Below are 56,269 nucleotides of genomic sequence, written 5' to 3' on the forward strand. Positions count from 1 at the left end.
ACCGCCGCCGGACGGCCGAGATACTCGCCATTGCCGGTCAGCCAGCCCTCGGCGAAGGGCTCGGCCTTGGCCGCCGTGCCATCCTCGTTGAGCGTGGTGAACATCACCCGCGCGCCCACCGGCACGGTGCGGTTCCAGGAACCATGCTGCACCGAGAAGATGCCGCCGCGATACTTCTCCGGGAATTGCTGGCCGGTATAGAAGGTCATGCCGAGATCGGCGGCATGCGCGACCATCTCGACCTCCGGCTTCACCGCATCCGCCGGGGGCGTCGCGTCCTTGTACTCGACGGTGCGCACCGAGCCGCCGCCGAAATAGGGGAAGCCGAAATTCTGCCCGGCCTTGGTGGCGCGATTCAGCTCGCCCGGCGGGATGTCGTCGCCCATGCCGTCCACCTGATTGTCGGTGAACCAGAGCGTCTTGTCCTTGGCATTGAAGTCCATGCCGACGGAATTGCGCACGCCCCAGGCATAGACCTCGCGGTTCTTGCCGTCGCGGTCCATGCGCACGATGCCGCCGATGCCGACCTTCTTGTAGAGGTCGTACTTCTCCTGCGGGAACACGTTGAAGGGCTGGCCGAGCGTTATGTAGAGCTTGTCGTCCGGCCCGATGCGGCAGACGCGGGTGGTGTGGTTGTAGGATTCCTCGGCGCGCGGGATCAGGTCGCCCTGCTTGACCACCTGGAAGGCGGCGACGTCCGGGCCCTCATAGAAATACTCCGCCGCCGGGAACAGCAGCACGCGGTTCTGCTCGGCGACGAACAGGAAGCCGTCCTTGGAGAAGCAGACGCCATGCGGCAGCTTGAACTGCACCGAAGGCGCGAAGACCTTCACCTCGTCGGCCACGCGGTCCTTGTCGCGGTCCGTCACCGCCCAGACCTTGGATTTGCGGGTGCCGACGAAGACAACGCCGGTGGTCGGCCCGATCGCCATTTCGCGGGCATCCGGCACGATGGCGTAGAGCGAAATCTTGAAGCCGTCCGGCAGCTTGATGCCGGCGAGCGTCTTGTTGAACGCGTCGACGCGCGGGCCGGTCTGCGGCACCGTTTCCATTTCCATGGAGGCGCCGGTCGACTGGAAGTTGGACAGCTTCTCCAGATTGTCGGTCGATTGGGCACGGGCGGCGCCGGTCAGCGCCAGCACGCCGGCAAGCATGGTCGAGGCCAGCAGCGCGCCAGCGCGCCCGCCGGAACGGTTCTTGGACATGGGGTTCCTCCTAAGTGCCGGGCCTCGAACGGGCCCGTTGCGCCGGCACGCTAGCACGCGCGTCGCTGACGTTAAGTCAGCCATGATGACGTTATTGGTTATTTCTTTTTACCGCGGCCACGAATGCGACCACAAATATTGCCACGACAAAGCCATGTAGCATTTCACTACTACAATTGAACCACGATGACTTGATTTCTACATTATAACGCATACCACCGCCGGATAGCCCCGGCTTGGGCGGTCATGTTCCCGGCGACGAATCCTGCTAAGTCGTTGGCGCAGAGCCGGTCGCCTCGGGAAGGAGGCGGCGCCGGCTCGGGAGGCCACGGCGCGCATGACGATCTATCTGCCGATCGCGGAACTGCCGGTGAACATCTTCACCCTGCTGGCGATGGGCCTCGGGGTCGGGTTCATTTCCGGCATGTTCGGCGTCGGCGGCGGCTTCCTGATGACGCCGCTGCTCATCTTTCTCGGTGTTTCGCCGGCCGTGGCGGTGGCGAGCGTCTCGACCCACATGGCCGCCTCCTCCTTCTCCGGCACGCTGAATTATCTGCGGCGCAAGCAGGTGGACACCCAGCTCGGCTTCGTCCTGCTCATCGGCGGTCTCACCGGCACGCTGGGAGGCGTGCTGACCTTCATGCTGCTGCGCCGCTTTGGCCAGCTCGATCTGGTGATCGCGGTCTCCTACATCGTGCTGCTCAGCGCTATCGGCACGCTGATGGTGGTGGAGAGCCTGCGCGCGCTCACCCGGCGCTGGCGCGGCGAGCCACCCATGGTGAAGCGGCCGGGGGCGCATCCCTGGTTCCTGCGCATGCCGTTCAAGATGCGCTTTCGCCAGTCGCGCATCTATGTCTCGGTCATCCCGGTGCTCGTCATCGGCTTCCTCATCGGCTTTCTCGGCGCGCTGATGGGCATTGGCGGCGGCTTCCTGCTGGTGCCGGCGCTGATCTATCTTCTGCGCGTGCCCACCCTCACCTCGGTCGGCACCTCGCTGATGCTGACGCTCGCCACCATGCTGGCGGCCATCGTGATGCAGGCGGTGCTGAACCAGACGGTGGACGCGGTGCTCGGCCTCATCCTCATGGTCGGCGGCACCATCGGCGCGCAGTTCGGCACCCGCGCCGGGCAGGCGCTGAAGGCGGAAAATCTGCGCCTGCTGCTCGGCCTTCTCGTGCTCGCCGTCGGGTTGCGCGTCGCCTATGACCAGACGCGGCAACCGGCGGACCTGTACAGCGTCACCATCAATGAGCGGGCGCGGTGATGAGCGCCACCCGCCGCCTTCTTCTCGCCCTCGCGGTGCTGCTGGCCCCCGCCAGCCTCGCACTGGCGCAGACGCCGCCCCCGCTGGTGCTGTCGCTGTCGAAATCGCGCATCACCATCACCTCGAGCTTTTCCGGCGACAGCATCGTGCTGTTCGGCGTGGTCGAGCGCGCGCCCGGCGAACCGGACCGCCCGCGCGATGTCGTCGTCACCGTGCGCGGACCGGATGAGAGCTTCGTCGCGCGGCGCAAGGAACGGCGCTTCGGCCTGTTCGTGAATGTCGACAGCCGCGCCTTCCTTGCCGCTCCGTCCTATCTCGCCGTGCTGAGCAGCCGCGATCCGGCGCTGATGTCCGATCCTGACACGCTGCGGCAGGAGCAGCTCGGCCTCGCCAATAACCGCTTCCTCCAGCGCGTCGGCGCCGACTACGCGGATGTCGTCCCGGATGACCCGTTCCGGCAGGCATTCCTGAGGGTCAAGCAGGCCGAGCACCTCTATGTGGAAAACAAGCAGGGCGTGGAATTCATCGCCCCGCATGTGTTCCGTACGGTTATCCCGATCCCCGGCACCGCCCCGATCGGCACCTATCAGGTCTCGGTGAAGACCTTCATCGACGGCGATCTCGAGAGCCGGGGCATGGTGTCCCTCGAAGTCGCCAAGGTGGATTTCGAGCAGACCGTCGCCACCGCCGCGCAGGATCATCCCTGGCTCTACGGCCTCGCAAGCGCGCTGGGCGCGCTCGCCGTCGGCTTCATCGCCAGCGTCGCCTTCCGCCGCGACTGATTTTCGCCCTGGCGCCACGAGAGGGGTGACTCGGCGCGCGATCAGGATAATATAGGGGGGTACCCTATATTCGAGCGGATCATGTCCCACACCATCAAGGAAAAGTCCCGGCTGCTGGCACGGGTGCGGCGCATTCGCGGGCAGGTCGAGGCGGTCGAGCGGGCGCTGGAGGCGGAGCTCGGCTGCGCCGACGTGCTCCAGCTCGTCGCCTCCGTGCGCGGGGCGATGAACGGCCTGACGGTCGAGCTGATCGAGGACCACATGCGCCACCATGTCGTCGATCCCGCAACCGACACCGACCGCGACCGCGCGCGCGGCGCCGCCGAGCTGATGGACGTCATCCGCACCTATCTCAAATAAGCCTGTCTCACCTGAGCCCGGAGCCCGCCATGCACGCCCCCATCCCCGCCGCGCTGCAACCCGCCGGCCCGCTATCCGACCGCCACGCGCACAACTTCCTCGGCGACCGCCACCGCCGCCATGAGCGCCGCACCTGGATCGTCATCGCCATCACCGCGAGCGTCATGGTGCTGGAGATCGTCGCGGGCTCGCTATTCGGCTCCATGGCGCTGCTGGCCGATGGCTGGCACATGTCGACCCACGCGGCCGCCATGCTGATCACCGCGCTGGCCTATCGCTACGCCGCGCGGCACGCCAATGATCCGCGCTTCAGCTTCGGCACCGGCAAGGTGGGCGACCTCGCCGCCTTCGCCAGCGCCGTGGTTCTCGCCATCGTGGCGATCCTGATCGGCTGGGAGAGCGCGCTGCGTCTCACCGCGCCGGTCTCGATCGAGTTCCGCGAGGCGATCATTGTGGCCAGCTTCGGGCTGGTGGTGAACCTCGTCTGTGCCTGGCTGCTGCGCGACGACCACGACCATCTGCACGGCCACAGCCACGGGCATCATGGGCACGGGCATCACGGGCACGCGCATGAGGATCATCACGACCACGGCCACGCGCACGGCCATCATGACCATGCGCATCATGACCATGACCACGCTCATCCCCACGCCCATCCCCACGCTGAACCCGCCGCGGCGGCACCGACGCAGGACAACAACCTGCGTGCCGCCTATCTCCATGTGCTGACCGACGCGCTCACCTCGGTCTTCGCCATCCTCGCTCTGCTCGGCGGCAGCCTTTACGGCTTCCTCTGGCTCGATCCGGTCATCGGCATCGTCGGCGCGCTGGTCGTCGCCCGCTGGTCCTTCGGCCTGCTGCGCGACACGGCTGGCGTGCTGCTCGACTTCACACCGCGCGCCGGCCTGCCGCAGACCATCCGCGCCACGCTGGAGGAGCAGGGCGCGGAGGTGACGGACCTGCATGTCTGGCAGGTCGGCCCCGGCCACCACGCGGCGGTGGTCGCGCTGCGCAGCGCGACGCCGCGCGCGCCGGCCGCCTACAAGCACGATCTGGAGCACATTGAAGGGCTCTCGCACGTCACCGTGGAGGTGAACCCGGTCGAGGCCCGTGCGGCCTGAGGGCCGGGCTACACCGCCGGCTCGGGCGCGACGGCAACCCCGGCGCGCTCCAGCACCCGCGCCGCCTTCAGCGCCGCGTCCTCGCGCCAGGGCGCGGCGATGAGTTGCACCGCCACCGGCAGCCGCTCATTGAGCGGGATCGGCGCGGCGACCACCGGAAGGCCGATGAAGGAGATCGGCTGGGTGTAGATGCCGATATTCGGCCGCACCAGCATCTCGCGCCCGTCGAGCACGAAGGTCACCTGCCCGCTCTTTGGCGCCGGCACCGGCGAGGCGGGGGCGATCAGCACGTCATACTCGGCGAACAGCTCCAGCGCCCGCTCGCGGAACCAGCGGCGCAGGATCTGCGCCCGCGCGATCCAGGCGGCGGGCAGCACCGCGCCGGCCAGCAGCCGCTCGCGCACCGCCGGGTCGAAATCGCCGGGTCGCGTGCGCATGCGGTCGAGATGCAGCGCCGCGCCCTCGGCCATGGTGATGAGATAGGCGGCGGCGCGCGCCCGCTCCACCTCCGGCAGCTCCACCGAGCGCTTGGCGCCCAGCGCCCGCGCGGCGGCGGCCACCGCCGCATAGGTCTGCAGCGAGCCCTGCCGCGCGAACCAGCCGCCGAGCACGGCGACCTTGAGATCGCCCGGCGCGTCCAGCCGCTCCAGCACCGGTTCGGCCGGCATGTCGGCCAGCGCCGGGTCGTCCGCATCGGGGCCAAGCAGCGCGTCATAGCTGGCCGCGAGGTCGCCGACAGTGCGGGCGAAGGGGCCGAGATGGTCGAGGCTGGCCACGAAGGGGAAGCTGCGGGCGCGCGACAGCCGGCCATAGGTCGGCTTCAGCCCGAAAATGCCGCAGAAGGAGGACGGCACGCGGATCGAGCCATTGGTGTCCGAGCCGAGCGCCAGCGGCACCAGCTTGCCGCCGACCGCCGCGCCCGAGCCGCCCGACGAGCCGCCGGCCATGTGGCCTATGGCGTGCGGGTTGCGCGAAATGCCGTCATGCACATTCTCGCCGGTGAAATCATAGGCATATTCGCCCATGTTCAGCCCGCCGAGGCACACCGCATCGGCAGCGTTCAGCCGCTCCACCAGCGTCGCGTCGCGCGGCGCGGGCGGCCGGTCGCGGTTGATCTTCGAGCCGGCCCGCGTCGGCAGGCCCTTCAGGTCGAACAGATTCTTCACCGCGAAGGGCACGCCGGCCAGGGGGCCGAGCGGCTTGCCGGCGGCGCGGCGGGCGTCGATCGCGTCGGCCTCGGCACGGGCGCGGGCGGCGGTGACGTCGGTAAAGGCGTTGAGCACCGGGTCGACCACGGCGATGCGGGCCAGCGCCGCCTCGACCACGGCGCGCGCGCTGACCTCGCCAGCCCGCACCGCGGCGGCGAGATCCAGGGCGCTGCCGCCCAACAATTCGATCACCCGGTCGGTATCCACCTCGGTCAGGCTCATGGCCGGTAGACCGGTGCCGGCTCGGCCTCGTCGGGCAGCGGCAAGTCCGTCACCAGCGCGGCCATGGCGACGGCGGTCTTGAGGTGCATGAGCACGCGCGGGCGCAGCGTCTCCTCAAGCGGCAGGGCCTGAACCGCCAGCCCGCCATCCAGCAGTGCCGCCAGAGCCTCGTCGGTGATGTCCCAGTCCGCCATGCTCGCCCTCCCCACCGGATGGTATTAGATTGCATACAATCACGGTGAACAAGTCCATTTTTCAGTCAGGGCGCCCGAACGCCGCATCTTCGACCATGTGCGGCTCCCACAGGGCCACAACTTACACACAGGCGCTCTTGCCAAGCGCAGGCCGCGCAATTAGGTTCCGCGCCGTTCTGGCACGCAGCTGTAGCTCAGTTGGTTAGAGCGCCGGTCTGTGGAACCGGAGGTCGGTGGTTCGAGCCCACCCAGCTGTACCAGAATGATTGTCGGGCACGCTCAGCCGCCCGTCTGCGTCAGGCAGATATAGAGCGACGTGTCCGCCCCCGCCTCCTTCAGCTTGAGCCAGACATCGGCACGCACCCGAAGGCGCGATCCGTATTTGCGGGCATAGGCGACGGCGAACTGATCCGCCGCGTGAGCTTCCTCGGCCGACATGACGTCACTCCCGGCTGCCGGACGTCGCGATTCACGTCCGCGGAGGGCCATGCAAGCGGACGGCCAGACCGCACCAAGGCACGGTCTGGGATAAGCCGGCGGCGCGAGAGCTGCCGCGCCGCCGGTTGTCTCGGTCAGGGCGCGAGCACGCCGGGCGCCGCGACCGGCTTGGGATAGGGCAGATCGTCCACCAGCTTGGCGCCCGGCTTAGCGTCGGCGAAGAGCGGGTTGAGGTCGATGGTCAGGTAGTTCAGCCGGTTGGCGTAATTGGCGATGCTCAGCCGGTTGTTGGTGAGATCCTTCACCACGACCCATTGCGTGTAGTCGGAGCTCAGCGAGCCGTCCGGATTCTTGAACTGGGCGATGCCGACGGGGATGTCCACATTGTTGAGGATGTGGCCGACCATCTGCGCGGCGCCAGCCGCGTCCTTCGGCTGCTCCGCGTAATGGCGCAGGAAGGCGGCCTTCACGAAGCGCGAGGGCGGCGTGTAATCGCCCGGCAGGCCGATGCCGCCGCCGCCCGCGCCAAGCTCGGTCACGTTGAGGTTGCCGACAGGGCGCTGCGCCACCGCGACGGTCGACAGGCTCAGATAGTTGCGCAGATTGTTCAGGTGCCAGTCATAGGTCGGCGCGTTGGTGAGCACATGGGCGGCGTTGTCGTGGATGCGCACCTCGCCGCCGACATATTCGACGACGATGCCCGCCCCGCTGCGATCGACGAAGACGAAATGGATGGTCGGCGGCGTCGGCCCGCTCGGCAGGCTGTCATCGGCCCAGACCTTCATCGTCGCGAGCCCGGCGCGCAGATCGGCGACATTGGCGAAGCTGCCCAGCACCCAGCTGCCGAAGGTGAGCACGGACTGGTACTGCGTGTCCTGCGGCGTCACGGTCTGGTACTGGGTGAAGCCGGGCAGGAAATTGGCGCTCATCGAGAGGCCCTCGGCGTTCTGCCCATCGAGCAGCGCGCCGCCGGGAATGATGCCGGCACTCACCCCGACCACAGAGAATTTCGTCGTCACCTTCAGGTCCGGCAAGCCGGTTGCCTTGGGCGCGGACAGGGTGAGCGTGGTGCCCTTGGGCTGGCTCACCAGCGTCCATTTCATGTCATAGGCCCATTCCATGGTGCGACCGGCGACCACCGATTTGTCGGCGGCGACGATGTCGACGGCGGTGCAGGCGAGGCCCGCATTCACCATGGCGAGCAGCGAAAGCGCAGTAGCCGCAAGGCGCAACATTGGGGTACCTCCTGTTTTGTCATTTTCTTCGCTAGATGATGCCAGTGATCGGCACCACCGTGCATTGATGATTATCGCTCGCGCCGGGACGCCGCCATCCCATCGGGTCAGCTTCCCGGATCGGCCTTTGCGGGCTCATCGCCGCCTTTTTGAATGATACGTCGCCGGAGCCTTCATGCCCATCTCGCGCGGTTCCTTCATTGTCTCGACGCTGCTGCTCCTGCTGCTCGGGCTTGTCGCGCTGGCGGGCGTGGTGGCGAGCAATGTGTGGCTGGTCCAGCGCACACAGTCGCTGGTGGTGGAAGTCCAGCAAATGCGTCGCCTGCGCGCGGCCACGGTGGATTTCCGCTCGCTGCTGCAGGATCTGGAAACCGGCCAGCGTGGCTATCTGCTCACCAGCGACCCGACCTATCTGACGCCGTTCCGCGCCGCGATGCAGAAGCTTCCTGCGCAGATCGAGACCTTCGAGCGTGCGGCGCAGGTCGATCCCGTTGCCCGCCAGCTCGCGCCCGATCTCATCGCCACGGCGAAGGCCAAGATGGCCGAGCTGCAGCAGACGGTGGACCTTACCGAGGCGGGCCAGCTCGCGCAGGCGGTCGACATCGTGCGTGGCGATACCGGCAAGGAGCTGATGGACCGCGCCCGCGACGCCTTCGCCGCGATCATCGAGCAGGCGGAGAAGCGCCTTCTGGCAATCAACGCCGAGCAGGCCTCGAGCGCCAACGCGCTGTGGTGGGTCTCGGTCGGCGGCGGGCTCTTGGTGCTCGCGGTGACCGTTGCCGGCATGGCCACCATTTTCGTCTATCTGCGCCAGCTCGCTGCGACCCGCCGCGAAATCGAGGAACTCAACGCCAGCCTTGAGGAGCGCGTGCGCGAGCGCACCTTCGAACTCGGCCGGGCGAATGATGAAATCCAGCGCTTCGCCTATATTGTGACGCACGATCTGCGCGCCCCGCTGGTCAACATCATGGGCTTCACCTCGGAGCTGGAACAGAGCGTCGCCACGCTGCAGGGCTTCGTCGATCGTCATGACGGCGACGAGAACACGCCGGATCTCGAAGCCGTGCGCCTCGCCGCGCGCGAGGATCTGCCGGAGGCGCTCGGCTTCATCCGCTCCTCGACCCGCAAGATGGACGGGCTGATCAACGCCATCCTCAAGCTCTCGCGCGAAGGCCGGCGCGTCACCAAGCCCGAGCGCATCGACCTGCCGGCGCTGCTCAACAACTCGGCGGCGGCCATCCAGCATCAGGTCACGGAAGCGCAGGGCGAGGTCACCATCGACGCGCGGGTGCCGAGTCTCGTCGCCGACCGGCTCTCGGTCGAGCAGATCATCGGCAATCTGCTGGACAATGCGGTGAAGTACCGCCGCCGCGATGAGCCGCTGCGCATCTCCATCCGCGCCACCACCCGGCCCGGCGGGCTGGTCGATATCGCGGTGGAGGACAATGGCCGCGGCATCGACCCCGGCGACCATGAGCGCGTCTTTGAGCTTTTCCGCCGTTCCGGCCCACAGGACCAGCCGGGCGAGGGCATCGGCCTCGCCCATGTGCGCACCATGGCCCGGAACCTCGGCGGCGATATTTCGCTTAAGTCAACCTTTGGCCAGGGAAGCGTCTTCACCCTGAGCCTGCCCGCCTATCCGCGGGCCGTAGCAGGGAGTGTGGCCGCATGACCGAGCATGCCAAATCCGTAACGATCATCATGATCGAGGACGATGAGGGCCATGCGCGCCTCATCGAGAAGAACATCCGCCGCGCCGGCGTCAACAACGAGATCCTTCCCTTCACCAATGGCACGGATGGCCTCGCCTACCTGTTCGGGCCGGATGGCTCGGGCGAGGTGAGCACCGGGCGCTCGCTGCTCATCCTGCTCGATCTCAACCTGCCGGACATGACCGGCATCGAGATCCTGGAAAAGGTGAAGCGCAACCCGCACACCAAGCGCACACCCGTGGTCGTGCTCACCACCACCGACGACGCGCGTGAGATCCAGCGCTGCTACGATCTCGGGGCCAATGTGTACATCACCAAGCCGGTGAACTATGAGAGCTTCGCCCACGCCATCCGCCAGCTCGGGCTGTTCTTCTCGGTGATGCAGGTTCCCGAGACGACCTGATCCGGCAAGCGGCCCGCGCGACACCTAGCCTCTGCAACGACCGATTCCGGGACAGCCCGCTCCATGGCCGCCAGCGCCCACCGTGTGCTCTATATCGATGACGATCCGGGCATGGGGCGTCTGGTGCAGAAGGCGCTGACGCGCCGCGGCTATGAGGTGGAACTGGCCGGCGACGCCGAGAGCGGCCTGCGGCGGATCGACGAGGACGGCATCCATGTCGTCGCGCTCGACCATTTCCTGCCCACCGGCACTGGCATCGACGTGCTGGCCGCGCTGCGGGGGCGGCCCGGCGCACCGCCCGTGGTCTATGTCACCGCCTCCTCCGAAACCACGGTGGCGGTGCAGGCGCTGAAGGCCGGCGCGGTGGACTATGTGCCGAAGACCATCGAGGTCGAGTTCATCGAGCTGCTGGTCTCCGCCATCGACCAGGCGATCGAGACCGCAAGGCTGCGCCGCGCCAAGGAGCAGGCCGAGCAGGAAGTGCGCGAGGCCCGCGACCGCGCCGAGGCGCTGCTCGCCGAGGTCAATCACCGTGTCGCCAACAGCCTCGCCATGGTCTCGGCCATGGTGCGCCTGCAATCCAACGCCATCGAGGACAAGGAGTGCCGCGCGGCACTGGCCGAGACGCAGGCGCGCATCCTCGCCATCGCCGGCGTGCATCGCCGCCTCTACACCTCCGCCGATGTGCGCGTCGTCGCCATCGACGAATATCTGCACGGGCTGATCGAGGATATCGGCGCCTCCATGCGCCAGGCCGGGCACACCTCCCAGCTCACCCTCGCCACCGATCACCTGATCCTGCCGACCGACCGCGCCGTGCCGATCGGCGTCATGGTTGCCGAGCTGGTCACCAACGCCTTCAAATACGCCTATGGCAGCGACGGCGCCGGGGAAGTGCGGGTGCGCCTGCGGGTCGACACCGAGGCCGGCACCGCCGAGCTGTCGGTCGAGGATGACGGCATCGGCTGGACCGGCGAGGGCAAGGCGCTGGGCAGCGGCCTCGGCAGCCGCATCGTCCGCTCCATGGCCGGCAGCATCAACGGCGCCCTCGAATGGCGCCCCCGCTCGCGCGGCACCTGCGTCGCCGTCACCTTCCCGCTGCCGGAAACCATCCCGGCGGCGTGAGCCTCAATAGAGGCGGCCGGGGGGTGCCCGGCCGCATGTCTGTCGTCCGAATTCCCCCGCCTCAATGCGCCAGCAGCAGCGGCACGGGCATGCGCTCCAGCATGTCGCGGGTGACGCCGCCGAGGACGAATTCGCGCAGGCGCGAATGGCCGTAGCCGCCCATCACCACCAGGTCGATGTCGCGCGCCGCCACTTCCTTCAGGATCACGTCGGCCACGCTCTCGCCGGCGCCAGGCACGAGGCGGCGCAGTTCCACCGTCTTTTCGTGGCGGGCGAGATGGCGGGCGAGGTCCGCGCCGGGCAGCGAATCCGGCTTGCGGGTGCGCCCGCTCTCCACCACCACCGCCTCGACGAGATCGGCATGGGCGAGCAGCGGGCGGGCTTCCGCCACCGCGCGCGCCGCCGAGCGCCCGCCATCCCAGGCGACGAGAATGCGCTTGGCGGAGAACGGCTTCTGCTGCTTGCAGGGCACCAAGAGCACCGGGCGGCCGGAATCGAACATCACCGCCTCGGCGATGACCTCCTCCGCGCCCATCTTCTCCGGGTCCGACTGGCCGACAATGGTGAGGTCGTAGAGCCGCGACATGATGCCGATCTGCTCGGCCGCGCCGCCCGGCGTGCCGTCGATCACCCGCACCTCGCCGGTCAGGCCGACCGAGCGCGAGGCCTCGCCGAAATAGGCGACGGCATGATCGGCGAGCTTCTTGCTCTCGGCCCGCTGCGCCTCAAGAAAATCGGTCGAGAAGGCTTCGGTATAGACCGGGGGAATGTCGATCTCATAGCTCACCGCCACACCGGTGAGATGAGCGTTCAGGGCCGTCGCGGCCGAGACCGCGTAATCGACCGTCGCATCCGGCCCCGAACCCAGACGAAGACTGACAAGAATGTCCTTGATCATTGGCGCCTCCACTTTTTCCTTTTGGTCAGCTTGACCCCATGCAAGTGACGCGCTGGCGATGGACGTCAAGCCTCGAATTTCAGCCTCGCGGCCCCCGCGATGAACCGCGCATCCCTACCCTCGCGCAGCCCGGCGTCGGCCACTATAAGCAATCACCCTCATCTAGGAATTCACCGCATGGCCGGTATCGGGCGCGGGCTCGCCATCTCCTTCATTTTGCTCGGTCTCTGGGAGGCCGTGGTGCGGGCGCTGGCGATCCCCGCCTATATCCTGCCCGGCCCCCTGCGCATCGTGACGACCGGCTGGGCGAACGCCGCCATCCTCGGGCACAACGCGCTGATCACGCTGGGCGAGATGCTGCTCGGCCTCGTCTGCGGCTCGGCGCTCGGCATCGCCTGCGCGCTCGCCATGGCAAGCTCCCCGCTCGCCCGGCGCGCCATGCGCCCCGTCCTGCTGGTGGCGCAGGCGCTGCCGGTCTTCGCCATCGCCCCGCTTTTGGTGATCTGGTTCGGCTTCGGCCTCGCCTCGAAGATTGTGATGGCGAGCCTCATCATCTTCTTCCCTGTCGCCTCGGCCTTTCATGACGGCCTCGCGCGCACCGAGCAGGGGCTGGTCGATCTCGCCCGGCTCGGCGGGGCCGGCACCTACAAGACGCTGCGCTTCATCCGCATTCCCGCCGCCCTGCCCCAGCTCGCCTCGGGCCTGCGGGTCGCCACCGCCGTGGCGCCGATCGGCGCGGTGGTCGGCGAATGGGTCGGCGCCTCGGCCGGGCTCGGCTATCTCATGCTGTACTCAAACGCGCGGATGCAGACCGACATGGTGTTCGCCGCGCTCGCCATCCTGCTCGCGGTGGCGCTGATCCTGTTCGCGCTGGTCGACCGGGCGCTCACCCGCCTGCTGCCCTGGGCGCCGGAGACGGCCGGCGAGAGCACGCCGGCCTGAGTTTTCCGGCAAGACGGGGCGTCAGCCCATCTTCTCATGCGCGTCGGCCTGGCCCATCACCCAGTAGCCGGCGGCCTTGATCCAGCCGAGCGGCACGCCGCGCGTCTCGGTGAGATAGGCCCGCACCGCCCGCGCGACCGACGCCTCGGCGGCCACCCAGACATAGGTCGCCGGCTCCAGCGCCATCGTCTCCAGCGCTTTGAGGAACGGCGCGGCATCGGTCAGCGCGCTGGCCGGGCGGTGGATCCAGCGCGCCTCCAGCGTCGCGGCGGTGCTGAAAGCCTGCTCCTCGCCCGCGCTCGTCACCGCGACGAGGCTGGTGATGCGGGCCTGCGGCGCGGCTTCCTCGATGCGCCGGCCAATGGCGGGCAGCGCCGTCTCGTCGCCGATCAGCAGCCAGTGGGCGATCGCGCCCTCGACGACGGCGGAGCCGCGCGGGCCGAGCACGTCGAGCGTGTCGCCGGGACGGGCGTTCAGCGCCCAGAGCGTGGCCGGGCCGGCCTCGTGCAGGGCGAAATCGAGCGTGAGTTCGCGCCGGGCCGCGTCGAAGCGCCGGGGCGTGTAGTCGCGGCGCTCCTCCGTGCCATCGGGGCCGGGCACGGCGAGTTTCACATGGTCGTCCGGCGCGGCGCTGGCGAAGTCGGCGAGGTCGTCGCCGCCGAGCACGAGGCGCAGCATGGAGGGCGTCACGCGCTCGATGGTGAGCACGGTGAGGCTGCGCCGCTTCGGCTCGAAGCGCTGGCGGTTCAGCACGGGGGCGGCGGGGGAAACAGGGGTAGCAACGTTCATCTCGGTCCCTTCAGGCCTCAGGCCGACCGGACGGACATGCCGCGCCGATCGGGCCGCGAGGCCGCTCGATCATGCGCGTTGAGTGACGTTAACGCTTACGTGCACGCGCGCGGCTCATCCGGTCGGCCTCGCGGCGTCCCGGCCTGCACCGCGCTCCCACATGCAGGTGCCGCCCTTCTAATCCCCTTCCCGCCCGCCGGCAATCGACGGCACGCTCACGAGCGAGTGCGTCATCACGGCGGCCGGTGCCGGAACGCCCGGCATCGGCCGCGACCTGTGAGGGATGGTTTATTCAGGAACCTGCCCGCGGCAGGCCTTAAGGGGGGCGTCATGCCCCCGGCGTGCTAGAGTATGTTCGTTCCGGGCACGGAAACGGTCGCGATATAGTAGGCCACGCTGCCACTGCCCGAATTGCAGTTGATGGACAGCGTGATGCCATCGCCATTCGTCGCCTTGTAGCTCAGCTTGTCCTGCGACGCGGTGTTCTCGGCGGCCTGTTGCGCGCTGATGTCGAAGCCGCAGTAACAATTATTGCTGCCGAAGGCCAACGGGCACGCGACGCCGAAGGCGAAGGAGACCTTCTTGGTGTCGGTCGTCTTCCCCGCCCCATTGTAGTTGCACGTCAGGCTGAAGCCGTATTGCGTGCCGACGAGCGCGTTGTCCCGCTTTGTCGTCAGGAAGAAACCGCCATAGCTGTAGGTGCCGGCGGGCGAGAAATACGCACCGGGAATGGCATCCGTGATAACGGCGGGCTTGCCGTGAACGTTATACTCCTCGACGAAGCTGATCTGATTGCCCTTGAGATCGGCGCCGCCATTGAACTCGTTGATGAGAAACACGACGCAGACGGACGGCTTCTGCATAAAGTAGATGATCGGTATCAGCACCGACAGCACGATGAAGGCGGCGATGGCCACCACCACGGCCACCGTCGCCGCGACGACGCCGGCCACCGTGCAGGTGACGGTGAAGGCGCCGCTCAGGGTCATGAGCTGATAGAAGGTCACGGCGCCGGCCACGACGCCGATCGCCACCGAGCTGAAACCGACAATCTGCAGGGCCGTCTGGATCGCGTCGTTACCGGTCATCTTCGACAGGCGCTCCACGCCGTCGAGCAGTTTCTGCACCTGAACTTCGATGGCGGAGCCCTCGGCGCTGACCAGCGTGGCCAGCAGGTCCGGGTTCAGCGCCACGACGGCCGTCTGCGACGTGTCGTCGAGCTCGGCGAAATACTTCATCGCCTCGAACGACTTGGCGATCGCCTGCCGATCATGATGCGGGCCAACCGAGGACAGCAGCGCCTCGACATTGGTCATGCGCATCTCATGGTTGAGGGTCGCGACCTTGGCCCGCAGATCCTGACGCGCCTCCGCAACAATCCGGCTGTAGATTGCCAGTTGCTCCTCATCCGTTTTGGCCGCGCGAAGCGCGCGGGTCTGCTCGGGAAACGTCTCTTCCAGGCGGGCGCGGTAGTAGCTGATTTGTTGTTGATGCATGCTAACCTCCCCAGGTTGTATATTGCACCCTAAATTACCACCTATGCGTGTATTTGAAAAGCGTGCAGACCGGTGATTTTCGTCTTATGGCGCCCTCCGCTCGGCGTGGTGACGCGCGATCCCCCGCAGGAGTCCGCGAGGCTCTAAGATCGAGCCATGACGATTCGCCTCACCAATGCCGATGCTCGCCGCGTCTTTCTCGCCATGCAGGGACTGAGCGAACGCGCGCCGGCGGGCAAGGCGGCGCTGCTCGCGCTCATCACCCGGCTCGGCTTCGTGCAGGTGGACAGCATCGCCACGGTCGAGCGGGCGCATCACCACATCCTGTTCAGCCGCGCCCCCGCCTACCGGCGCGAGCATCTCACCGCGCTCCTGGAAAAGGACGGCGCGCTGTTCGAGCACTGGACGCATGACGCGGCGATCATCCCGACCGCCTTCTTCCCCTATTGGAAGCACCGCTTCGCCCAGGAGCGCGCCAGCCTCGCGGAGCGCTGGCGGAGCTGGCACGAGAACGGCTTCGAGGGCTATTTTGAGCATGTGCTGGCGCGCGTGCGCCAGGAGGGCCGGCTGATGGCCCGGCATTTCGAGACCGAGAAGCGCCCGCCCGGCGGCTGGTGGAACTGGCACCCGGAAAAGACCGCGCTGGAGTATCACTGGCGCACCGGCGCGCTTGCCATCGCCGCGCGCGAGGGCTTCCAGAAGGTCTATGACCTCACCGAGCGCGTCATCCCCGCCCATCATCGCGCCGCGGAGGTGGACGCGAGCGCCTTCATCGACTGGGCCTGTACCTCGGCGCTGGAGCGGCTGGGCTTTGCCACCCATGGCGAGATCGCCGCCTTCTGGGATCTGGTGTCACCCGAGCAGGCCAAAGCATGGGTGGAGGCCAATCGCGACCGACTGGAACCCGTGCTCATCACCTGCGCGGATGGGCGCGAGCGGGTGAGCCACGCCTTTGCCGGCGCCGGCGAGGCCTTCGCGGCCCTGCCCGCGCCACCGTCGCGGCTGCGCGTGCTCAGCCCGTTCGACCCAGCGCTGCGCGACCGCAACCGGGCGGAACGGCTGTTCGGGTTTTCCTACCGCATCGAGGTCTTCGTCCCCGCGCCCAAGCGCGTCTATGGCTACTATGTCTTCCCGCTGCTGGAAGGCGACCGGCTCATCGGCCGCATCGACATGAAGGCCGACCGCAAGGCCGGCACGCTCGATGTGCGCCGCCTCTGGCTGGAGCCCGGCATCCGCGCCAGCAAGGGCCGGCTGGACGCGCTCGACACGGAGCTCACCCGCCTCGGCACCTTCGCCGGCGTCGAGCGCACCGTCTATGCCGAGGACTGGCGGGGGTAAGGGCACCGCCCTTCCCGGCACAAGAGAGGGACGCGGCGTCACAGAAGGCCGTCATGCCCGGCCTTGAGCCGAGCATCCACGACTTCACCCTGCCGCGCCTGACAAAGTCGTGGATGGCCGGGCCAAGCCCGGCCATGACGTGGTCAGGGCGGGGGCCTTTGCCATTGCTGACTTGGAACGTGTCAGGAAGTGGTGGACCTTCCGACACCTCAGGGCCGTCATGCCCGGCCTTGGGCCGGGCATCCACGACTTTCTCCTCGACCGACGTACCCAAGTCGTGGATGGCCGGGCCAAGCCCGGCCATGACGTGGTCAGGGCGGAGACGTGGCACGCCACGGCGCGGACGGCGCTCGCCCTTCGTTCCCCGGACAAGTTGCGCGCAGCGCAACGATGATCCGGGGCCCAGCGCGAGGCTCCGCCGCAGGCGGCCATGCCTCTCGCCTGCGAAGAAGACCAAGGCCAAAGACTCTCCCGCTGGCTCCCGGCTCGCCTTCCGCTGCCGCTTCAGGCGTCCGGGACACGGGGGCACACCCGCTCCTTAGCCGGCGATTGCTCTGGCATGCCAGCTCTGCTAGCGTGGCCGCGTCCGAGGGGTGTCCCGCGGCCCGAACGGGCCAAGGGGCTGAGATGGCAACCGCCAGACCCTTTGAACCTGATCCGGGTCATGCCGGCGAAGGGACGGAACGACGGCGGGGCCGTGGTCAGTGCGACCGCCCGCGCCGGTTTCCCCCGACAGCTCATGCGCCGGATCTCCAACACGCGAGGAGATCCATGTTCACCAAAATCGCCGCCGCCGCGCTCGCGCTGGCACTCACCACCGCTCCCTTCGTCAGCGCCCCCGCGCGCGCCGCGGACAAGCTCACCGTCCTGCTCGACTGGTATGTGAACCCCGACCACGCGCCGCTGATCATCGCGCAGGAGAAGGGCTACTTCAAAGCGCACGACCTCGATGTCGACCTGATCCCGCCCTCCGACCCCTCCGCCCCGCCGCGCCTCGTCGCCGCCGGGCAGGCGGATGTCGCGGTCAGCTACCAGCCGAACATCTATCTGTCGGTGAAGGAGGGCCTGCCGCTCATCCGCTTTGGCACGCTCATTTCCACCCCGCTCACCGCGCTGGTGGCGCTGAAGGACGGGCCGATCAAGTCCATCGCCGATCTCAAGGGCAAGACCGTCGGCTATTCGGTGGCGGGGCTCGAGGACGCGCTGCTCGGCACCATGCTGGCGAGCGCCGGGCTGAAGCCCACCGACGTCACCATGATCAACGTGAACTTCGCCCTGTCCCCGGCGCTGGTCGCCGGCAAGGTGGACGCGGTGATCGGCGCCTACCGCAATTTCGAGCTCACCCAGATCAAGCTCGAGGGCAAGGAGGGCATCGCCTTCTTCCCCGAGGAGCACGGCGTGCCGGTGTTCGACGAGCTGATCTATCTCGCCCACAAGGACAAGGTCGGCGATCCCCGCCTCAAGCGCTTCCTCGCGGCGGTCGAGGAGGCGACGATCTACATCCTCAACCACCCGCAGGAGGCGTGGGGCGTGTTCGTCAAGGCCAACCCCAAGCTCGATGACGAGCTGAACCGCACCGCCTGGACCGACACGCTGCGCCGCTTCGCCCACGCGCCGGCCGCGCTGGACGAGGGCCGCTATGCCCGCTTCGGGGAGTTCATGAAGAGCCACAAGCTGATCGACAATGTGGAGCCGGTCTCCACCTACGCCACCGCGATCAAGTAGGCGGCCTCGCCATCTGATCCCGGACGCCCCCCTTCGTCATCCCGGACGGCCAAAGGCCGATCCGGGATCGTCCCCCGGCACGGGGATGACGATACCGCCCGGCAATGCTAACCCGAACGGGGTGCGCAGGACGGGACAGGATGATGGGCAACGGTTTCTATTACGGCGTGGCGATTCTGGTCGGGGCGGTGGTCGGCGTCATCGGTGCCGCCTTCCATCTCAGCGTGGAATGGCTGAGCGCCGCCTGGCCGGCCTGGCTGTCCGGCGGCATCGGGCTCACCGGCGCGCCGCTCTATCTCGCCGCCGCGCTCATCGGCGCCAGCATGACGGTCACCTCGCTGTTCCTCGTGCGCCGCTTCGCCCCGGAAGCCGGCGGCTCCGGCGTGCCGGAGATCGAGGGCGCGATGGAGGGGCTGCGCGAGGTGCGCTGGCACCGCGTGCTGCCGGTGAAGTTCTTTGGCGGCCTGCTGGCGCTGTCCTCCGGCATGGTGCTCGGGCGCGAGGGGCCGACCATCCATATGGGCGCCTCGGTCGCCAAGGCCGCGGCCGACCTCACCAAAATGGCGGCGCAGGACATGCGCGGCCTGCTCGCCGCCGGTGGCGCCGCCGGCCTTGCCGCCGCCTTCAACGCCCCGCTCGCCGCCGTGCTCTTCGTCATCGAGGAGACGCGCCGGCAATTTCCCTACAGCGCCCGCACCTATATCGGCGTCGTGCTGGCCTCGCTCACCGGCGCCATCGTCACCCAGATGTTCACTGGCGACATCCCCTATATGCGCCTCGCGGTGGATACGCTGCCGCTCGCCGTGCTGCCGGCCTTCGCCGGGCTGGGGCTGATCCTCGGCGGCGTCGGCACGGTGTTCAACCGCACGCTGATCGGCTCGCTCGACCGGGTGCGCGCGCTCGGCCAGCGCAGTTCCTTCTATCTGTTCCCCCTCGTGGTCGGCCTGGTCGTCGGCGTGCTGATGTTCGCCCTGCCCGAGGCGACGCAGGGCGGCGAACTGCTCGCCGTGCAGCTCGCGCAGGAGCACCGCACCGTGCTGGCGCTGGCCCTCATCGTGCTGCTGCGCTTCGTCATGACCATGGCGAGCTATTCCACCGGCGTCGCCGGCGGCATCTTCGCGCCGATCCTGGCGCTCGCCACCACCATCGGCCTCTGCTACGGCGCCGCGCTGGAACTGGTCCTGCCGCTGCCGGACCGCATGGAGGTGGTGTTGGCGATCGCCGCCATGGGCGGGCTGTTCGCCGCCACCATCGGCGCGCCGCTGGTCGGCATGGTGCTGGTGATGGAGCTGACCGGCGCCTACACCGCGCTGGTGCCGGTGATGCTCACCACCATCATCGCCAATATGGTGGCGCTCGCGCTCGGCAACCGGCCGATCTACGAGGTGCTGCTGGAGCGCACCCTCGCTTTGGAGGCGAAGGCGCGGCAGGCCAGCCATTCCCCCGCCGCGTCGCCCTCTAGCCTCGATGACGGCGCGGTCGCCGGGGGCGGCGTCACCAACACGCTGCGCGGCTGATCGCCTATTCCGCCGCGGCGAGCGCGTGCGGGACAAGGCGCGCCGGGCCGTCCTCGCGCCGCTCCAGCGCGATATGGGTCTCGTGCAGCTCCAGCAGCGTCGAGCGGTGGCCGATGGAGAGGATCGCCGCCTGCGGCAGCCGCTCGCGCAGCGTGCGGTAGAGCGCGGCCTCGCTCGCCTCGTCCAGCGCCGAGGTCGCTTCATCCAGCAACAGCACGTCGGGCTTCACCAGCAGCGCGCGGGCAATGGCGAAGCGCTGCTGCTCGCCGCCGGAGAGTTCCGCGCCCCACAGGCCGCGCTCGTCGAGCCGGCCGGCGAAGGCGGCAAGCCCCACCGCCTCCAGCGCCCCGCGCAGATCCTCATCAGTGAAGCGCTCCATCGGGTCGGGATAGGCCAGCGCCCCGCGCAGCGAGCCGACCGGCAGATAGGGCCGCTGCGGCAAGGTGAGCACGCGCCCGCCGGTTTCCACCACGCCATGTCCATAGGGCCAGATGCCGGCAATGGCGCGCAGCAGCGTGCTCTTGCCGGTGCCGGAGGCGCCGGTGAGCAGCACCCGCTCGCCGGGCTTGACGCCCAGCGCGTCGAGGGCGACCAGCGCGCGCCCGTCCGGCAGGCGCACCTCCATGTCCGTGACCTCCAGCGGCGCCGTGCCGGGCACCTGGCGGTAATTGGCCTTGAGGGTCTCGGCGTGCGTGGTCTCGACCTGGCGCTGGAAGCCGATGAGACGATCGACCACCGACTTCCACTCGGCCAGCGTCGCATAGGCGTTGATGAAGAAGGAGAACGAGCCCTGCACCTGCCCGAAGGCCGAGGAGGTCTGCATGAGCTGGCCGAGCTGGATGGTGCCGGCGAAATAGGCCGGCGCCACCACCACGAAGGGGAAGATGATGGAGAGCTGGCCATAGCCGGCGGTGAACCAGGTCAACCGCTTCTGGGCGATCATGATGCCCCAGTAATTGTGCACGACATGGCCGAAGCGGTCGAGCAGCCGGCTGCGCTCCACGCCCTCACCCTTCATCAGCGCGATCTGCTCGCCATTCTCGCGCACGCGCACCAGATCGACGCGGTAATCGGCCTCGAAGCGCTGCTGGTCGAAGTTCAGCTTCACCAGCACCCGGCCGATGAGATGGGCGAGGAAGGTGCCGAGCGCCGCATAGGCGAAGGCGGCCCAGACCAGATAGCCGGGAATGCGCCATTCCCCGCCGAACAGGTTGAAGGCGAAGTCGCCCGACAGCCCCCACAGGATCACCGCGAAGGAGGCCAGCGTCATCACCGCATTGAGCAGGCCGATGAAGATGCTCAGCGTCTGCGAGATATAGGCGCTGATGTCGTCGGCGATGCGCTGGTCGGGGTTATCCGCCTGATCGCCCTTCAGCCGCAGCCGGTAATGGGTCTCGTTGGCCAGCCAGGCGGAGAGGTATTTGTCGGTCATCCAGGTCCGCCAGCGGATCTGCAGCCATTGCCGCAGATAGATCTGGTAGACCGCGATGGCGATGGAGGCGGCGGCGTAGAAGGAGAACAGCCAGAGCTGATGGGTGAAGGCGGGGTAATCGCGCTCCTGGATCGCGTTGTAGAACACGTTGTTCCAGGAATTGATCAGCACGGTGGCATAGACCCAGCCGACCTCCAGCGCGATCACCGCGCCGAGCAGCGCCAGCCCGCGCCATTTGTCCTCGCCACGGAAATAGGGAATGGAGAGCCGCCAGACATCGGCGAGCAAGGAGAGAATGGCGCGCAAGGGAAAGTCTCCGGCGGGAGGAATGCTTGGGCTGATGCATGGGTGGGGCGCGAACGCCGCCGCGTGACCATTAGCCGAAGCAATACCGCCGGGATCGTGGCGAATGGATTAAACTTTGGAAAGCAAAGTGCCGCCGATTACACGGCCGGCCGCCGCCTCATGTGCCGCAAGGGCACATGAGGCGGGTGTCCCCGCGCTTCTCGGCTAGCACAGGGCGGTCAGGACAGCACGCCAGGGCCATAGCCGAGGAAGGTGATGGAGACCATTCCACCGCTCTTCGAGGCGTCGCGCTGCACGTTGCAGATCGGGTCGGTCTGCGGAACGATGGGGTTCGGCGCATTTTTCGGCGGATTGGCGCAGGCCGGCGGGGCGACGCTCGCCGTGCAGTCGTCGCAGCCATAGGGATAGACGCCGACCCGCCCGACATTGTCGCCAATGGCGCTGTTGGAGAATGACGTAACCTTCGGATAGGCGGAACTTGCCGACCATGAGCCGCCGCCATGGAGATGGAAGGCAATCATCGCGTTCACCCCGGCCACTGCGCTGATGTCTACGGTCTCCATCGCATTCGAGCCCTGGAAGGCATTGTTGAGGATGAACTCCGCGATGTTCACCCCCTCGGGCCAACTCGGCGTCGCACAGTTGAGCGGCGGCGTGCCGAAGGTGATGTTGCCGTTGAACCCGACACCTTGAGGCGAGATGTAGGAGACGCTGTTCGCCGTGCCCGGCTGAAGGGTGAAGTAACCCTGAAGCGGCGCCTCGGCGGTGATGCCCCAGCCGACGTCGCTGACATTGGAAATGCAGCCGGCCGTGGCGCCGAGCGTCAGCCACACGGTCACGGACTCGGTGGTCGCATTGGTCACGATGAGTTCGGTCTGGCTGGACATGTCACCCCCCGGTGATGCGCGAGGCCCGAACGGCGGAAGACCGCCCGGTGGCATTCGGCAACCATCATTCTGGCGGCACTTCCAGCGTTTGCAATCACAAATCGCACCATGAGCCACCGCAACCGCAGGGCGGGCTTTGTGGCCCGCCACGCGGGGCGCGGGGTCGGGTTCAGCCGGCCGGCTTGGCCGCCATCGGGCTCGGGGCGAGAGCGTGGGTGGTCGCCGGGCTTTTGACCGGGGCGGCGGCCATGGCCGGGGCGGTCGCTGTGCCCGGCGCGGGATTGGCGGCCACCATCTGGCCGCTCCAGGGCTCCACCTCCTGATGCAGGGTCTGCCAGAAGGCGGCGCGGTCATCCTTGCTGCGCCCGCCAGCGGACGCCGCCGACACACCGAGAACCGGAAGGGCGAGCGCCGCGATCAGGGTCGCGGCCGTTGCAATGCGGATCATAGGACATCCTCCGTTGATGGGGGCGTCATCGCGCCCTCTGGGGAGCATGTCGGAAACGCACGGCGCGGCGCCAGAGGCGCTCACGAAACCCTGAAGATTATGACAGAAAATCCATAAATATCATAACGTTAGGTGAGGCGCCGAGCCTTGAGCCCGCTGCGTCAGCCGGCCCGCGCTCAGATAAAGCGCTTGCGGATGTTCTGGCTGATCATGTCGAGCACCGAGACGGTGATGATGACGAGGATAAGGATCGCCGAGGCCTGCGAATAAAGGAAGCCGCGCATCGTCTCGTTGAAGGTCATGCCGATGCCGCCGCCGCCGACGATGCCCAGCACGGTGGCCGAGCGCACATTCGATTCAAAGCGGTAGAGCGCGTAGGAGATCCACAGCGGCAGCACCTGCGGCAGCACGCCATAGATGATCTCCTGCAGCCAGGTGCCGCCCGTGCCGCGAATGCCCTCGACGGGGGCGGGGTCGATCGCCTCCACCGCTTCGGAGAACAGCTTGGCGACGACGCCGGTGGTGTGGATGAACAGCGCCAGCACGCCGGCGAAGGGACCGAGGCCGACGGCGGCGATGAAGATCAGCGCGAAGACCAGCTCGTTGATGGCGCGGCAGGCATCCATCACCCTGCGGATCGGGAAGGCGACCCAGCGCGGCACGACATTGTCGGCCGAGAGGATGCCGAAGGGGATGCCGGCGATCACCGCCAGCAGCGTACCCCAGATGGCGATGGCCAGCGTCTCCAGCATCGCGTTGAAATAGACGTCGATGTCGGTGAAGTCGGGCCGCAGGAAGTCGGCGCCCAGCGTCGCCATGTTGCCGGCGTCGCGCATGAGCTGCGCCGGGTCCATCTCCGCCTCGTGCCAGGAGAACACCAGCACCGTCACGCCGGCCGCCGCGATGGCGAGGCGGGCGAGGCGCGTGGTCAGCGGCGTGTGCGGCGGGGCCGGCAGCGCGGCGACGGCAGAGCGGTGGGCGGCGGCAGAGCTGGTCATGGGGCGAGAAAATCCGTCCGGGAGATCCGAGGGCGGGAGCAGCCGGTAACGACCGGCTGCCACGAAGACGGGGCGGCACGCGGGCCGCCCCGGATCGGCGAAGAACGGGGCGGCGCGAGCGCCACCCCTATGCCACCTCACATGGAGGGGAGCTTCTTCTGCTGCTCGTCGAGGGCGGCGAGCTTGGCGTCGATTTCCTTGATCTTCGCGGCCTTCTCGTCAGCCGAGAGCTTCTCGTCGTTCTGCGTCTTCATCTTCGCCTTGAACAGCTCGAGCTGACGGATCGGGATCAGCTGGGCGTCGGAGGAGGCGAGGAAGGGGCCCCAGCCGTCCGAGGTCTTGGCGAGCACGGCGCGGGCCGCCTCGATCTCTTCCGGCGTGCCGTTGCGGCCATAGGTCATGAAGAAGGTGTAGATCTTCGCCTTCAGGTCGGCCGGCAGATCCTTGCGCCACACGATCGGGTCGCCGGCGATCATCGGCGAACGCCACACTTCCTTGATCTTGGCCGCTTCCGCCGGGCGGGTCTGCTGCAGGCGGGTCATGTTTTCGGTGTTGTTGGTGGCGAAGTCGACCTGCTTGTTGGCGACCGCGAGCAGGTTGCCTTCATGATTGCCGCTGACGACGCGCTTGTAGCACTTCACCGGGTCGACATTGTTCAGGGCGAACACATAGTAGCTCGGGACGAGGAAGCCCGAGGTCGAGTTCGGATCGCCATTGCCGAAGTTATAGCCCTTCGAGCAATCGAGGATGTCCTTGAGGTTGTTGATGTCGCTGCGGTCGACATTGGTGACGATCAGCGAGTAATAGCCCGAAGAACCGTCCGGCTTGGCGGTCTTGACGAACACTTCGCCATTGGAGCGGTCCACCGCTTCCATGGCCGACTTGTTGCCGAACCACGCAACGTCGACCTTCTTGAAGCGCATGCCCTCGATGACGCCGGCATAGTCGCCGACGAAGAACGGCTTCACCGGGATGCCGATGGCCTTTTCCATGTCCTTGAGCAGGGGCTCGAAGCTCTTGGCGAGGTTGGCCGAGGACTCGGTGGAGATGAAGCCGAAGTTCAGCTCCTTGACTTCCTGCGCCGCCAGCGGGGCGGTCAGGCCGGCGAGCACGAGGCCGGCCGCGAGAATGCGCTTCATGGATGTCGCTCCTGTCAGGATACGGTCTGGATGTCGGGGGTCTCGGCCGGCACGGAGGCGCCGACGACGAACTGGCTGGGCAGGATCAGCTCCTCGGCGCTGGCGCCGTAGAGCTCGGTGAGGAAGGCGGCGTTGATCTGCGCCGCCGGACCGTCGAACACGACGCGGCCGGCATTCATCGCCACCACGCGGTCGAAATAGGCGGTGGCGTAGTCCACCTGGTGCAGCGAGACGACCAGCGCGATGCCATGGTCGCGGCTCATCGTCACCAGCGTGTCCATCACCCGCTTGGCCGATTTCGGGTCGAGCGAGGCGATGGGCTCATCCGCCAGCACGAGCTTGGCGCCCTGCACCAGCGCGCGGGCAATGGCGACGCGCTGCTGCTGGCCGCCGGAGAGTTCGCGCGCCCGCTTCATGGCGTGCTGGGCGATGCCAACCTCGGCCAGCGCGGCATAGGCGGTGCGGCGCTCATCCTCGTTGAACAGGCCGAGCGTGCCGCGCAGCACGCTGATGCGCCCGAGCGCGCCGACCAGCACATTGGTCAGCACCGACATGCGCCCGGCGAGCGCGAATTGCTGGAACACGAGACCGATATGCCGGCGCGCCGCGCGCACATCAGCGGCGAGCTTGCCGCCCTCCTGCACCTTCACGCCGAAGGAATGCACCGCGCCGGAGCCCTGCCCCTGCGCATCGGCGAGAATGAGACCCGCGGCGAGGCGGATGAGGGTCGATTTGCCGGAGCCGGAGGCCCCGATGAGCGCCACGCGCTCGCCCGGCTGGATGGTCAGCGAGACATTCTCCACGGCGCGCATGGCGCCATAGGTCTTGCTCACACGGTCGAGTTGAAGCGCTGCCGCCATCGGATCTCCGCCGGCCTGTGAAAGACCGGCTTGGGGTAGTCCCGTGCGATGACACGTCGATGAAGCGTCTGCGACAGTTCCGTGAACGCCCCCGACTGAGAGCCGGCAAGGCTTCGCCGCAGCGGGGAACGGGGGCCTCTCGTGACACAGTCATGGCCGGGCTTGGCCCGGCCATCCACGACTTTGACCGGGTGCGTGGATAGGAAGGCGTGGATGCCCGGCCCAAGGCCGGGCATGACGGCGCTCTGGGGGCGAGCCTCTCCAACCGCCCCGTGTCCCGGACGCCCGAAGTGTCAGCGGAAGGCGCGCCGGGATCCAGCGGACGAGTCTTTCGCCGTGCCCTTGATGGGGCTCCAGAGGCAAAGCTGCCTCCGGCGGAGTCTCCCTTGGGCCCCGGATCAGCGTTGCGCTACGCGCAACTTGTCCGGGGAACGGGTGGGCCGACCCGAGCCTCGCCGCATTGACCCCGGCTCTCCCCGCCCCCACCATGACACGGGGCGCGCCGCAGGGCGCGGACGGCGCGGCCGCGCAGGGACGCTTCTATCGGGGGACGCATGTATTACGCGATCATTCTGCTCACCATGGTGATCCTGCCGGTGGTGAGCATCGCCGGCGAACTCGCGACCACCAGCGGGGTCGGCGCCTTCGTCGTGGTCGCCATCAAATGGTTCGCCTTCTGGGCCGTGGGCGTGCGGCTGCTGCTCGCCGGCGTCACGCAGATCTGGAAGCCGGCCTTCACCGTGAAGGGCATTCTCGGCATCGACGAGCCGCGCGCCCATGTGCTGGCGCAGGAGCTCGGCTTCGCCAATGTCGCCATCGGCCTCACCGGCCTGCTCTCGCTGGTGTTTTCCGCCTGGGTGCTGCCGGTGGCGCTGGTCGGCGGCCTGTTCCTCGGCCTCGCCGGCCTCAACCACGCCCGCCGCCCGCACCGGAACCTGCGCGAGAACGTGGCGATGATCTCCGACCTCTGGGCCGCGATCATCCTGCTGGCGGCGCTGCTGCTCAGCCTGGTGTGAGGCGCCTATACTACTCGCTAGGCATGGCTATTCATCGGCGTTTTCTTGCCGTCTCCGTCGACGCCCCCGGACGAGCCGATTGGCTTCATGAAATTCATCATCTCTCCTAAATATAGGCTTTAGCCCAAGCTCAATACGCGCGTTATCAAAGTCTTCTTGAGCGCCGTGACGAATCCAACATATAGACACTACATCAATTACATCTTCCGCGCCATTATCATGTAATATTTCCACTATTTTTGATCTTAATTCATCAACAGAATTCGAACTTTTTACTATTTCGACAGCACCTTTATAACTATGCGTAACTTTGTCAGAAACGAATTTTATCCACTTATTATCCTTAAGCGAAGACTGTATCTTTTCTTCTTCTATTCTTCTGTTTTGATCTTGAATTAATTTAGCAGAACCCTTCGAATCAACATTCGAAAGAACCTTTTCTAAATATACTTTAAGAGTATTATTTATTTCTTCAAGATCATTTATTTTCTTTGAAAGCTCAGAAATCTGACTTAACTGGGATCGAGATCTCAGAAACTCCCTAAACATACCAGCCCACTGCTCTCGGAGCCAATTTTCGATCTCGGAGTAATTAGAGAATGAAAAAACTGGATTATTTCTAGGCTGCGCCAGTATGTAATCTATCAATTTAAATACATTTACCGAGTCTACGCTCACATATTTTATATGCTGGTTATCTTTATTTGACAAATAAGTTCTATGTTCAATATAAACAGAATTTTCAATTAGTACATATATTGGCACTCCAGACAATCTAGCATGCTCGTATTCCTGCTTTGTCACACTATCGTAACTATCAAAGAATTTTTTATCCGAACTCTCACCATCTCCCGAAGACGCCGATCCATACCGCCCCCCGATAATAAGAACAAATATATCAGCCGAAGCAGCTTCGCGATAACAAGACTCATCAAGGGCAGAATCAGGATTATAAGAAATAAGCCCTCTTTCTGATAAAACGGCATCATATCCCACATTAGATATAAATGCCTCAATAGAAGATCTTATGTGCTTGAGGTCATAATAGGTCGAACTCACAAAAACTCTCGGCCGTGCCAATGCCCCCTCCCCCAACGTAGAGACGTCAACATAGAAACATTATTCTGAAAGTTTACAATCCGCGAAACCCGACATAGCCGCCCTCCCCGTCGAACAGCACGTCATAGCCGTTCAGCAGGTGGAAGGACGTGTTGACGAACACCCGGTCCGGGGCGACGCGCAGATGGATCGCCTCGGGGGCGAGCGGGGTGCCGTCGCCGACGGTGAAGGCGTAGAGCGGAAAAGCCTGCGCTCCCGCGCCGACGCTGATGGCGACCTGCGTGCCCTCCGGCAGCGTGCGGGCGGGCGCCCCGTCTGCGCCCGCACCGGCGACCCCGGCCTGCGCGGCGGGCACGGTCATGAACATGGCGCCGACGCCGGTATCCACCAGCGCGCTGCCGCAGGCCGGAGGGGTCGCGCCGTTCAGGCTGATGCAGGCGGGTGTCGGCTGCCAGTCCGTGCCGTCCGGCCGGCGCTCCAGCTTGATATAGCGGAAGGGCCCGCGCGTATTGGCGGCGGTGAGGCCGACATGCACGCCCTCCGCGGTCAGCACATAGCCCTGCCGGCGCGGGCGCTCGCCCGGCGCGATGTTCAGCAGCGGATTCTTGTCCGGCGTGCTCTGGCTCTGCCGGTCGGCCTCGCGGGCGAAGCCGACGCCGACCATGGCGATATGGCGCGGGTCGCGGGAGGGGGCGCAGTCGCGCGCGCTCGACAGGCAGCGCACCTCGCTCACCGCCAGCACCGGCAGCGGCGCGGTGGTGAGGCTCGCGCTTTCCTTGCCGGAGAGCGTGACGGGGGTCACTACCCACTGGCCGACCATCACCCGGCCGGAGCTCGTATAGGTCAGCTCGCCCGGCCCCTGCACGGGGAGCTGGTTGAGGCCGGGGATATAGGCGGCGGCGACCACGATGCCGGTGGAGCCGGAATCGAGATCCGCGCTCAGCACCTCGCCGCCAAAGGACAGGCCAATGCGCGGCACGCGGGCGATGCCGCCGGGCTGCGCATCGAGGTAGCGCAGGAACAGCCCCTCGCGGAAGGCGCTGTAATCCGGCGCGCGTTCGGACGCTTCTTGTGCGGCCAGCGGCCCGGAGGCGATTAGGGATGCGGCAATGAGCGTTCCAAGAATGGTGAGCCAGCAGCGCCGCATCGGTCCCTCACATATTCGGGTAGTTCGGCCCCCCGCCGCCTTCCGGGGCGACCCAGGTGATGTTCTGGTTGGGATCCTTGATGTCGCAGGTCTTGCAGTGCACGCAGTTCTGCGCGTTGATCACATAGACCTCCTCGCCATCCTTCTCCACCCACTCATAGACGCCCGCCGGGCAGTAGCGGTGGGACGGGCCGGCATAGACATCGTGCTCGGAACGCTTCTGCAGCGCCATATCGGCGACCTTCAGATGCACCGGCTGGTCTTCCTCGTGATTGGTGTTGGACAGGAACACCGAGGAGAGCCGGTCGAAGGAGACGATGTTGTCCGGGCGCGGGTACTCGATGCGCCGGGACTGCGCCGCCGGCTGCAGCGTCTCATGATCGGCCTTGCCATGCTTGAGCGTGCCGAAGGGCGAGATGCCGAAGGCGGTGTTCAGCCACATGTCGAGCCCGCCCAGCGCGATGCCGGCATAGGTGCCGAGCTTCGACCAGAGCGGCTTGACGTTGCGCACCTTCCACAGGTCGCGGCCGATGTCGGAGCCGCGCCAAGCCGCCTCATAGCCGGCGAGCACGTCATGCTCGCGCCCGGCGGCGAGCGCGGCAGCGGTTGCCTCGGCGGCGAGGATGCCGGAGAGCACGGCGTTATGGCTGCCCTTGATGCGCGGCACATTGATGAAGCCGGCCGAGCAGCCGATCAGCGCCCCGCCGGGGAAGACGAGCTTCGGCACCGACTGCCAGCCGCCTTCCGTGATGGCACGCGCGCCATAGGAAATGCGCTTGCCGCCCGCCAGCGTCTCGCGCACCAGCGGGTGGGTCTTGAAGCGCTGGAATTCCTCGAAGGGCGACAGATACGGGTTGGCGTAGTTGAGGTGGACGACGAAGCCCACCATCACCTGGTTGTCTTCCATATGGTAGAGGAAGGAGCCGCCGCCGGTGGCATTGTCGAGCGGCCAGCCGAAGGAGTGCTGGACGAGGCCGGGCCGGTGCTTTTCCGGCGGCACGGTCCACAGCTCCTTGAGGCCGAGCCCGAACTTCTGCGGCTCGCGTCCCTCGCCCAGCCCATAGCGGGCGATGAGCTGCTTGGAAAGCTGGCCGCGCGCGCCTTCCGCGAACAGGGTGTATTTCGCGCGCAGCTCCATGCCGCGTGTGTAGCGATCGGTGATCTCTCCGTCGCGGCCGATCCCCATGTCGCCGGTGGCGATGCCGACGATGCGGCCTTTCCCGGTCACACTGGCCTGACTGTCCACCTGACTGGCCTGACTGGTCACCTCACTGGACTCATCGACCAGCAGTTCAGCGGCGGCAAAACCGGGGTAGATCTCGACGCCGAGCGCCTCGGCCTTGGCGGCGAGCCAGCGGCAGACATTGCCGAGCGAGCCAACATAATTGCCGTGGTTGCCCATCAAGGGCGGCATCAGCGCGTTGGGCAGGCGCAGGGCGCCGGCGGGGCCGAGCAGATAGAAGCGGTCATCGGTTACCGCCGTCGTCAGCGGCGCGTCGGCATCCTCCCGCCAGTCGGGAAAAAGCCTATCCAGACCAATGGGATCGATGACCGCGCCGGAGAGGATATGGGCGCCGACCTCGGAGCCCTTCTCCACCACCACGACCGAGAGATCGGCGTTGATCTGCTTCAGCCGGATCGCCGCCGCCAGTCCCGCCGGGCCCGCCCCGACGATGACGACATCGAATTCCATGGCCTCGCGATCCGGCAATTCCGCCGCGTCCATAGCTGCCTCCGGCGCTCCCGCATGTTCTCTGGACTTCTTCCACGCTTGCCGCCCCCTGACAACCATCCCGCGGCGCGATAAGGTCATCCCTTGGACGGAAGAAGGCCCTTATGGACCCGAGACTTAACGAGCGCGACGCGATTGCCGACATCCTCGCCTTCCATGTGGAGGCGGGCGTCGATGTGGCGCTCGGCGACGCGCCGGTGGACCGTTTCGAGGAAAGCGCCCGCGAGCGCAGCATGCTCCGGCCGCGCCCGCAGGTCGCTGAATCGCGGCCCGCGCCGAGCGCCCCGGCGCCCGCGCGCCCGGCACATATTACCTCCCGCGCCCCCACCCCGGCCGCTCCTGCCCTGCCGGGCGACGCCCCGCCACCCCCGGACATCGCCGCCATCGAGGCCCGCGAAGCCGCCGCCTCAGCCCCGACGCTGGAGGCGCTTTCCGAGCTGCTGCAAGGGTTTGACGGCTGCCCGCTGAAGCACACGGCGACGCGTCTGGTGTTCGCCGACGGCAATCCGCGTGCGCGTCTCATGCTGGTCGGCGAAGCGCCGGGCCGCGACGAGGACATCGAGGGCAAGCCGTTCGTCGGGCGCTCCGGCAAGCTGCTCGACCGGATGCTCGCGGCGATCGGCATCGACCGCACCCGCGCCTATATCGCCAATGTCGTACCCTGGCGCCCGCCCGGCAACCGCACGCCGACACCGCAGGAAACCGCGATCTGCCTGCCGTTCATCCGCCGGCAGATCGAACTGGCGGACCCCGACATCCTCGTCTGCCTAGGGGGCCCCTCCGCGCAAACGCTGCTGGGAATCACCGACGGCATCACCAAGGCGCGGGGGCGTTGGCAGGAATATAATACCGGCACACGGACCATTCCCGCGCTGGCGACCTTCCACCCGGCCTATCTGCTGCGCAGCCCGCTGGGAAAACGCATGGTTTGGCGGGATCTTATGGCAATCGAGGCGAAGCTGGCCGAGTTCGGCGCCAATCCGCGCCCCTGAGCGGGGGCGCGGCGAAGAAGCGCGCGAATTGAACACGCCGACACATTTGAGTTATTCCATCCAGCGGTAAGCGGGCTTACTCTCCCAACGTCACGCCGACGCGGCGACGACAAGCATGGGGAGCACGATGGAATTCGATCCCGTCCTTCTGGCGCGAATCCAGTTCGCCTTCACGATCTCCTTCCACGTCATTTTCCCCGGCTTTACCATTGGCCTCGCCGCCTATGTCGCGACGCTGGAAGTGCTGTGGATCGCCACCGGGCAGGAGCGCTACCACCGCATCGCGCGCTTCTTCACCAAGATCTTCGCCGTGTCCTTCGCCATGGGCGTGGTGTCCGGCATCGTACTATCGTACCAGTTCGGCACGAATTGGAGCCATTTCTCCCGCGTCGTCGGCAACGTCATCGGCCCGCTGATCGGCTATGAAGTGCTGACCGCCTTCTTCCTGGAGGCGACCTTCCTCGGCATCATGCTGTTCGGCTGGAACAAGGTGCCGCGCGGGCTGCACGTCTTCGCCTGCATCATGGTGGCGCTCGGCACCTCGCTCTCCGCCTTCTGGATCCTCTCCGCCAATAGCTGGATGCAGACCCCGGCGGGCCATGAGGTGATCGACGGCATCGCCCATCCGGTGGACTGGCTGGCCATCATCTTCAACCCCAGCTTCCCCTACCGCTTCGCCCATATGCTGACCGCCTGCTACCTCACCACCGCCTTCGTGGTGCTCGCGGTGGGCGCACGCTATGTCTATCAGGGCCGCTTCGGCGAAGACGGGCGCACCATGATGCGCATGGCCATCGGCCTCATCGCCATCTTCGCCCCCATGCAGGCCTATATCGGCGATTCCCATGGGCTCAACACGCTGGAGCACCAGCCGGCCAAGATCGCGGCGCTGGAGGCGCATTGGGAGAATGTGCCGGGCGAGAACGGCATCCCGCTGGTGCTGTTCGCCATTCCCAATGAGGCGGCCGAACGCAATGATTACCAGATCGCCATCCCGCATCTCGGCAGCCTGCTGCTCACCCATAGCTGGGAGGGCACCTTTCCGGGCCTGAAGGAATACGCCCCGAACGACCGCCCGCCCGTGGTGATCCCGTTCTTCGCCTTCCGCATCATGGTCGGTATCGGGATACTTATGATCTGCATCGGCTGGTGCGGCGCCTGGCTGCTCTGGCGCCGGCGGCTGTTCGAGACCGACTGGTATCTGGCGCCGGTGCAGTTCGTCTGGCCACTCGGCTTCATCGCCGTGCTGTCGGGCTGGTTCGTGACGGAGGTCGGCCGGCAGCCCTGGGTCGCCACGGGCATCCTGCGCACGGTAGACGCCATCTCGCCCGTCGCCGGCTGGGCGGTAGCGACCACGCTCGCTCTGTTCGTCGTGGTCTATGCCGTCGTGTTCTCCGGCGGCATCTACTACATCAACCGCCTCATCGCCCGCGGACCGAAGGACGAAGCGGTGGACGCGCCCAATGAGGGCATGCCCAGCCGCCCCCTCGCCTCGGCCCACGAGGCGACCCGTGCCGCCATCAACGCCCCGGGGGAATGAGCCATGGATATGAGCGTCGGAATGGTCTGGTACCTGCCCGTCATCTGGTCGCTGCTGCTGGCGGTCGCCATCGCCATGTATGTGGTGCTGGACGGGTTCGATCTCGGCATCGGCATCCTCTTTCCCTTCGCCCGGAGCGACGTGGAAAAGGACCAGATGATGAGCTCCGTCGCCCCGTTCTGGGACGGCAACGAAACCTGGTTGATCCTCGGCGGCGGCGGGCTGCTGGTCGCCTTCCCCCTCGCCTACTCCATTGTGATGCCGGCGCTTTATCTGCCGGTCATCTTCATGCTGCTGGCGCTGGTGTTCCGCGGCGTGGCCTTCGAGTTCCGCCATGTGGCCGATACCAGCCGCTTCATCTGGAACATCGCCTTCGCCGGCGGCTCGACGCTCGCGGCCTTCTTTCAGGGCGTGCTGCTCGGCGGCTTCGTGCAGGGCATCAAGGTCGAGAACAACGCCTTTGCCGGCGGCCCGCTCGACTGGGCGACGCCCTTCGCCCTGTTCTGCGGGCTCGGCGTCGTCGCCGGCTACGCGCTGATCGGCAGCACCTGGATCATCATGAAGACCGAGGGCGCCGCCGCCCGCCATGCCCGCGGCCACGCCAAGCTGCTGCTGCCGACCGTGCTGGTGTTCATGGCCATTGTCAGCCTGTGGACGCCGATCGCCTTCCCGCGCATCGCCGACCGCTGGTTCACCACGCCGAACCTGTTCTACCTCGCCCCCGTGCCGCTGCTGACGCTGCTGCTCGCCTGGTTTGTCTGGCGCTGGCTGGAGGAAGGGCGCGAGAACCGGCCGTTCTTCGGCGTCATCGGCCTGTTTCTGCTCGGCTATCTCGGCATCGGGATCTCGATCTTCCCCTATCTCATCCCGCCGAGCCTGACGGTGTGGGAGACCGCCGCCGCCCCCGCCAGCCAGATCTTCATGCTGATCGGCACCATCTTCATGCTGCCGATCGTGCTGGGCTATGTCGCCTTCGTGTACTGGCTGTTCCGCGGCAAGGTGCGCGAGGGCGAGAGCTACCACTAGCTGCCCGCCAAACCTCCCGCCGGCGGGCGATCACTCCGCCGGCGTCATCCGCGCGCGGATCGGCGCGAAGGAGGTGCGATGATGCCGGCACACGCCGAGCGAGGCCAGCGCGGCCTGATGCTCCGGGGTGCCATAGCCCATGTGCCGCTCGAAGCCATAGCCGGGATGGGCGACGCCGAGCGAGGCCATCAGCCGGTCGCGCGTGACCTTGGCGACGATGGAGGCGGCGGCGATGGAGGCGACGAGCCCGTCCCCGCCGATGATGGCGCGGGCCACGCAATTCACCGGCGGTATATCATTGCCATCGACCAGCACGAGACGCGGCCGGCGCGGCAGGCCGGCGGTCGCCCGCGCCAACGCCCAGAGCGTCGCCTGCCGGATATTGTGGGTGTCGATCCGCACGGGCGGGGCGAAGGCAAGCGACACTTCGGCAGTGGCGCAGATCACCTCGAACAGCTTCTCGCGCTGGGCCAGCGTCAGGCGCTTGGAATCGTCGAGACCTTCCGGCACGCGCTCGGGATCGAGCACGACGGCGCAGGCGACCACCGGCCCGGCAAGCGGCCCGCGCCCGACCTCGTCGGCGCCGGCCACCGGCACCTCGCCAGCCGCCCAGGCGGCGCGCTCATGGGCAAAATCAGGTTTACGGCGGGGCTCCGCCCTAGGTCTCGCAGCCATCGGATCCCGTGATACCGGCACGACTCATGCCCCCGGAACGGGGAGCGCGCGCACCATGCCGCCGGCGCACGACAGACGCAACGGCACCATTGGCAAGGTGCGGGAATGCGCCTAAGCCTGCCGTCATCGGCGGGGAGAAGCCCATGAACATCTCGGAGCGTATCGAGGAATTCGTCACCCTCTGGGTGGTGATCGATCCCCTCGGCACGCTGCCGGTCTTCCTTGCCGTGACCGCCACGCTCGACGCCGCCTCACGGCGCAAGGCGGCGGTGCTGTCGACACTGGTCTCCTTCGGCGTGCTGGTTTTCTTCGCCATGGCCGGCCACTGGCTGCTGCGGGCGATGGATGTCTCCATCCATTCCTTCCAGATCGCCGGTGCTATCGTCCTTTTCCTGTTCGCGCTCACCATGATCCATGGCAAGAGCCACACCGACGCGCAGACCCCAGCCGAGACCAGCCCGATGGAGATCGCCATCTACCCGCTGGCGATCCCCTCCATCGCCAGCCCGGGCGCCATGCTGGCGGCGGTGGTGCTGACCGACAATGCCCGGCACAATTTCCCCGACCGGGCGCTGACCATCGTCGTGTTCAGCATCGTGCTGCTGATTACGCTGCTCATCATGCTGGCCGCCGGCCCGCTCGGCCGGCTGATCGGGCGCGGCGGCGCCTCGATCATCAGCCGCGTCATGGGCATGATCCTGGCCGCGCTCGCCGTGGATCTCGGCCTCAGCGCCGCCGCGGACTGGCTGAATCTGCCGCCGATCTGATCCCGCCTCAGGTCTCCGCCGACGTCACGTCTCCACCGGCGGCGGGGCGCCGAGGTGCTTGGCGAAAAAGTCGAGCGTGCGGCCCCAGGCGAGCTCGGCGGCGGCGGGATCGAAGCGGGTCGGGCTGGTGTCGTTGTTGAAGGCATGGTTCGCGCCCTCATAGACATAGATCGTGTAGTCCGTGCCAGCCTTCTTCAGCGCGTCCTCATAGGCCGGAATGCCCTCATTGATGCGGTTGTCGAGCCCTGCATAGTGCAGCAGGAGCGCGGCCTTGATGTCCGCCACGCGCTCAAGCGGCGGCTGCATGCCGTAATAGGCAACGCCCGCCTTCAACTCGGGGCTCGCCTCCGCCAGCAAATTCAACATCGCCCCGCCCCAGCAGAAGCCAACGGCCCCGACGGCGCCCGTCGAATCCGGATGCGCGGCGAGAAAGGTCACGGCATCCACCGCGCGCATCACCGTGGTCGGGCGGTCCAGCGCGGCGATCATCTCGCGCCCGCGATCCTCATTCTCCGGCGTGCCGCCATCGACGGAAAGGAAATCGACGCCGAAGGCGAGATAGCCGGCAAGCGCCATGCGCCGCGTCACGTCCTTGATGTGCGGGTTCAGACCGCGATTCTCATGGATGACGATCACGCCCGGCCGCTTGGCCGCCACGCGCCTGGCCCGCACGAGGTATCCTTTGACCGTCGCGCCGCCGGACTCATAGCTCGCCATGGTGATCTCAAGCCGGGGATCATTGTCCTCGACAATGGCGGCGCGGGCATAGTCGTTCATCAGCGCCGGCAGCAGTGCGCTGGCCGCCGCGACCGAGCCGGCCAGTGTCGCGAGCCGCTCCATGAACTCGCGTCGATCGAGCTGGCCATGCGTGAAGCGGTCATAGAGATCGATGATGCGCTGGTCCAAGCTGCCCTCCCGCCTGCTGTTGGACGATACGGCGCGCAGCATGGCCCGGCGACGACGCCGGGGCACATCAGAAGTCCGGGAGCGGTATCATCGCGCCGCAACGAAAAAGGGCGCCGCTCGCGCGACGCCCTTCATTCTTGTCACAGGCTGTGCTGGTGGGCTTCGATCAGAAGTCCATGCCGCCCATGCCACCGCCGCCCGCCCAAGTCGGCTGTTGCCGACTTGGGGTTCGCGTCAGGAAGCCGGGCGGCTTTATCGACGTCCTCAGAAGTCCATGCCGCCCATGCCACCGCCGCCCGCCCAAGTCGGCTGTTGCCGACTTGGGGTTCGCGTCAGGAAGCCGGGCGGCTTTATGGACGTCCTCAGAAGTCCATGCCGCCCATGCCACCGCCGCCCGGCATGGACGGGGCGCCGCCGCCGGACTTAGGCAGGTCGGCAACCATGGCTTCGGTGGTGATCAGCAGGCCGGCGATCGAGGCGGCGTCCTGCAGGGCGGTACGCACGACCTTGGCCGGATCGACGATGCCGGAGGCGATCATGTCGACGAACTGCTCGGTCTGGGCGTTGAAGCCGAAGTTCTGGTCCTTCGACTCCTGCACCTTGCCGACCACGATCGAGCCTTCCACGCCGGAATTCTCGGCGATCTGACGGATCGGGGCCTCAAGCGCGCGCAGCACGATCTTGATGCCGGCGGTGATGTCCGGGTTGTCGGAGGTGATCTTCTCGACCGCCTTCTTGGCGCGCAGCAGGGCAATGCCGCCGCCGGGGACGATGCCTTCCTCGACCGCCGCGCGGGTGGCGTTGAGGGCGTCGTCGATGCGGTCCTTCTTTTCCTTGACCTCGACCTCGGTCGCGCCGCCGACGCGGATCACCGCGACGCCGCCGGCGAGCTTGGCCAGACGCTCTTGGAGCTTCTCACGGTCGTAGTCCGAGGAGGTCTCCTCGATCTGCTGCTTGATCTGGGCGACGCGGCCCTCGATGTCCTTCTTCTTGCCGGCGCCGTCGACGATCGTGGTCTTTTCCTTCTCGATCACGACCTTCTTGGCGCGGCCGAGCATGGCGAGCGTGACGCTCTCAAGCTTGATGCCGAGCTCTTCCGAGATCACCTGACCGCCCGAGAGGATGGCGATATCCTCGAGCATGGCCTTGCGGCGATCACCGAAGCCGGGGGCCTTGACGGCCGCGACCTTGAGGCCGCCGCGCAGCTTGTTGACGACGAGCGTGGCCAGGGCCTCGCCCTCGACGTCCTCGGCGATGATGACGAGCGGCTTGCCCGACTGCACCACGGCTTCGAGAACCGGCAGGATCGCCTGAAGGCCCGAGAGCTTCTTGTCGAAAATGAGCAGGTACGGATCTTCGAGATCCACCGTCATCTTCTCGGGATTGGTCACGAAGTACGGCGAGAGGTAGCCGCGGTCGAACTGCATGCCCTCGACGACGTCGAGCTCGGTCTCGGCGGTCTTGGCTTCCTCGACGGTGATGACACCCTCGTTGCCGACCTTCTGCATCGCGCCGGCGATCATCTCGCCGATCGTGGCATCGCCATTGGCCGAGATGGTGCCGACCTGAGCGATTTCCTCAGTGTTCTTCACCTTCTTGGCGCGCTTCTGGATGTCCTTGATGGCCTCGATCACGGCGAGGTCGATGCCGCGCTTGAGGTCCATCGGGTTCATGCCAGCGGCCACGGACTTGGCGCCCTCGCGGACGATCGACTGGGCCAGCACGGTCGCGGTGGTGGTGCCGTCACCGGCGAGGTCGTTGGTCTTCGAGGCCACTTCGCGCACCATCTGGGCGCCCATGTTCTCGAACTTGTCCTCGAGCTCGATCTCCTTGGCGACGGTGACGCCGTCCTTGGTGATGCGCGGGGCGCCGAAGCTCTTGTCGATGACGACGTTGCGGCCCTTCGGGCCGAGCGTCACCTTCACGGCATTGGCGAGGATGTCGACGCCGCGCAGCATCTTGTCGCGCGCATCGCTCCCGAATTTTACGTCCTTGGCAGCCATCAGGCCTACTCCTTGGAAAGAGGATCAGTCCCGGCGCGGCGCCCGAAGGGCGGCATCACGGCACGGGACATCAGGGTCGGTTCGTCAGGCGAGGCGACGCCTCAGCCGACGATGCCGAGAATGTCGGATTCCTTCATGATCAGGACGTCCTGACCGTCGATCTTCACTTCGGTGCCGGACCACTTGCCGAACAGCACCTTGTCGCCGGACTTCACGTCGAGCGGGACGAGCTTGCCGGCCTCGTCGCGGGCGCCCGGGCCGACGGCGATGACTTCGCCCTGGGAGGGCTTTTCCTTGGCGCTGTCGGGGATGATGATGCCGCCTGCGGTCTTCTCTTCCGCATCGAGGCGCTTCACCACGATACGATCATGCAGGGGACGAAACTTCAGCTTGGCCATCTGGCGCTCCTCGGATCTTCCGCTCTGGCGCCGCCGTTGGCGCCGTTGGAATGGCTTTAGCACTCTTTCGTTCCGAGTGCCAAAGCCGGTGCGGAGATAGGTAGCGCCGGGTGGGGTGTCAAGCCGCCTGCTGCGGCGAAAATAGGGACGACGCAGCGGCAACGAGGCGCCATTCACGCAAAAAGCCCGGCCGTGGCGGACCGGGCTTTGCGAGTTGGTATCAGCGTTCCGGCGGACCGGGGCTCAGGAGGCTTTCTTGATCGACTTCTCGACCGAGGCCTTGATCGGCTCGGCGGTCTCGGCGGCAACCTTCTGGGCGATCGTCGAGAGTTCCTTGGCCTGCGCCGAGAGAACGTCGAACTGCTTGCGCATGTGGCCGGTCGAGAGCTCGACAGCCTCGGACACGCTCTTGGTGCCGAGCAGCGCGCCGACATAGTCGAAGGCCGCGTTCACATTGGCGCGCAGCGACTCGAGCGCCACCGCATTGTACTCGGCCACGCCCTTGGACGCGGTGGTGTAGGTGTCCTCGAGCAGGTCGGTGGTCTCTTCAGCGTTGGTCTTCATCTTCTCATACGCCTCACGAGCGGTTTGGACGCTCTTCTCCGCCATTTCGCGAACCACGGCCGGCACTTCGAGATTGGCCAGGTCGATCTTCGGCAGGGCGGATTCAAAAGCGGCGGTGGCCGCCTTGGCAGTCTTCTTCGCTGACGGCGGAACGGTGGTGGCGTCAACCATGATTTTTCTCCTCGCGTTCGCGGGTCGTGACAAACAAGGCGGCCAGCGCATCCGCGCATGGCTGCGACCGCCTTCGACTTGGCCGACGCGGCATCCCGAGGAGCCCACCCAAGTCGCACACTCTAATTGTGCAATGCAATATCATATTGCAATGCACAATCAAGCCCGTTTGGCCGATTTTTTTGCGCTCTGGCGCCAAAATGCGCACACACTGACGTTACGGCACATACGGGCCGGAACGCAGGGGAAGGTCGCCTGCCCGACGCGCGATCAGGATCAGGTGCTCTTGGCCTTGGACGCGCCGGGCTTGGGTGACGCCGGCGCGGCGCCGGGCGCCGTCGCTGCCGCCTGCGAGCCCAGGAGCTTCGCCTGCTCGGTCAGGCGCTCGGCCTGCTCTTTCACATAGTCGGCGTGCAGCCGCGACCACTCCTCGACGCTGGAGGCGCGGGCAAGCCGGGCCGCGAAGTCGAAGCCGGCCGCGATGTTGTCCTCGGCGAATTTCAGCGTCGTGCGCCCCATATCGCGCGCGCTGTCATGGGCGACATCGACCTGCCGGCCGGCATCGTCCAGCGCCTTGTGCGCGGCGCTGATGAAGCCATCGATCGCCGCGCGGGCCTGATCGACGCCCTGCTCGGCGATGTTGCGAAGTTCCGGCGGCACGTCCAGCTTCGGGCCATTGGCCATCGTGCATTCTCCTGCGCGTCGCAGCCATCATCCTAGCGGCAACCTGTGGGCGGTCCATTCGCGTTGCTGCCTACGACTAAAGTATTGAGCTGCAGCCTCCGCGCAACAAAATTCGGCCGCGAAAGCCCCGTCCGGTGCAACGGCTGGTTAACCGGGATCGGTGGCGTCCGGTTAACCGGAAAGTACGAAGGTGCGCGTGGTCTTGCCCGCCGGCGTGGCGCCGTGGCGGGGGGCGCATTATCCTTTGCGGAAGGGCGCCTGTCCGCCGGACGCGCGCCTGCTTCCTTCAATGTCCCTTGGGGACACGACTCGGGCGGTTATGAGCATACCGACGGACGGGCATCCTTCTTCGGCCGCTGGCGCGGACGCCGCCTTGCGCGCGCTCGCCGCCGCGAGCCTTGCCGCGCCCGCCCCGGCCGTGCTGCTGCGCCTCGACGGCTCGCTTATCGCCGCCAATGCCGGCGGGCGCGCTTTGCTCGGGCGTCTGCCGCCGCCGGACGAGGTGAGCGCCGCCGCCGCCCGCATCGCCGCGACGCTGCGCCCCGGCCGCCCGGCGCGGCTGGAGCGCCTGCGCCTCGCCGGTCGGCTCACGCCCACAACGCTCGCCTGCTCGCTCCTCGCGGCCGGCTCCGCCCGCGCCCTGCTGATGATCTCTCTCGACGCCGCCCCCGCCGGCCGCCACACCCCTTCCCCAGAGGCGGAGGCCCCGGCCGCACCGCCCACGCCGGAGGCCGCCCCCGCGCCGCTGCGCTTCACCTGGCGCACCGACCTTCAGGCGCGCTTCACCCAGCTCGATGCCCGTCTGGCCGAGGCGCTGGAGCAGCCGGCGGACAACCTGATCGGCCGCGACTGGAGCTTGCTCGGCGCCATCGAAGCCCACCGCGCCATTCTCGAAGGCCGCAGCTTCACCCGCCTGCCCGTCCTGCTGCGCACCCCGCGCGGCGACGCGCTGGATGTCGAGCTTGGCGGCGCCCCGGTGCGCGGCGAGGGCATGCGCGGCTATGGCATTGTCAAGGGCCGCCGCGCTCTGCCGACCGGGACACCAGCGCTCCCGCCCTTGCCGCCGGTGATGGCTCCCGCGAGCGTGGCGCCAACGCCTGTCCCGCCGCCCCCTGCCCCCGTCGCTCCGCCTCCCGTGCTCCCGCCGGAACCGGTGGTTGAGGCCCCCCGCGCCCCGGTGGCCGAGCCGGAGGAACCCGCGCCGGTACGGGTGACGCTCAGCATCGTCCCCTCCTCGCCGAACGTCGTGCCGCTGCGCGGGCCGGCGGAGAATGGCGCGCGGACCTCGTGGGAAGGCCTGTCCACCGGCGAACGCAACGCCTTCCGCGAGATCGCCCGTGCCCTTGGCGCGCGGCTGGAAGGTGTCGAGGATTTCCCCGAGCCCGCCCGCCCCAGCGACGCCCCGGCCACTCCAGCGCCGGCCTCGGACCAGGACGCGTCGGCACCCGCCGATCTGGCCGAAACCTCGTGGATCGCCGACCCGGCCGAAACCGCTCCCCCGCCCGCGCCGGAACCCACCCGCCGCGAGCCGGATGGCCTGCAGCGTCTCATGGCCGAGGGCGAACGCCCCATTCTCGACCGTCTGCCGGTCGGCCTCCTCGCCTTCCGCGGCGACCGGCTGCTCTATGCCAACCGCGCCTTGCTGGAATGGATCGGCCACCCGGACCTCGCCGGCATCGAGCAGGCCGGCGGGCTCGCCACACTGTTCGCCGGCGCGATGACGCCGGGGGCGGAGAACGGCCGCACCCTCAGCCTCGCCACGGCCGATGGGGGCACCGTCGCGGTGGATGCCCGCCTCATGTCCTCCCCCTGGGAGGGCGGCACGGCCATGCTCTATGTCCTCCACCGCAGCGAGCTGGTGGCGGATGCGGCGGGCGAGGAAAAGCTGCGTCAGGCGGAACTCGCCCTGCGCGAGGCCGAGACCGCGAGCCGCGAGCTGCGCTCCATTCTGGACACGGCCACCGACGGCGTGGTTCTGATCGACGCCGCCGGCACCGTGCTCAGCATGAACCACCCGGCGGAGGCGCTGTTCGGCTTCTCCGCGCCGGAGGTGACGGGCGAGAACTTCACCCTGCTCTTCGCCCCCGAGAGCCAGCGCGCGGCGGTGGACTATCTCGACGGCCTCGCCTCGAACGGCGTCGCCAGCGTGCTGAACGACGGGCGCGAGGTGATCGGCCGCGTGCGCGAGGGTGGGCTCATCCCGCTCTTCATGACCATCGGCCGCGTCGGCGACGACGCCACCAAATTCTGCGCCGTGCTACGCGACATCACCCAGTGGAAGCGCGCCGAGGAGGAACTGACCGAAGCCAAGCGCCTCGCCGAGCGCGCCAACATGGCCAAGTCCGACTTCCTCGCCAAGATCAGCCACGAGATCCGCACCCCGCTCAACGCCATCATCGGCTTCTCGGAAGTGATGATGGAGGAGCGTTTCGGCGCAATCGAGAACCAGCGCTACCGGGACTATCTGCGCGACATCCACGCCTCCGGTGGCCATCTCATCTCGCTGATCAATGATCTGCTCGATCTCTCCAAGATCGAGGCCGGCAAGCTCGACCTTGCCTTCACCAGCGTCCCGCTCAACGAGATCGTGCAGCAGAGCATGGCGATCATGCAGCCGCAGGCGAACCGCGAGCGCATCATCATCCGCTCTTCGCTGGCGAGCGAATTGCCGCCGGTGGTGGCTGACGCGCGCTCGATCCGGCAGATCGTGCTGAACCTCGTCTCCAACTCCATCAAGTTCACCCGGCCGGGCGGTCAGGTCATCCTCTCCACCGCCTTCACCGAGGAGGGTGAAGTGGTGTTGCGCGTGCGCGATACCGGGATCGGCATGTCGGAAGCGGATATCTCGGTGGCCATGGAACCGTTCCGCCAGCTCGCAACCTCGGGCCGCGCCGGCTCCGGCGGCACCGGTCTCGGCCTGCCGCTCACCAAGGCGCTGGCCGAAGCCAACCGCGCCAGCTTCAACATCCGCAGTGCGGTGGATGTCGGCACCATCGTCGAGATCACCTTCCCCTCGACGCGCGTGCTGGCGGAATAGGTCAGGGCGCGGGGGCGACCGAGCCGTAGGCGGCGGGTTTGGAGAAGAGCGGGCGCGCCGCGCCGGAACGGCGGATCAGCGCCTGCGGGTCGGGCAGCACCACCGGCTGGTTCCAGTTGCCGCGCACAATGAAGGGCAGCTCGAACGACACATTCTGCGGTGCGCCGGGGGCGGCGCCCGCGACATAGGCGCTGGCCGCGCCCTGCGGCGGCGCGTCGCCGGCCTTGGCGGCGCTCACCAGTTGCGCGACGCCGACGAAATCAAGGTCGCGATCGGCGATGGAGCTTTCCCCGGCTAGCGAGATGCGCAGCTTGTCGCTGGCGACATCGAGCCGAGACAGCGTGGCGATGCCGTTGCGGATCGTGCTCTCAAGCTCGATCTGGCTGTAGGGCGTGCGCCCGCCGCGCAGATCGCCGGTGGCCGAGAGCGGGCGCTGCTCCAGCCGGGCGAGGATCCGCCCGACATCAAAGCCGACCAGCGAACCATCGGTGCCGGACAGGGAGAAGCTGCCGTTCAGTCCGCCGACAATGGCCGCGACGCTCGCGCCGGTGCCGCCCGCGGTGAAACGGAAAGAGCCCGTACCTTCGAGCCGCCCCATGCGGAACAGATCGCCCATGGCGCCGGCAAGCGCGACATCGTCGGCGGACAGATCCAGCCGGGCCTCGGCGCCGACGGGCGCCGGCGAAACATGCAGGGCCGCCCGGAAAATCCCGTTCCAGGCCTCGGCCTCGCCAATGGCCAGCAGGAGCCGCCCGGATTTCAGCGTCGCGCTGGCCGCCATGCGCTCGAGGCGGCCGGCACCGGCGCGCACCTCCGTCGCCGACAGGCGCAGATCGACATCGAGCTGCGACAGGCGGGAGAGATCGATCGTCTCGCCGCTCCAATTGTCGCCGGCGGCATCGGAGATCGACAATTCGCCATAGGGGCTGAGGTCCAGCCGGTCCGCCGCCAGCGAGCCCTGGATGACCGGGCGGGCGCCGTCGAGCCGCAGGTTGAAGCCGCCCTCGCTGACATTGCCATCCAGCTCCAGCCGCGCGCCGGAGAGCGTCGCGCCCTGCCCGGAGAGGATGGACTGCGCCTGCAGCGAGAAGCTGCCGAAGCCCTGTGCGGTCGGCGCCTCAAGGCCGAGCCAGGCCAAGGTCTGGCGGAGCTGTCGCGAGGCGACGGTGAGGGTGCCGTTGGCCACGGGGCCGCCGGCGAGCTTGCCGGTGCCGTCAAAGGCCATGTCGAAGGGCGGACCGGAGAGCTTGACCCGTATCGGGCTGGCGCCACCGGTGAGCAGCACGCCCAGGCTGGAGGCGGCGAGATCGACATGGATCGGCTCGCCGCGCCAGACCACCCGGCCTTCGATCGCCGCATCGCGCCCGCCGCGCCAGCCGATGCGCAGATCCGCGGCGGGAACCACCACCTCGCGCGTGCCGCCATGCGTCAGGACGAGGCGGCCATTGGTGACGGTGAGATCGGCGTTGAACTTGGCGGAGGCAAGGCGCAGCACGCCGGTGGAAAAGGGGTCGATATCCACCCCGCCAGCGAGCGCGAGTTCCGGCTGGTCCAGCTCGATATGATCGGCCCGCGCCTGCCCGGTCAGCAGCGGCAGCAGGTCGAGCACCACGCGGGCGCGGGGCACGGTGAGAGTCGCGGAACCCTCGCCGAAACGGATCTCGCTCACCTCGAGCGCGGGCCAGGGAAAGATCGAGAAGCGGACAGGGCCGTCAATGCGCGGCGGCTGCCCGGCCGCATGCTCGAGGAGCGCCGCCACCTCGGTGCGCAGCCGTTCCTCCGAGGCAAGCTTCGGCGCCAGCGCCGCCCCGAACAGGACGAGCGCCACCGGCAGGAGCAGGATGGGGACCAGTCTTTTCATCAAATGTCGATAATGCCACCCGGATGTGGACCTAGCGCAGCCACGACAGGCTGCGCAAGCGCCGCGCCAACCGGTGGAAAGCCATCCTTCGTTCAGCGCACCATGTTGGGCGTCTGTGTCTGTTTGATGGCCTGACAGAAAGCGAGCGCGCGGCTATGAATTGTCGCGATTGCCGCGCCTGCGAAGATAGACCGGCACAGCGGGAGGAGAGCACAGAATGGCCGTCGCGACCGAGGAAGCACTCTGGACCCCCAGCCGGGACCGTATCGAGCGGGCCGCCGTCACCGCCTTCCTCCGGGCCACCAATGAGCGGCACGGCACGGACCTCGCCTCCTACCGCGATCTGCACGCCTGGTCGATCCTGCGGCCGGACGCTTTCTGGGAGCAGGTGTGGGATCTCGGCGCGGTGATCGGCGAACGCGGGGACGTGGCCCTGATCGATGGCGAGAAGATGCCTGGCGCCCGATTCTTCCCCGAGGCGCGGCTAAACTACGCCGAGAACCTGCTGCGCCCGCGCGATCGCTCGAGCCTCGCCCTCGTCTTTCGCGGCGAGGACAAGGTCGAGCGCCATGTCACCTTCGGTGAACTCACCGATCTCGTCTCGCGTCTACAGCAGGCACTGAAGGCGGCGGGCGTAGGCGTCGGCGACCGGGTAGCCGCGACCCTGCCGAACCTGCCGGAGACCATCGCGGTGATGCTGGCGGCCTCCTCGCTCGGCGCCATCTTCTCCTCCTGCTCGCCCGATTTCGGCGAGCGCGGTATTCTCGACCGGTTCGGCCAGATCGAACCGAAGGTCTATGTCGCCTGCGACGGCTATTGGTATGCTGGCAAGCGCGTCAGTATCAGCGACAAGCTGACGACCGTCGTCCCGCATCTGCCGAGCGCCGTGAAAACCGTCATTGTGCCCTATCTCGGCGAGGCGGAAGAGGTGGCGGCGGGACTGCCCAATGGGGTCAGCCTCGAGGCCTTCATCGCCCCCTTCGCCCCGGCCCCGCTCACTTTCGAACGGCTGCCCTTCAATCACCCGCTGTTCATCCTGTTCTCCTCCGGCACCACGGGCGTGCCGAAGTGCATCGTGCATGGGGCGGGCGGCACGCTGCTCCAGCACATCAAGGAGCACCGGCTGCATTGCGACCTCCATCCGGGCGAGCGGCTGTTCTACTTCACCACCTGCGGCTGGATGATGTGGAACTGGCTGGTGAGCGGCCTCGCCAGCGGGCTCACGCTCTGCCTGTTCGACGGCTCGCCCTTCGCCCCCGGCCCGTCCGTGCTGTTCGACTATGCGGCCAAGGAGCGTTTCGCGCTGTTCGGCACCTCGGCGAAGTACATCGATTCGCTGCGCAAGGAGGGGCTGCGGCCGGTGGACACGCATGACCTCTCGGCGCTGAAGACGCTCACCTCCACCGGCTCGCCGCTGGCGCCGGCGGACTTCGCCTATGTCTATGAGGCGATCAAGCCGGACCTGCACCTCGCTTCCATCTCCGGCGGCACCGACATCGTCTCCTGCTTCGTGCTGGGCGACCCGACCGCGCCGGTCTATCGCGGGGAGATCCAGTGCGCGGGGCTCGGCATGGCGGTCGAGGTCTGGTCGGATGAGGGCCAGCCCGTCACCGGCGAGCGCGGCGAACTGGTCTGCACCCGGCCCTTCCCCTCCATGCCCGTGATGTTCTGGAACGACCCGGAAGGCGCGAAGTACCACGCGGCCTATTTCGACCGCTTCCCCCACATCTGGTGCCATGGCGACTTCGCGGAATGGACGGTGCATGGCGGGCTCATCATCCATGGCCGCTCCGACGCCACGCTGAACCCGCAGGGCGTGCGTATCGGCACGGCGGAAATCTACGCCCAGGCCGAGCAGGTGCCGGAGATCGTCGAGGCGATCGCCATCGGCCAGGAATGGGACAATGACGTGCGCGTCGTGCTGTTCGTCCGGCTGAAACCCGGCACGGTGCTGGACGAGGCGCTGGAGAAGCGCATCCGCACGCAGATCCGCACCGGCGCCAGCCCGCGCCATGTGCCGGCGAAGATCGTCGCGGTCACCGACATTCCGCGCACCCGTTCGGGCAAGATCACCGAACTCGCCGTGCGCGAGGTGGTGCATGGCCGGCCGGTGAAGAACACCGAGGCGCTCGCCAACCCGGAATGCCTGGACCTCTACCGCGACCTGCCGCAGCTCGCGGTGTGAGCGTTCAGCCCTGCGCCGGGCGGCTCAGCCGCGCCAGCAGGATCACCGGCGCGAGGCCGACGAGGACAATGAGCAGGGCGGCGATGGCGCCGTCCTCATAGGTGCCGCGCGCCGCCTCGGCATAGACATGGCTGGCCAGCGTCTCGAAGTTCAGCGGGCGCAGCATCAGCGTCGCCGGCAACTCCTTCATGCAGTCGACGAAGACCAGCAGCGCCGCCGTGCCGAGCGCGGGGCGCAGCAGCGGCAGGTGGATGCGCCGCATCACCCCGCGTGGCCCCTCGCCCAGGCTGCGCGCGGCCATGTCGAGGCTCGGCGTGATCTTGCCGAAGCCCGCTTCCAGCCCACCGACCGGGATGACCAGGAAACGGATGACATAGGCGATCACCAGCGCCGCGCCGGAACCGGAAAGCAGCAGCCCAGTGGGCACGCCGAAAAGCTGCGTGCTGGCGGCGGAAACGAGATTGTCGAAGCTGGCGAGCGGCACCAGGAGCCCGACCGCCAGCACCGTGCCCGGCACTGCATAGCCGAGCCCCGCAAGGCGCGGCACCAGCCCTGAACGCAGCGCCCCGGCGCGCAAGGCGAGCGCGATCAGAAGCCCCGCCCCGACGGCGACCGAGGTGCCTGCCGCGGCGAACAGAGCGGTGTTCAGCGCCTCCTGCGCGACGCTCACCGGAAATCCGTGAAACTGCCAGCGCGCCCAGGCCATATGCGCGAGATGGCCGGCCGGCAGCAGGAAGCCGAACAGCAGCGGCAGGAAGCAGGCGAGCATGGCGAGCCCGGCCATCCCCGCCGTCAGTTCCCGGCGCGCGGGCGGGCGCAGCCGCGCCCCGACATTGGCGACGCTCAGATGCCGGCGCCCCCAGCGCTCCAGCATCACCAGCCCCATCATGATGACCAGCATGAACAGCGCGATCTGCGCCGCGCCGGGCAGACTCGAACGGTTAAGCCAGGTCGAGTAGATCGACAGCGTCAGCGTCTGCACGCCCAGGAATTCGGAGGCGCCGACGTCATTCACCGTCTCCATCAGCGCCAGCGTCACGCCCACCGCCAGCGCCGGGCGGGCGAGCGGCAGGGCGATGCGGAAGAAGGTCTCCCACGCCCCCGCCCCCAGCGTGCGCGCCGCTTCCAGCACCGAGGAGCCCTGCACCAGAAAGGCCGCGCGGGCGGTGAGATAGACATAGGGGTAGAGCACCAGCCCGAGCAGCACGATGCAGCCGGGCAGCGAGCGCACTTCCGGCAGCCAAAGGCCGCGCGGGCTTGAAATGCCAAGCAGGCCCCGGATCAGCGTCGGAACCGGCCCGAGCGGATGCACCGCATCCACATAGACGAAGGCCTGGATATAGGTGGGAATGGCGAGCGGCAGCAGCAGCGCCCATTCGAAGATGCCGCGGCCGGGAAAGCGGCACACCGCGACCAGCCAGGCGGTGCCGGTGCCGATGCCCCCGGCGAGGATGCCGACGCCGATCACCAGCAGCAGCGTCTGGCCGAGCGCATGAGGCAGAACATGGCGCAGCAGGTTGGGCCAGAGATCGCCCGAGCCGTGCGCCGCCGTCCAGACGAGCGAGGCGAGCGGCAGCAGCACGACGACCGCCACGGCGATCGCTCCCCAGCGCAACGCCTTTCCACTCTCCGCCGCGTCGCTTCTATCGGTGACGGCGCTGCTCATACGGATGCGCTGTTCCTCATGCCGATATGCGGCTCCCCCGCGGGGCGCTAGGCCACGCGGGGGAGCGCTTAAGCCGGAAGCCGGCGTGGATCAATTGTCGAAGCCGACCTTATCGACGAGATCGGTCGCGGCCTTGCGGGCCTTGGCGACGGCGACGAGGTCTACCTGATCGACCTTGAGCGGGCCGAAGGCGGCGATGATCGGGTCGATCGGCGCGCCGGGAACGACGGGATATTCGTAGTTGGCCTGGGCATAGATGGCCTGCGCTTCCGGCGAGACCAGATATTCCAGCAGCTTGACGGCGTTCGCCTTGTTCGGCGAGGCCTTGGCGACCGAGGCGCCGGAGATGTTCACATGCGTGCCGCCGTTCTGGAAGGTGGGCACGATCACGTTGATCGCCGCGCCCCACTTCTCCTGATCGGGACCGCCCTTGCCGGAGCGCATCAGGCCCACATAGTAGGAATTGGCGAGGCCGATGTCGCAGAGATCGCCAAGAATGTCGCGAGCGACGTCGCGGTCGCCGCCGGCGGCCTTGCGGGCCAGATTGGCCTTCACGCCCTTGAGCCACTCCTCCGCCTTGGCCTCACCGTGGTGCACGATGTAGGCGGCGACGAGGGCCACATTGTAGGGGTGCTTGCCCGAGCGGATGCAGACCTCGCCCTTCCACTTGGGATCGGCGAAATCCTCATAGGTGATGGCGGAGAGCTTCACGCGGTCCTTGGAGGCATAGGCGACGCGGGCTCGCATGGAGAGCGCGAACCACTCGCCATTGGCGCCGCGCAGATTGGCGGGGATCGCCTTGGACAGCACGTCGGAGGTCACCGGCTGCGTCACGCCCTGATCGACCAGATCCATCAGGTTGCCGACATCGACGGTCATCAGCAGGTCAGCCGGCGATGCCGCGCCTTCGGCCTTCACGCGCTCGGCGAGGCCGTCCTTCACGAACACCGCATTGACCTTGATGCCGGTCTTCTCGGCGAAGGCGTCGAAGAGAGGCTTGGCCAGCGCGACCTCGCGCGTGGTGTAGACGTTGACGACCTCTTCGGCCGAAGCCGGCGCAGCCAGCGCCAGGCTCGCGGCGAGGATCGTGCCGAGCGCCCCACGGCGCGTTCCCAGGATCCGGCGAATCGCCATTCTCGTCTCCTCCTGCTGGGGCGGTCGTGCCGCCATGACGTTAGGTCCAGTGGGCGGTACGAGAGCCAGCAACGTTGGTCAACAAAAACGCGCGTTACTTCAATACCTTAGAGTAAGTCTAAAACAGAACGACTCCAATCTGCCTGCTGCGTTGCCGCAGGCGAGCGGCCGTAAGGCAGTAGCTTGGACAGAACGCGCGGGCGCCGGCAGCGCGGGTGCCGAAAGAACGGGTGATCGCGCGATCACCCGCCGCCGATGCGCAAACAAAAAGGCCGGTCTCGCGACCGGCCTTGACGTGCTCGATGGGACGACGGCGATCAGTCGTCGAGATCGCCGATATAGCGCTGCGCGTAGAGCGGCAGGCCGAGCTTGTCGATCAGGTCGAGCTGGGTCTCGAGGAAGTCGATATGACCTTCCTCATCCGCCATCAGCGCCTTGAAGATGTCGCGGCTGGGATAGTCCTGCACGGTCTCGCAATAGGTCGCGGCTTCCTGGTAGAGCGCGCGCGCCTCGATCTCGGCGGCGAGATCGCACTCGATCACTTCCTTGACGTCCTGGCCGATGCGCAGCGGATCGAGCACCTGCAGGTTGGGGAAGCCTTCGAGGAACAGGATGCGGTCGATGAAGCGATCGGCGTGATGCATCTCTTCGATCGACTCGGCCCGCCACTTGGCACCGAGCTTCTTGTACCCCCAGTTGTCCAGCATGCGGTAATGCAGCCAGTACTGGTTGATGGCCGTCAGCTCCGAGCGGACGCCACGGTTGAGATATTCGATGACTTTGGGATCGCCCTTCATGGCCGCGACCTCTCCTTGGAATTGAGCCGCTGAAGTTTTAGAATAATTCCAAGAATCCGGCAAGGAGGTTTCTGGTACCGGCGCGCATCACGGACACGCCATCAACAGGCGAACCGCGTCGCCAGGTTCACTCGGCGGCGAGAAGGTTGTGATGCGGGTGATGATGCGTCGGATGGCCGTGGCCGGCGTGGCTCGGGGCGGCATCGTTCTGGAGATTGGCCGGGCATTCGCGCGGGCAGGCACCGCAGGCGCTGGCATTCACATCGGCGATGAGCTGGCGGATCGTGCGGGCGCATCGGCCACACTGCGCGCTGCAGCCCAGGCAACGATAGACCTGCCCAGCCGTCCGCACGGTCGGCTGCGTTTCCGTCACTGCGTTGCGGATCTGCCGATCCGACAGAACATTACAAGAGCAAACGATCATCGCGGGGCTGAACCCAAGTGACCAGCTGTCTAGAATTATTCTAAAGACAGCCTTCTGCTTAGTTTCTCGCCCTAATCCGGCCATGCGTCAATCGGGAAAACACGATCTACCGATCACGTAAATGCATAATGGCAACGAATACCCACACAGCTTTTAGTCGTTCCAGAATAGAGGCCTTATTTGCCTGCCTCCACTTTTGAACGCCACTAAAGAAGTGGGACCGCCTCGCTTGTCCCGACCCGATCGGTGGCAAGGCGGGCGTAGAGCAGGTGGTCCTGCCAGCTGCCATTGATGCAGAGATATTCGCGCCCATACCCCTCGCGCCGGAAGCCGGAGCGCTCCAGCAACCGGATCGACGGTGTGTTGGTCGGCAGGCAGGCCGCCTCGATGCGGCGCAGGCCCAGCGCGCCATGGGCGAAGGGCAGCAGCGCCCGCACCGCCGCGCTCATATGCCCCTTGCCAGCATAGGGCGCCCCCATCCAGTAGCCGAGGCTCGCCGTCTGGGTGACGCCGCGCCGGACATTGGACAGCGACAGCCCGCCGAGCAGCACGCGGTCATCCGCACGGAAGACAAGGAAGGGGTAAGCGCTATCATCACGCACATCGCGCTGGTAGCGCCGGATCCGCCGGCGGAACGAACCGCGCGTGAGATCATAAGGCGGCCAGATCGGCTCCCACGGCGTGAGGAACGCCCGACTCTGCTCGCGCAGGCTCGACCAGGCCGCGAAATCCGACATATGTGGCATGCGCAGCACCACGCCCTCGCCTTCGATCAGCGAGGGCGGCTCGGGCCAGGAGACCGTGCGGAACAGGGCCATGGAGCCAGCCGGGACAGGTTAGGACGGCCTCAGACGTTCCGCGATACGCGCGGCCGTTTCAAGAGCCTTGCCGGGACCGAGAGCGGTAAAGGTGGGGCGGGCGCGAGCGACCAGCCCCCGGCCGGCGGCCTTGGCATCCTCCAGCGTCACCGCCTGCACCTTGCCGACGATCTCCTCGAGCGGGATCGGCCGGCCGAAGGCGAGCATCTGCCGGGCCAGCTGGTCGGCCCGCGCGCCGGAGCTTTCCAGCGCCGCGAGCAGGCCCACCTTGGCCTGCGCCTTGGAGCGGGCGAGCTCGGCTTCGCTCATGGTTTCGATGGTCTCTTCGATCTGATCGATCACCACATCGACCAGATCGTCCACGTCCCCGCCATCCGTCCCGGCATAGATGCCGAACAGGCCGGTATCGCCATAGCCCCAGTGGAACGAGTAGACCGCGTAGCAAAGCCCGCGCGCCTCACGCACTTCCTGGAACAGGCGCGAGGACATGCCCCCACCCAGTACATTGGTGAACACCTGCAGCGCGTGGATGCCCGGATCGCGGTAGGACAGACCCTCCAGCCCGATCAGCAGATGCGCCTGCTCCAGCTCCCGCCCGCCACCGATCTCGACGCCACCCTCATAGCGGCTGGGGACCGGCAAGGGCTTGTCGGCATTGGGGATTCCACCAAGGCGGGCCTGCGCCTCCTCGACCACGCGCTCATGTTCCACTGCGCCAGCGGCGGCGACGATGAGCTTGGGCGCGCGGTAATTACGGTCGAGATAACGGCGTAGCCGGTCCGGCCCGAAGGAGCGCACCGTCTGCGGCGTGCCGAGGATCGAGCGGCCAATCGGCTGGCCGGGGAAGGCCCGCTCCTGAAACAGGTCGAAGACGAGATCATCCGGCGTATCGAGCGCCGCGCCGATCTCCTGCACGATCACATTGTGCTCGCGCTCCAGCTCTTCCGGGTCGAAGGCCGGCTCGGTCAGGATGTCGGCAAGCACGTCGATGGCGAGCGGCATGTCCTCGGCGAGGACGCGGGCATTGTAGCTGGTATGCTCCACGCTGGTCGCCGCGTTGATGTCGCCGCCAACCGCCTCGATTTCCTCGGCAATTCCCCGCGCGCTGCGCCGGCGGGTGCCCTTGAAGGCCATGTGCTCGAGCAGGTGCGAGATGCCGTGCTCGTCGCTTTCCTCATCGCGCGAACCAACGCCCGCCCAGATGCCGAGGGAGGCGGTGGCGAGATGGGGCATGGCGTCGGTCACCACGGTCACGCCATTGTCGAGACGGGTGATACGCGGTCCCTTGTCGTCGCTCATCCCGCTCATGCCGCGTGCTCGGCCGCGCGCGCATGGGCGGCGATATAGGCCTCGATGGCGGCAAGGTCGTTCGGCAGGGTGGGCGTGCGCTCCGGCCGCTCCATCAAATCCGCCAGATGCGGCGGCAGCGCCGGGCGCACGCCACTGGCGCGCTCCACCGCGTCGGGGAACTTGGCCGGGTGAGCGGTGCCGAGCACGATCTGCGGCACGCGCGGATCATGCGCGGCGCGCTCGGCGACGGAGACCGCGACCGCCGTGTGCGGGTCGAGCAGATAGCCCGTCTCGCGCCAGACGCGGGCGATGGTCTCGCCGGTCTGCGCCTCGTCGGCGCGGCCGGCGTCGAAATCGGCGTGAATGGCCCGCATCGCCTCATCGGGCGGGGCGAAGGCGCCGGACTGGGCGAGGCTCGCCATCAGCCCGCGCAGCGCGCCGGCATCGCGGTCGAGCGCATCGAACAGCACGCGCTCGAAATTCGAAGAGACTTGAATGTCCATCGACGGCGAGGACGAGGGGTGAACGCCCGTCACCTCATACCGGCCGGTGGCGAGGGTACGCACGAGGATGTCGTTCACATTGGTGGCGATGGTCAGCCGGTCGATAGGCAGGCCCATGCGCTTGGCGACATAGCCGGCGAGCACATCGCCGAAATTGCCGGTGGGCACGATGAAGGACAGCGGGCGGTGCGGGCTGCCCAACGCGGCCCCGGCGACGAAATAATAGACCACCTGCGCGACGATGCGCGCCCAGTTGATCGAGTTCACGCCGGCAAGGCGCAGCCTGTCGCGGAAGGCGTGATGATTGAACATCGCCTTCACATGCGCCTGGCAGTCGTCAAACGTGCCCTCGATGGCGATGGCGTGGACATTGGCGTCCGGCACGCTGGTCATCTGCCGGCGCTGAACCTCGGAGACGCGGCCGGTCGGGTAGAGAATGAACACGTCCGTCCGCTCGCGCCCGCGGAAGGCCTCGATGGCCGCGCTGCCGGTGTCGCCGGAGGTCGCGCCGACGATGGTGGCGCGCTCGTCGCGCTGCATGAGGACATGGTCCATCATCCGCCCGAGCAACTGCATCGCCACATCCTTGAAGGCGAGCGTCGGGCCGTGGAACAGCTCCAGCACGAAGCGGTTCGGCGCGATCTGCACCAGCGGGGTCGTCGCCGGATGACGGAAGCTCGCATAAGCCTCCTCCAGCATCGGCTGAAGCACCGCGGGGGTGAAGGCCGCATCCACGAAGGGGGCGATCACCTTGCCGGCGATCGTCGCATAGGACTGTCCGGCGAAGTGGGCAATGTCAGCCTTGCTGAGCGCCGGGAAGGCGTCCGGCACATAAAGGCCGCCATCGCGGGCGAGACCAGCGAGCAGGGCATCGGAAAAGGCGAGAATGGGCGCCTCGCCCCGGGTCGAGATGTAGCGCACGCGCGCCTCCGGCTGGAAAAGTCGCGGCAAACTAGTGGTGCGGCGGGCGCGAGGCAAGCGCGACGCGGCGCTGGTCAACCCCGGCGCAGGCGCGGCCAAGCATAGGCGGCGAAGACGCCCAGCAGCGTTGCCGCAAGCCCATACCATGTCAGCGCATATTCCAGATGCCGGTTGGGGAAGCTGAGACGGGTAAGCCCGCCCTGCGGCAGCCCGCCCGGATTGGGCGTTCCATCCGCGTCAATGAGGAAGGGTGCGACGCGCAGCACGCCCTTGGCGCCGGCGATGGCGACGGGATCGCGCACGAACCAGCTATTCTTCTCCGGCTCGTTGCCCGGCGTGAACAGCCCGGCCTCCTCCGGCATGCGCAGCAGCCCGGTGACGGTCACGAGGCCGGGCACCTGCCCCTGCGCCCGGCTGGCGGGATCGCGCCGGTCGAGCGGGACAAAGCCACGGTTGACCAGGATCGTCGCCCCATCCGCCATTTCGAGCGGCGTTACCACCCAGTAGCCGGGCCCGCCCCCGCCATCCGGCGTCTTGTCGACCAGTGCATAGACCTGAACCTCGAGATCGTGGCGGAAGCGACCCTGCGCCTGAACGGGGCGGTATTCATCCGCCTCGAAGGCGATCGCCGGCCAGTCCGCCTCTTCCGGCGCAAGCTGAACCGGCTGGTGGATGCGCGCCTCGACCTTGGCGATGAGATCCTGTTTCCAGGCGAGCCGCTCCAACTGCCAGGTGCCGAGACCCGCCAGCACGACGAAGGCCGCGAGCACCACCAGCGTGACGGGCAGGAGACGGCGCAGTTGCGAGACTGGTCTCTTGGTCGCAGAGGACGTCACGCATCACCCGAATCGAGGCGGCCCTGCTCGGCCTTCTTGGCGTATTGCAGGGCGATCATCGTCGCCTTGAGCG

General features: G+C 67.2%; 50 protein-coding genes, 1 tRNA gene, 2 pseudogenes and 1 riboswitch (2 of these 54 running past the window's edge). Of the genes and pseudogenes, 19 read left to right on the forward strand and 34 right to left on the reverse strand.

All coding sequences use genetic code 11. The features are described from left to right. Positions 1–1,154, reverse strand: the 5' portion of a protein-coding gene (locus OU996_RS20370; RefSeq protein ID WP_267585777.1) for a PQQ-dependent sugar dehydrogenase. It extends 79 nt beyond the left edge of the window; only the first 1,154 of its 1,233 coding nucleotides appear in the window; it begins with the start codon at positions 1,152–1,154; its stop codon lies beyond the left edge, outside the window. Between the two features lie 388 nt (positions 1,155–1,542). Between OU996_RS20370 and OU996_RS20375 the strand changes: the two genes are divergently transcribed. The 4 genes from OU996_RS20375 to dmeF all read left to right on the forward strand — a co-directional run bounded on the left by OU996_RS20375 (position 1,543) and on the right by dmeF (position 4,732). After that, positions 1,543–2,469 carry a sulfite exporter TauE/SafE family protein gene (locus OU996_RS20375; protein ID WP_267583407.1) on the forward strand — a complete coding sequence of 309 codons (927 nt, stop codon included), beginning with the start codon at positions 1,543–1,545 and terminating at the stop codon, positions 2,467–2,469. Next, entirely contained in the window at positions 2,469–3,251 is a 783-nt protein-coding gene (locus OU996_RS20380; protein ID WP_267583408.1) for a TIGR02186 family protein, read from the forward strand. The genes OU996_RS20375 and OU996_RS20380 overlap by 1 nt, the downstream gene beginning before the upstream one ends. Positions 3,252–3,332: 81 nt before the next feature. Continuing rightward, positions 3,333–3,611 carry a metal/formaldehyde-sensitive transcriptional repressor gene (locus OU996_RS20385; protein ID WP_267583409.1) on the forward strand — a complete coding sequence of 93 codons (279 nt, stop codon included), beginning with the start codon at positions 3,333–3,335 and terminating at the stop codon, positions 3,609–3,611. Between the two features lie 29 nt (positions 3,612–3,640). Beyond that, positions 3,641–4,732, forward strand: a complete 1,092-nt coding sequence (dmeF, locus tag OU996_RS20390; RefSeq protein WP_267583410.1) for a CDF family Co(II)/Ni(II) efflux transporter DmeF — start codon at positions 3,641–3,643, stop codon at positions 4,730–4,732. 8 nt (positions 4,733–4,740) lie between these two features. Here dmeF and OU996_RS20395 read toward each other — a convergent pair whose 3' ends face one another. Beyond that, the gene (locus OU996_RS20395) at positions 4,741–6,162 is read right to left on the reverse strand and encodes an AtzE family amidohydrolase (protein ID WP_267583411.1); all 1,422 of its coding nucleotides are present in this window, start codon (positions 6,160–6,162) and stop codon (positions 4,741–4,743) included. After that, complete coding sequence (locus OU996_RS20400) at positions 6,159–6,356, reverse strand: DUF4089 domain-containing protein (RefSeq protein ID WP_267583413.1); 198 nt, start codon at positions 6,354–6,356, stop codon at positions 6,159–6,161. Before OU996_RS20400 ends, OU996_RS20395 begins: the two co-directional genes overlap by 4 nt. Positions 6,357–6,539: 183 nt before the next feature. Between OU996_RS20400 and OU996_RS20405 the strand changes: the two genes are divergently transcribed. Next, a tRNA-His gene (locus tag OU996_RS20405) sits at positions 6,540–6,616 on the forward strand. A gap of 19 nt (positions 6,617–6,635) precedes the next feature. On the opposite strand, the gene OU996_RS20410 is transcribed toward OU996_RS20405, so the two are convergent. Together OU996_RS20410 and OU996_RS20415 are read right to left on the reverse strand one after the other, a co-directional pair. After that, the gene (locus OU996_RS20410; RefSeq protein ID WP_267583414.1) at positions 6,636–6,794 is read right to left on the reverse strand and encodes a hypothetical protein; all 159 of its coding nucleotides are present in this window, start codon (positions 6,792–6,794) and stop codon (positions 6,636–6,638) included. A 134-nt stretch (positions 6,795–6,928) separates the two neighbouring features. After that, complete coding sequence (locus OU996_RS20415) at positions 6,929–8,029, reverse strand: choloylglycine hydrolase family protein (protein ID WP_267583415.1); 1,101 nt, start codon at positions 8,027–8,029, stop codon at positions 6,929–6,931. 175 nt (positions 8,030–8,204) lie between these two features. Here OU996_RS20415 and OU996_RS20420 point away from each other — a divergent pair, with 175 nt between their 5' ends. From OU996_RS20420 to OU996_RS20430, 3 genes are all read left to right on the forward strand, one after another. Further along, positions 8,205–9,701, forward strand: coding sequence for a sensor histidine kinase (locus OU996_RS20420; protein WP_267583416.1), 1,497 nt, complete (start codon positions 8,205–8,207; stop codon positions 9,699–9,701). Then, positions 9,698–10,144, forward strand: a complete 447-nt coding sequence (locus tag OU996_RS20425; RefSeq protein ID WP_267583417.1) for a response regulator — start codon at positions 9,698–9,700, stop codon at positions 10,142–10,144. The genes OU996_RS20420 and OU996_RS20425 overlap by 4 nt, the downstream gene beginning before the upstream one ends. Before the next feature lie 63 nt (positions 10,145–10,207). Then, positions 10,208–11,269 (forward strand): response regulator, encoded by a 1,062-nt coding sequence (locus OU996_RS20430; protein WP_267583419.1) that lies wholly within the window; start codon positions 10,208–10,210, stop codon positions 11,267–11,269. Positions 11,270–11,330: 61 nt separating this feature from the next. Here OU996_RS20430 and OU996_RS20435 read toward each other — a convergent pair whose 3' ends face one another. After that, positions 11,331–12,167, reverse strand: coding sequence for a universal stress protein (locus OU996_RS20435; protein ID WP_267583421.1), 837 nt, complete (start codon positions 12,165–12,167; stop codon positions 11,331–11,333). A 177-nt stretch (positions 12,168–12,344) separates the two neighbouring features. Here OU996_RS20435 and OU996_RS20440 point away from each other — a divergent pair, with 177 nt between their 5' ends. Next, the gene (locus OU996_RS20440) at positions 12,345–13,109 is read left to right on the forward strand and encodes an ABC transporter permease (protein WP_267583422.1); all 765 of its coding nucleotides are present in this window, start codon (positions 12,345–12,347) and stop codon (positions 13,107–13,109) included. 21 nt (positions 13,110–13,130) lie between these two features. On the opposite strand, the gene OU996_RS20445 is transcribed toward OU996_RS20440, so the two are convergent. Beyond that, on the reverse strand, positions 13,131–13,898 hold the full coding sequence (locus OU996_RS20445) for a siderophore-interacting protein (protein WP_267583423.1): 768 nt from the start codon (positions 13,896–13,898) through the stop codon (positions 13,131–13,133). 344 nt (positions 13,899–14,242) lie between these two features. After that, positions 14,243–15,394, reverse strand: coding sequence for a hypothetical protein (locus OU996_RS20450; RefSeq protein ID WP_267583424.1), 1,152 nt, complete (start codon positions 15,392–15,394; stop codon positions 14,243–14,245). A gap of 156 nt (positions 15,395–15,550) precedes the next feature. On the opposite strand from OU996_RS20450, the gene OU996_RS20455 reads away from it, so the two are divergent. From OU996_RS20455 to clcA, 3 genes are all read left to right on the forward strand, one after another. Continuing rightward, a complete protein-coding gene (locus tag OU996_RS20455) occupies positions 15,551–16,732 on the forward strand; it encodes a winged helix-turn-helix domain-containing protein (RefSeq protein ID WP_267583426.1) in 1,182 nt (393 codons plus the stop codon). A 585-nt stretch (positions 16,733–17,317) separates the two neighbouring features. After that, positions 17,318–17,415, forward strand: a riboswitch (TPP riboswitch). Between the two features lie 88 nt (positions 17,416–17,503). Next, the gene (locus OU996_RS20460) at positions 17,504–18,457 is read left to right on the forward strand and encodes an ABC transporter substrate-binding protein (RefSeq protein ID WP_267583427.1); all 954 of its coding nucleotides are present in this window, start codon (positions 17,504–17,506) and stop codon (positions 18,455–18,457) included. A 140-nt stretch (positions 18,458–18,597) separates the two neighbouring features. Further along, positions 18,598–19,974 carry a H(+)/Cl(-) exchange transporter ClcA gene (gene clcA, locus OU996_RS20465; RefSeq protein WP_267583428.1) on the forward strand — a complete coding sequence of 459 codons (1,377 nt, stop codon included), beginning with the start codon at positions 18,598–18,600 and terminating at the stop codon, positions 19,972–19,974. A gap of 4 nt (positions 19,975–19,978) precedes the next feature. On the opposite strand, the gene OU996_RS20470 is transcribed toward clcA, so the two are convergent. The 6 genes from OU996_RS20470 to phnC form a co-directional block, all read right to left on the reverse strand. Continuing rightward, complete coding sequence (locus tag OU996_RS20470) at positions 19,979–21,712, reverse strand: ABC transporter ATP-binding protein/permease (RefSeq protein WP_267583429.1); 1,734 nt, start codon at positions 21,710–21,712, stop codon at positions 19,979–19,981. A gap of 218 nt (positions 21,713–21,930) precedes the next feature. Then, complete coding sequence (locus tag OU996_RS20475; protein WP_267583431.1) at positions 21,931–22,599, reverse strand: hypothetical protein; 669 nt, start codon at positions 22,597–22,599, stop codon at positions 21,931–21,933. Positions 22,600–22,768: 169 nt separating this feature from the next. Continuing rightward, positions 22,769–23,047: a hypothetical protein gene (locus OU996_RS20480; RefSeq protein ID WP_267583433.1), complete on the reverse strand. Its 279-nt coding sequence runs from the start codon at positions 23,045–23,047 to the stop codon at positions 22,769–22,771. Between the two features lie 176 nt (positions 23,048–23,223). After that, positions 23,224–24,045 carry a phosphonate ABC transporter, permease protein PhnE gene (gene phnE / locus OU996_RS20485; RefSeq protein WP_267583434.1) on the reverse strand — a complete coding sequence of 274 codons (822 nt, stop codon included), beginning with the start codon at positions 24,043–24,045 and terminating at the stop codon, positions 23,224–23,226. A 137-nt stretch (positions 24,046–24,182) separates the two neighbouring features. After that, complete coding sequence (phnD, locus tag OU996_RS20490) at positions 24,183–25,184, reverse strand: phosphonate ABC transporter substrate-binding protein (RefSeq protein ID WP_267583436.1); 1,002 nt, start codon at positions 25,182–25,184, stop codon at positions 24,183–24,185. A gap of 14 nt (positions 25,185–25,198) precedes the next feature. After that, positions 25,199–26,044 carry a phosphonate ABC transporter ATP-binding protein gene (gene phnC / locus OU996_RS20495; RefSeq protein ID WP_267583437.1) on the reverse strand — a complete coding sequence of 282 codons (846 nt, stop codon included), beginning with the start codon at positions 26,042–26,044 and terminating at the stop codon, positions 25,199–25,201. A 554-nt stretch (positions 26,045–26,598) separates the two neighbouring features. Between phnC and OU996_RS20500 the strand changes: the two genes are divergently transcribed. Continuing rightward, complete coding sequence (locus OU996_RS20500) at positions 26,599–27,060, forward strand: hypothetical protein (protein ID WP_267583439.1); 462 nt, start codon at positions 26,599–26,601, stop codon at positions 27,058–27,060. Between the two features lie 27 nt (positions 27,061–27,087). Here the strand turns inward: OU996_RS20500 and OU996_RS20505 are convergent, their stop codons facing one another. From OU996_RS20505 to OU996_RS21510, 4 genes and pseudogenes are all read right to left on the reverse strand, one after another. Continuing rightward, positions 27,088–28,119 (reverse strand): DUF4062 domain-containing protein, encoded by a 1,032-nt coding sequence (locus tag OU996_RS20505; RefSeq protein WP_267583440.1) that lies wholly within the window; start codon positions 28,117–28,119, stop codon positions 27,088–27,090. Positions 28,120–28,192: 73 nt separating this feature from the next. Beyond that, the gene (locus OU996_RS20510; RefSeq protein WP_267583441.1) at positions 28,193–29,266 is read right to left on the reverse strand and encodes a hypothetical protein; all 1,074 of its coding nucleotides are present in this window, start codon (positions 29,264–29,266) and stop codon (positions 28,193–28,195) included. 7 nt (positions 29,267–29,273) lie between these two features. Next, a pseudogene (locus OU996_RS20515) lies at positions 29,274–30,473 on the reverse strand (electron transfer flavoprotein-ubiquinone oxidoreductase); the annotation flags it as partial. A gap of 77 nt (positions 30,474–30,550) precedes the next feature. Next, positions 30,551–30,992: pseudogene (locus OU996_RS21510) on the reverse strand (NAD(P)/FAD-dependent oxidoreductase); the annotation flags it as partial. 110 nt (positions 30,993–31,102) lie between these two features. Here OU996_RS21510 and OU996_RS20520 point away from each other — a divergent pair. From OU996_RS20520 to cydB, 3 genes are all read left to right on the forward strand, one after another. Beyond that, positions 31,103–31,990, forward strand: coding sequence for a uracil-DNA glycosylase (locus OU996_RS20520; RefSeq protein WP_267583444.1), 888 nt, complete (start codon positions 31,103–31,105; stop codon positions 31,988–31,990). A gap of 127 nt (positions 31,991–32,117) precedes the next feature. Continuing rightward, a complete protein-coding gene (locus tag OU996_RS20525; protein ID WP_267583445.1) occupies positions 32,118–33,530 on the forward strand; it encodes a cytochrome ubiquinol oxidase subunit I in 1,413 nt (470 codons plus the stop codon). Positions 33,531–33,533: 3 nt separating this feature from the next. Further along, on the forward strand, positions 33,534–34,556 hold the full coding sequence (gene cydB / locus OU996_RS20530) for a cytochrome d ubiquinol oxidase subunit II (RefSeq protein ID WP_324290712.1): 1,023 nt from the start codon (positions 33,534–33,536) through the stop codon (positions 34,554–34,556). 30 nt (positions 34,557–34,586) lie between these two features. Here the strand turns inward: cydB and OU996_RS20535 are convergent, their stop codons facing one another. Continuing rightward, positions 34,587–35,231, reverse strand: a complete 645-nt coding sequence (locus tag OU996_RS20535; RefSeq protein WP_267583446.1) for a ribonuclease HII — start codon at positions 35,229–35,231, stop codon at positions 34,587–34,589. A gap of 143 nt (positions 35,232–35,374) precedes the next feature. Between OU996_RS20535 and OU996_RS20540 the strand changes: the two genes are divergently transcribed. Beyond that, positions 35,375–35,998 (forward strand): MarC family protein, encoded by a 624-nt coding sequence (locus tag OU996_RS20540; RefSeq protein WP_267583447.1) that lies wholly within the window; start codon positions 35,375–35,377, stop codon positions 35,996–35,998. A 24-nt stretch (positions 35,999–36,022) separates the two neighbouring features. On the opposite strand, the gene OU996_RS20545 is transcribed toward OU996_RS20540, so the two are convergent. The 5 genes from OU996_RS20545 to OU996_RS20565 form a co-directional block, all read right to left on the reverse strand. Further along, positions 36,023–36,946, reverse strand: a complete 924-nt coding sequence (locus tag OU996_RS20545; RefSeq protein WP_267583448.1) for a dienelactone hydrolase family protein — start codon at positions 36,944–36,946, stop codon at positions 36,023–36,025. Positions 36,947–37,266: 320 nt separating this feature from the next. After that, positions 37,267–38,907 (reverse strand): chaperonin GroEL, encoded by a 1,641-nt coding sequence (gene groL / locus OU996_RS20550; protein ID WP_267583449.1) that lies wholly within the window; start codon positions 38,905–38,907, stop codon positions 37,267–37,269. A 101-nt stretch (positions 38,908–39,008) separates the two neighbouring features. Further along, positions 39,009–39,305, reverse strand: coding sequence for a co-chaperone GroES (gene groES / locus OU996_RS20555; RefSeq protein WP_267583450.1), 297 nt, complete (start codon positions 39,303–39,305; stop codon positions 39,009–39,011). A gap of 243 nt (positions 39,306–39,548) precedes the next feature. After that, positions 39,549–40,040, reverse strand: a complete 492-nt coding sequence (locus OU996_RS20560; RefSeq protein WP_267583451.1) for a phasin — start codon at positions 40,038–40,040, stop codon at positions 39,549–39,551. A gap of 276 nt (positions 40,041–40,316) precedes the next feature. Beyond that, complete coding sequence (locus OU996_RS20565; protein ID WP_267583453.1) at positions 40,317–40,724, reverse strand: phasin family protein; 408 nt, start codon at positions 40,722–40,724, stop codon at positions 40,317–40,319. A 319-nt stretch (positions 40,725–41,043) separates the two neighbouring features. Here OU996_RS20565 and OU996_RS20570 point away from each other — a divergent pair, with 319 nt between their 5' ends. After that, positions 41,044–43,761: an ATP-binding protein gene (locus OU996_RS20570; protein WP_420712657.1), complete on the forward strand. Its 2,718-nt coding sequence runs from the start codon at positions 41,044–41,046 to the stop codon at positions 43,759–43,761. 1 nt (position 43,762) lies between these two features. Here OU996_RS20570 and OU996_RS20575 read toward each other — a convergent pair whose 3' ends face one another. After that, positions 43,763–45,622, reverse strand: coding sequence for an AsmA family protein (locus OU996_RS20575; RefSeq protein ID WP_267583455.1), 1,860 nt, complete (start codon positions 45,620–45,622; stop codon positions 43,763–43,765). Between the two features lie 217 nt (positions 45,623–45,839). Between OU996_RS20575 and OU996_RS20580 the strand changes: the two genes are divergently transcribed. Next, entirely contained in the window at positions 45,840–47,807 is a 1,968-nt protein-coding gene (locus tag OU996_RS20580) for an acetoacetate--CoA ligase (protein WP_267583456.1), read from the forward strand. A gap of 4 nt (positions 47,808–47,811) precedes the next feature. On the opposite strand, the gene OU996_RS20585 is transcribed toward OU996_RS20580, so the two are convergent. The 9 genes from OU996_RS20585 to OU996_RS20625 all read right to left on the reverse strand — a co-directional run. Continuing rightward, positions 47,812–49,473: an ABC transporter permease gene (locus tag OU996_RS20585; protein WP_267583458.1), complete on the reverse strand. Its 1,662-nt coding sequence runs from the start codon at positions 49,471–49,473 to the stop codon at positions 47,812–47,814. 90 nt (positions 49,474–49,563) lie between these two features. Continuing rightward, positions 49,564–50,607 carry a Fe(3+) ABC transporter substrate-binding protein gene (locus tag OU996_RS20590; protein ID WP_267583459.1) on the reverse strand — a complete coding sequence of 348 codons (1,044 nt, stop codon included), beginning with the start codon at positions 50,605–50,607 and terminating at the stop codon, positions 49,564–49,566. A gap of 317 nt (positions 50,608–50,924) precedes the next feature. Next, the gene (bfr, locus tag OU996_RS20595) at positions 50,925–51,404 is read right to left on the reverse strand and encodes a bacterioferritin (protein ID WP_267583460.1); all 480 of its coding nucleotides are present in this window, start codon (positions 51,402–51,404) and stop codon (positions 50,925–50,927) included. Between the two features lie 127 nt (positions 51,405–51,531). Beyond that, positions 51,532–51,912 carry a (2Fe-2S)-binding protein gene (locus tag OU996_RS20600; RefSeq protein WP_420712658.1) on the reverse strand — a complete coding sequence of 127 codons (381 nt, stop codon included), beginning with the start codon at positions 51,910–51,912 and terminating at the stop codon, positions 51,532–51,534. A 122-nt stretch (positions 51,913–52,034) separates the two neighbouring features. Further along, entirely contained in the window at positions 52,035–52,646 is a 612-nt protein-coding gene (locus OU996_RS20605) for a GNAT family N-acetyltransferase (protein ID WP_267583462.1), read from the reverse strand. Positions 52,647–52,664: 18 nt separating this feature from the next. Continuing rightward, positions 52,665–53,954: a M16 family metallopeptidase gene (locus OU996_RS20610; RefSeq protein WP_267583463.1), complete on the reverse strand. Its 1,290-nt coding sequence runs from the start codon at positions 53,952–53,954 to the stop codon at positions 52,665–52,667. After that, the gene (gene thrC, locus OU996_RS20615; protein WP_267583464.1) at positions 53,951–55,360 is read right to left on the reverse strand and encodes a threonine synthase; all 1,410 of its coding nucleotides are present in this window, start codon (positions 55,358–55,360) and stop codon (positions 53,951–53,953) included. The genes OU996_RS20610 and thrC overlap by 4 nt, the downstream gene beginning before the upstream one ends. Positions 55,361–55,434: 74 nt before the next feature. Beyond that, on the reverse strand, positions 55,435–56,196 hold the full coding sequence (locus OU996_RS20620) for an SURF1 family protein (protein WP_267583465.1): 762 nt from the start codon (positions 56,194–56,196) through the stop codon (positions 55,435–55,437). Continuing rightward, positions 56,193–56,269: the 3' end of a DUF983 domain-containing protein gene (locus OU996_RS20625; protein WP_267583466.1), read on the reverse strand. 310 nt of this gene lie beyond the right edge of the window; the window shows 77 of its 387 coding nt (coding positions 311–387); its start codon lies beyond the right edge, outside the window; it ends in the stop codon at positions 56,193–56,195. The genes OU996_RS20620 and OU996_RS20625 overlap by 4 nt, the downstream gene beginning before the upstream one ends.

The sequence above is a fragment of the Ancylobacter sp. SL191 genome (genome assembly GCF_026625645.1).
Lineage (GTDB): Bacteria > Pseudomonadota > Alphaproteobacteria > Rhizobiales > Xanthobacteraceae > Ancylobacter.

Coding starts and splice junctions, on each gene's coding strand:
- OU996_RS20475 (WP_267583431.1), bottom strand. CDS start 22,599: ATGTCCAGCCAGACCGAACTCATCGTGACCAATGCGACCACCGAGTCC.
- OU996_RS20410 (WP_267583414.1), bottom strand. CDS start 6,794: ATGTCGGCCGAGGAAGCTCACGCGGCGGATCAGTTCGCCGTCGCCTAT.
- OU996_RS20425 (WP_267583417.1), top strand. CDS start 9,698: ATGACCGAGCATGCCAAATCCGTAACGATCATCATGATCGAGGACGAT.
- OU996_RS20535 (WP_267583446.1), bottom strand. CDS start 35,231: ATGGCTGCGAGACCTAGGGCGGAGCCCCGCCGTAAACCTGATTTTGCC.
- OU996_RS20500 (WP_267583439.1), top strand. CDS start 26,599: ATGTATTACGCGATCATTCTGCTCACCATGGTGATCCTGCCGGTGGTG.
- OU996_RS20545 (WP_267583448.1), bottom strand. CDS start 36,946: ATGCTGCGCGCCGTATCGTCCAACAGCAGGCGGGAGGGCAGCTTGGAC.
- bfr (WP_267583460.1), bottom strand. CDS start 51,404: ATGAAGGGCGATCCCAAAGTCATCGAATATCTCAACCGTGGCGTCCGC.
- OU996_RS20540 (WP_267583447.1), top strand. CDS start 35,375: ATGAACATCTCGGAGCGTATCGAGGAATTCGTCACCCTCTGGGTGGTG.
- OU996_RS20610 (WP_267583463.1), bottom strand. CDS start 53,954: ATGAGCGGGATGAGCGACGACAAGGGACCGCGTATCACCCGTCTCGAC.
- groES (WP_267583450.1), bottom strand. CDS start 39,305: ATGGCCAAGCTGAAGTTTCGTCCCCTGCATGATCGTATCGTGGTGAAG.
- phnD (WP_267583436.1), bottom strand. CDS start 25,184: ATGAAGCGCATTCTCGCGGCCGGCCTCGTGCTCGCCGGCCTGACCGCC.
- OU996_RS20430 (WP_267583419.1), top strand. CDS start 10,208: ATGGCCGCCAGCGCCCACCGTGTGCTCTATATCGATGACGATCCGGGC.
- OU996_RS20460 (WP_267583427.1), top strand. CDS start 17,504: ATGTTCACCAAAATCGCCGCCGCCGCGCTCGCGCTGGCACTCACCACC.
- OU996_RS20600 (WP_420712658.1), bottom strand. CDS start 51,912: ATGGCCGGATTAGGGCGAGAAACTAAGCAGAAGGCTGTCTTTAGAATA.
- OU996_RS20525 (WP_267583445.1), top strand. CDS start 32,118: ATGGAATTCGATCCCGTCCTTCTGGCGCGAATCCAGTTCGCCTTCACG.
- OU996_RS20565 (WP_267583453.1), bottom strand. CDS start 40,724: ATGGCCAATGGCCCGAAGCTGGACGTGCCGCCGGAACTTCGCAACATC.
- OU996_RS20585 (WP_267583458.1), bottom strand. CDS start 49,473: ATGAGCAGCGCCGTCACCGATAGAAGCGACGCGGCGGAGAGTGGAAAG.
- OU996_RS20520 (WP_267583444.1), top strand. CDS start 31,103: ATGGACCCGAGACTTAACGAGCGCGACGCGATTGCCGACATCCTCGCC.
- OU996_RS20605 (WP_267583462.1), bottom strand. CDS start 52,646: ATGGCCCTGTTCCGCACGGTCTCCTGGCCCGAGCCGCCCTCGCTGATC.
- clcA (WP_267583428.1), top strand. CDS start 18,598: ATGATGGGCAACGGTTTCTATTACGGCGTGGCGATTCTGGTCGGGGCG.
- dmeF (WP_267583410.1), top strand. CDS start 3,641: ATGCACGCCCCCATCCCCGCCGCGCTGCAACCCGCCGGCCCGCTATCC.
- OU996_RS20450 (WP_267583424.1), bottom strand. CDS start 15,394: ATGCATCAACAACAAATCAGCTACTACCGCGCCCGCCTGGAAGAGACG.
- OU996_RS20455 (WP_267583426.1), top strand. CDS start 15,551: ATGACGATTCGCCTCACCAATGCCGATGCTCGCCGCGTCTTTCTCGCC.
- phnE (WP_267583434.1), bottom strand. CDS start 24,045: ATGACCAGCTCTGCCGCCGCCCACCGCTCTGCCGTCGCCGCGCTGCCG.
- OU996_RS20480 (WP_267583433.1), bottom strand. CDS start 23,047: ATGATCCGCATTGCAACGGCCGCGACCCTGATCGCGGCGCTCGCCCTT.
- OU996_RS20575 (WP_267583455.1), bottom strand. CDS start 45,622: ATGAAAAGACTGGTCCCCATCCTGCTCCTGCCGGTGGCGCTCGTCCTG.
- OU996_RS20580 (WP_267583456.1), top strand. CDS start 45,840: ATGGCCGTCGCGACCGAGGAAGCACTCTGGACCCCCAGCCGGGACCGT.
- OU996_RS20560 (WP_267583451.1), bottom strand. CDS start 40,040: ATGGTTGACGCCACCACCGTTCCGCCGTCAGCGAAGAAGACTGCCAAG.
- OU996_RS20400 (WP_267583413.1), bottom strand. CDS start 6,356: ATGGCGGACTGGGACATCACCGACGAGGCTCTGGCGGCACTGCTGGAT.
- OU996_RS20440 (WP_267583422.1), top strand. CDS start 12,345: ATGGCCGGTATCGGGCGCGGGCTCGCCATCTCCTTCATTTTGCTCGGT.
- OU996_RS20375 (WP_267583407.1), top strand. CDS start 1,543: ATGACGATCTATCTGCCGATCGCGGAACTGCCGGTGAACATCTTCACC.
- cydB (WP_324290712.1), top strand. CDS start 33,534: ATGGATATGAGCGTCGGAATGGTCTGGTACCTGCCCGTCATCTGGTCG.
- OU996_RS20380 (WP_267583408.1), top strand. CDS start 2,469: ATGAGCGCCACCCGCCGCCTTCTTCTCGCCCTCGCGGTGCTGCTGGCC.
- OU996_RS20590 (WP_267583459.1), bottom strand. CDS start 50,607: ATGGCGATTCGCCGGATCCTGGGAACGCGCCGTGGGGCGCTCGGCACG.
- phnC (WP_267583437.1), bottom strand. CDS start 26,044: ATGGCGGCAGCGCTTCAACTCGACCGTGTGAGCAAGACCTATGGCGCC.
- OU996_RS20385 (WP_267583409.1), top strand. CDS start 3,333: ATGTCCCACACCATCAAGGAAAAGTCCCGGCTGCTGGCACGGGTGCGG.
- groL (WP_267583449.1), bottom strand. CDS start 38,907: ATGGCTGCCAAGGACGTAAAATTCGGGAGCGATGCGCGCGACAAGATG.
- OU996_RS20435 (WP_267583421.1), bottom strand. CDS start 12,167: ATGATCAAGGACATTCTTGTCAGTCTTCGTCTGGGTTCGGGGCCGGAT.
- OU996_RS20445 (WP_267583423.1), bottom strand. CDS start 13,898: ATGAACGTTGCTACCCCTGTTTCCCCCGCCGCCCCCGTGCTGAACCGC.
- OU996_RS20395 (WP_267583411.1), bottom strand. CDS start 6,162: ATGAGCCTGACCGAGGTGGATACCGACCGGGTGATCGAATTGTTGGGC.
- OU996_RS20415 (WP_267583415.1), bottom strand. CDS start 8,029: ATGTTGCGCCTTGCGGCTACTGCGCTTTCGCTGCTCGCCATGGTGAAT.
- OU996_RS20570 (WP_420712657.1), top strand. CDS start 41,044: ATGAGCATACCGACGGACGGGCATCCTTCTTCGGCCGCTGGCGCGGAC.
- OU996_RS20420 (WP_267583416.1), top strand. CDS start 8,205: ATGCCCATCTCGCGCGGTTCCTTCATTGTCTCGACGCTGCTGCTCCTG.
- OU996_RS20510 (WP_267583441.1), bottom strand. CDS start 29,266: ATGCGGCGCTGCTGGCTCACCATTCTTGGAACGCTCATTGCCGCATCC.